Origin of the sequence: Celeribacter halophilus (assembly GCF_900114135.1) — a bacterium.
GTDB lineage: Bacteria > Pseudomonadota > Alphaproteobacteria > Rhodobacterales > Rhodobacteraceae > Celeribacter > Celeribacter halophilus.
Map to the genome: position 1 here is coordinate 1 of NZ_FORY01000013.1, position 52112 is coordinate 52112.

Here is a 52112-nt window from a genome sequence, read left to right on the forward strand (position 1 = left end):
GGCGTGGAGTTCCTTCACCTGCTCCTCATTGAACTCGGGATTCTTTCTGCCACCGCGGTCAAACACGCCGGAGGCGCCCTCAAGGAGCGCACGTTTCCATTGATGGATCATCGTCGGATGCACCCCGAACCGGCTTGCCAGCTCGGCGGCGGTCTCCTCACCCTTCAAGGCTTCCAGCGCGACCTTCGCCTTAAATTCAGGCGCATGTTGTTTGCGTTTCGACATCTCTGATCTCCTTTTCGTCGAAGATCAGCAGACTGCAAATCGTAGCTTACGTCACTGTCCGAATTTCGAGGGGTAGCTCAGAGGATCCACTGTTGGCCATGCTTTGGATTTTTCCAAGTCGGAAGCCGTTCGACATGAACCGTTCTCGCAACTTCTTCGAAACAGGGGACAGCCAAGTCTTGATTGAATTTAGGGTTCACGCCTTGAATGGCGAGACGCCTATACTCAAGCGCACGATCTCGTGCCAGTGTCAGAGTGATGACATCGGCCCCGCCAAGACCGAAGTCAGTGCGCAAGGGTTTCCCCATGCGGTTGCGTTGCCCTTTAATGGTAACACGGACGATCCATCGCCGTGCCCCAGAAGGGTCAACAACTAAATAGAGCCCATTGCCGTCACCATGACGTCCAGGGCCCAGCGTGCGGACGAGATTCCTCGTCAGCCGACCGCTATTATAAGCCATGCTAGATACCTCATTTCATACCACGTAATGAAGAGCACCGAGCAAAACCGAAATTAGACGGTTGCAAACGATATTAGACGAAACGGTGCGTCCGTTCAGTACCTTAAAGGGTAGAACAGCACCTAACGCGAATCAATGATAATGGTGGGTGGCGGAGACGAAGGGATTCGAACCCTCGAGACCCTTCCGAGCCTACTCCCTTAGCAGGGGAGCGCCTTCGACCACTCGGCCACGTCTCCACCGACGCGTATAGCCAAGCAAACGTAGGGGATACAAGACAAAAGTCCCTGTTTTTTAAAATTTCTCATTTCGGGCGAAAAACGCTCGAAATGGCACAGAGAGGCACAGAATGGCACCCGATTTGGGAAAGTTTTGGTCAACTTCCCTTACAGCAAAAGCGTCTTGGGTGCCGTTTTGCGACACAATCTCACGCTATGGAGGACTGTAGCCCCGGCAATCGCTCAGCCAAGCTGATCAACCGATCCAGTCCAAATGGCACAGGGATTCACTATGTTTATTCTAGGAATGTTTTCCGGTGTGCCGATTGCGCACCCAGGTTCTCGTTATGATGAGATCCTCGATAAAGAAACCTGATCCAGGCATTGCAACGACCCAGGAAATTGAAGTGTACTTGGGGGTCAAGGGCGATAAGCGAAGAGAATTGTTTTTGATCTGGGGAGTTCTGAACCATCGGAAAGTCCTATGGTCTGAAATTTGGTCTTCAATTGGTTTGGATGCAATACAATACGAAGATCTGTGGCAGGATCTGAAAATGCCTCTTTGGAATAGCAAAGAGGTTACCGAGCTTACTGGTATTAGTGTCAGAACCATTAATCTTTGGTATAAGAAAGAAAAGTACCCTGAGCATTTTCCACATTCTATACGGCTCGGAGTAAGGAAAAAAGCATGGATACCACTTGAGGTGCTCACCTATAAGCAACCAACTGTCTATTCTAAAAAGGCCCAGAGAATTCGTAGACCTGTTGGTGTAGCTTGCCAGACTAAATCTCTGGCGCCAATCTTGCGGATTGATCTCTCTCCACTCGGGGGTGAACAGAAAATCAAGAAAAATGTTTCTTCATCTGGACGCTCGGCCAATCTTCCTATTGCCGCAAAAATAGAGAGGGCCGCCATGATTGCAACAATAGAAAAATTGGTCTCTGAAATCTACAGCAAAGAGGAAGCATTGACCTCACTAAACATGGATGCGGTAATTGATATGCTGCAGGTGGTGAATTGCCCCGAGTTTGTCGGAGACCATCAACTTAAGTAAGGATGATGGTTATGACAAAAAGTAAAATGGCAAATCGCTACTCGCCTGAGGTCCGCGCACGTGCGGTCCGAATGGTGTTTGAGCATCAAGGCTCCTACGAAACGCAGGCGGGCGCGATTGCGGCCATTGCACCCAAGATCGGCTGTATACCCCAGACCTTGAACGGATGGGTCAAGCAGGCCGAGAAGGATAGTGGTATGCGCGACGGCGTGACTACTGAAGAACGTGATCGGATTAAAACCCTCGAAAGGGAAAACCGGGAGCTACGCCAAGCCAATGAGATACTACGCAAGGCGTCAGCATATTTTGCACAGGCGGAACTCGACCGCCCACTGAAGCGATGATTGCCTTTATTGAAGATCAGCGTAGCGTTTACGGTGTCGAGTCGATCTGCAGGGTGTTGCCGATCGCGCCGTCAACATTTTATCACCGCCTCGCGTGTCGCGCGGATCCTTCCAAGGCATCAGCGCGACACCAACGGGATGCAGAGCTGCGGCCAGAGATTAAAAGGATCTGGGATGAAAATTATCAGGTCTATGGCATCCGAAAAACATGGCACCAATCGAAACGCGAGGGCTTTGAGGTTGCAAGATGCACGGTGCAACGGTTGATGAAACAGATTGGCATCCGTGGAGCTGTGCGGGGCAAGGTAGTTAAAACAACCGTTCCTAATTCATAAGCACCCAGTCCGCGCGACAAAGTGAACCGTGCATTCCGGGCCTCGGCGCCCAATCTGCTCTGGGTCAGCGACTTCACCTACGTGTCGACATGGCAAGGCTTCGTGTATGTGGGCGCTCGACCATTGTTCTCGAACCAATGGCGAACAAGGTCTCGCTCATTGATACATTCGCCGATCGCATCGTGGGCTGGCGGGTCTCACGTTCAGCCAAAACTGACTTTGTTCTCGATGCGTTGGAGCAAGCCTTGCATGATCGACGACCTGTTCATGAAAGCGGGTTGATCCATCATTCCGACCACGGCGGGCAATATTTGTCCATTCGCTATACTGAACGTTTAGCCGAAGCTGGTATTGAACCATCGGTCGGCAGCGTCGGGGATTCATACGACAACGCCCTCGCCGAGACGATTAACGGTCTCTATAAAACCGAACTCGTTCATCGCCAAGGGCCTTGGCGCAACATGCAAGATCTGGAAATGGCCACCCTCGGATGGGTCGACTGGTTCAATAATCGCCGCCTGCCCGCCCCAGAGGGCTGGCGCTTTGGCCATCTTAGTGCAATGCTCATATTGTGGAGTAACTTGGTTGGCATAAAGGGCGTCGGTCAGAACACGTTGCGCCCCCCCGCCGCTCGCGCTCATCGTTCACTCATAGTGGATTATTTCCTCTCTGCTATAGACTCCACACCCAACTCCCCCTATACACCGCCCATCTCACGGCCCCGGATTCGTTCTTGGGGCCCGTGATTTGTGTGGGACGAGGGTCACCAAGCCCTCGGCCTTAGACGAAAACGGGTCGTAGCGAACCGCTACATCACATGACCCAAAGCAAACGGAAGACAGAAACTATGGCACTTAAGTCGTACAAACCGACGACGCCTGGCCAACGTGGGTTGGTTCTGATCGACCGTTCGGAGCTTTGGAAAGGGCGTCCGGTCAAATCTCTCACCGAGGGTTTGACCAAGAATGGCGGCCGGAACAACACCGGACGGATCACGATGCGTCGCAAAGGCGGCGGGGCAAAACGTCTCTATCGTGTTGTCGATTTCAAACGGAACAAGTTTGACGTCGCAGCGACCGTGGAACGGATCGAATATGACCCGAACCGCACCGCGTTTATCGCGCTTATCAAATATGAAGACGGCGAACAGGCTTACATCCTGGCTCCGCAGCGTCTGGCAGTTGGCGACAAGGTTGTTGCTTCTTCCAAGGCTGACGTGAAGCCCGGCAACGCCATGCCGTTCTCCGGACTGCCGATTGGTACCATCGTGCACAACGTCGAGCTCAAGCCCGGCAAAGGCGGCCAGATCGCCCGTGCAGCAGGGACCTACGCCCAATTCGTTGGTCGTGACGGTGGCTACGCCCAGATCCGCCTTTCTTCTGGCGAACTGCGCCTCGTGCGTCAGGAATGCATGTGCACCGTCGGTGCCGTGTCCAACCCTGACAACTCCAACCAGAACTTCGGTAAAGCTGGTCGTAACCGCCACAAGGGCATTCGTCCCTCCGTGCGTGGTGTTGTTATGAACCCGATCGATCACCCCCACGGTGGTGGTGAAGGCCGGACCTCTGGTGGTCGTCACCCGGTTACGCCCTGGGGCAAGCCGACCAAAGGCGCAAAAACGCGCAACAAGAACAAGGCGTCCAGCAAGCTTATTATCCGCTCGCGTCACGCCAAGAAGAAGGGTCGCTAAGATATGGCACGTTCTGTCTGGAAAGGCCCGTTTGTGGACGCTTACGTCCTCAAGAAGGCCGAAAAAGCTCGCGAGAGCGGTCGCAACGAGGTCATCAAGATCTGGTCCCGCCGCTCCACCATCCTGCCGCAGTTCGTTGGTCTCACCTTTGGTGTGTACAACGGTCACAAGCATATCCCCGTCAACGTCTCGGAAGACATGATCGGTCAGAAGTTCGGTGAATATGCACCGACTCGGACCTACTACGGTCACGCCGCAGACAAGAAAGCGAAACGGAAGTAAGTCATGGGTAAGGTAGCAAATCCCCGTCGCGTGGCTGACAACGAAGCAATGGCGAAAACCAAAATGCTTCGCGTTTCGCCGCAGAAACTGAACCTCGTGGCTCAGATGATCCGTGGTAAGAAAGTGGACAAGGCCCTTACGGACCTCACTTTCTCCAACAAGCGTATTGCTGCAGACGTCAAGAAATGTCTGCAAAGTGCGATTGCCAATGCCGAGAACAACCACGGTCTCGACGTCGATGAACTCATCGTCGCCGAAGCTTGGGTCGGCAAAAACCTCACCATGAAGCGCGGTCGCCCGCGTGCCCGTGGTCGTTTTGGCAAGATCATGAAGCCGTTCGCGGAAATCACCATCAAGGTGCGTCAAGTTGAGGAGCAAAACTAATGGGTCATAAGGTTAACCCGATTGGCATGCGTCTCCAGGTCAACCGCACCTGGGATAGCCGCTGGTACGCCGACAGCAAGGATTACGGTGATCTTCTTCTCGAAGACATCAAGATCCGTGATTTCATCAAAGAAGAATGCAAGCAAGCCGGCATCAGCCGTGTGATCATCGAGCGTCCGCACAAGAAGTGCCGCGTCACGATCCACACTGCACGTCCGGGTGTCATCATCGGCAAGAAAGGCGCAGACATCGAAACCCTGCGCAAGAAAATCGCCACGATGACCGACTCCGAGCTGCACCTCAACATCGTTGAAGTGCGCAAGCCGGAGCTTGACGCCCAACTCGTTGCCGAGTCCATCGCGCAGCAACTTGAGCGCCGTGTGTCCTTCCGTCGCGCCATGAAACGCTCCGTGCAAAACGCCATGCGTATGGGTGCCCTCGGCATCCGCGTGAACGTTGCCGGTCGTCTCGGTGGTGCCGAAATCGCGCGTACCGAATGGTATCGCGAAGGTCGTGTGCCGCTTCACACCCTGCGGGCTGATATCGATTACGCCCACTCGGAAGCGACAACCGCCTACGGCATCATTGGCATCAAATGCTGGATCTTCAAAGGCGAGATTATGGAACACGATCCGCAGGCTCGTGACCGTCGCGCCGAAGAAGCTCAAGCTGGTCCGGCGCCTCGCGGCGACCGCGGCCGTCGCTAAGGAGATCTGAGACATGCTTCAGCCAAAGCGTACAAAATTCCGCAAAATGCACAAAGGCCGTATTCACGGTCAGGCAAAAGGCGGTTCCGAGCTGACCTTCGGCACATTCGGCCTCAAAGCTGTTGAGCCCGAGCGTATCACTGCGCGTCAGATCGAAGCTGCACGTCGTGCCATGACGCGTCACATGAAGCGTCAGGGCCGTGTCTGGATCCGTATCTTCCCCGACACCCCTGTGACCGCGAAACCGGTCGAGGTGCGTATGGGTAAAGGTAAAGGCTCTGTTGACCGTTGGGTCTGCAAAGTCAAACCGGGCCGCGTGATGTTCGAACTCGACGGTGTTTCGGAAGATGTTGCTCGTGAGGCTCTGCGCCTTGCTGCAATGAAACTTCCGATCAAAACCCGCACAGTGGTTCGCGAAGACTGGTAAGACGTGCCTTCCGCGAGAGCGGAGTGTCACAGGTGTGCCTTTGCTTTTCTTTGAAAGGCGATGAAAAAACCACCAGAGCAAAGATAGAAACCCCCGCCAAAGCAGTTGGCGGGGGTTTTTCTTTCTGCATATGCAAAGAGAGCCGGTTCAGGGCTTTAAGCTGCCCGCCCGCTCCACTATCTCTACGGCGAACTGACCCACAGAGGCCAAGATGCGCACACAGATTTCCGATTTCCTTGACCGTCCCATGACGCGTCACTTCATTATGGGAGTGATCCTGTTCAACGCCGTGATCCTCGGCCTTGAAACCTCCGGCAAGGTCATGGCGCGAGCAGGGTGGTTGATCGAGACGCTCGACATGATTTGCCTGAGCATCTTTGTTCTGGAACTGCTCGCCAAAATCTATGCGCAGGGGCCACGGTTTTTCCGCGACGGCTGGAACCTCTTTGACTTCGCCATTGTGGGGATTTCGCTCTCGCCGGTGGGGGAGGGGCTCTCCGTGCTCCGTGCCCTGCGTATCTTGCGGCTTTTGCGTGTGGTCTCGGTTCTGCCGAGCCTGCGTCGGGTGGTCGAAGCCTTCATCCTCGCGCTGCCGGGCATGGCCTCGGTCTTTCTGTTGACGGGGATCATCTTTTACATCGGCTCGGTGATCGCGACGAAGCTCTACGGCCCGACCTTCCCCGAATGGTTCGGCACGCTGGGCGCTTCTCTCTATACGCTCTTTCAGGTCATGACGCTGGAAAGCTGGTCGATGGGGATCGTGCGTCCGGTGATGGAGGTCCATCCGCAATCATGGCTGTTCTTTGTGCCCTTCATCCTGATCACGGCCTTCGCAGTGATGAACCTCGTTGTCGGTCTCATCGTCTCGACCATGCAGGACGCCCATGCCGAAGAAGAAAACGCCGCCACAGGGGATTACCGTGACGATGTGTTGGCGCGTTTGGAACGGATCGAGCGGGCTTTGGAACGGCGTTGAGGCCCTAGCGGCCCGCAATTGTGGGCGTTACTCGCCCCACTTGTAGTTAAAGCTCACCGAGACCCGATCGAATTCGGATTGGTTCATCATAACCTCGTGGCGCAGCCAGCTTTCCCATAGCAGGATGTCCCCCGCTTCCGGTGCCACATAGATGAAGTTCTGCATTTCGCGGCGCGCGTCTTTGATGCGGGCAGGCGCGGCCATCATCATGGCGTGGCGCGGATCTTCGAGACGCAGGCTGGAGGCCCCGTCCGGCATGGCCACATAGGTTGTGCCGGAGATCACGGAATGGGGGTGGATATGGGCGGAGTGATAGCCGCCTTCGGGCAGGATGTTGATCCAGAGGTCTTCGAGCACAAGCTTGCGGTCGCCCAGATCGAACTGCAAATCCTCGGCGAATTTTGCGACGTGCTGGTCGAGGCTTTCAACGATGTCCTTAAAGATCGGAAAGCGCCACGGCAGGTCGGTGAGCGAGGCGTAAGAGGTGTAACCCGGATAGCCTTTGTCCTCGCACCATCTCTGGCCGGCCTCGTCATCTTCGGCAATGGCGTAGCAGCTGTCGAACAACTCGTCCTGATCGACCTCGGGGGAGAATTCACCGAGTTTGGCTTTGTAAAGACGGGTGACGAAAAGGGATTCAATATCGGCCATGTTGCTCTCCGCTGAATGAGGGGGAGGCACTGGAGTGCCCTTTTGCCACATCGCATGTGCGCAGAAAAAGCGCAATCTCGGGATGAAATTTTCACTCGCAGCCCCATGTATAAAGCAAATAAACAGGAGGCCACACCATGACCAATGAAACCACGCTGAAGAACCTCAACACAGCACTCCAGATGGAGCTGAGCGCGGCGCACCAGTATCAGTTGCATGCCCATGTGCTTGACGACTGGGGGCTGGACAAGCTGGCCGATCAGATGCGCGAGGAATTTGAGGAAGAGACGGAGCATTCGAACCTTTTCCTTGAGCGGATGTTCGAATTGGGCGGCGAGCCGGAAATGGCATTTGCCACCACGCCGAAAGTTGCCAAGTCGCTGCAAGACATGTTCAACATGGACCTTGCCGACGAGAAAGAAGCCACCGAATTCTACACCAAGGCGGCGAAAGCGGCCTATGAGGCAGGCGATCTCAAGACCAAGAAACTGTTCGAGACCATCGCGATTGACGAGGTGGGGCATCAGAACTGGCTGGAGCTGCAGCTGAGCCTGATCGAGCGGATCGGGGAACAGAACTACGCCTCGAAATATGTCTCTGCTGGTGAGGCGGAAGAGGAATAAGGGTAAGCCTTCGGATTTGACCGTCCTTTGATAGTTTGTGAGACCCCGTGCCTTGGCGCGGGGTTTTGCTGATAAAGATGTGATGCGGCATAGGGTGCCGGAATGTTAAGGTGAGGTCATGAAATATATTGCCGCTTTTCTCCTCGCCGCGACACCGCTTGCCGCCGACCCTCCCGTGATCGAAGAAGTCAACGTCACCCGTTCGGGAGAGACGTGGCGCTTTGATGTCACGCTCTCGCATCCCGATACGGGGTGGGACCACTATGCCGACGGATGGCGGGTGCTGGATATGGACGGGGCTGAATTGGGCCACCGTGTCCTCACCCATCCGCATGTCCATGAGCAGCCCTTCACACGTTCCTTGTCTGGTGTGGACATTCCCGATGGCGTGAGTGAAGTGCAGATTGAGGCCCGCGACACGCTTGAGGGCTGGATGGGGACATATTATCCGGTGCAATTGCCGAATTAACCGGAGTTTGCAAGGGCGCGGGCATTCTGGCCCTTGCCAGCAAGGCAATACCCCCTTATAGGAACGCATCTCACAGATTCCCCGTCAGGGGATTCGTGTGCTTTGACATAACCCACCGGACTGAATGTCACCCCTAAAAAGGGCGCATTCCGGTGCTAACAGGAACCAAGGAGAGGCGAATTATGAACGCCCAAGAACTGCGTGCCAAAACGCCGGACGAGCTCAAGACCGAGCTTGCCAACCTGAAGAAAGAATCCTTCAACCTGCGCTTTCAGCAGGCCACGGGTCAGCTCGAAAATACCGCTCAGATCCGCAAAGCGCGCCGTGCGGCCGCTCGTGTGAAAACCATTCTGAACGAAAAAGCTGCATCTGCAGCCGAATAAGGAGCGACACCTATGCCGAAGCGTATTCTTTCCGGGGTCGTAACCTCGAACCAAAACGAACAAACTGTTACCGTGTCTGTTGAACGTCGTTTCAAACACCCGGTTCTGAAAAAGACCATCCGTAAGTCCAAGAAATACCGGGCTCACGATGAGAACAACCAATTCAACGTCGGTGACACCGTCCGCATCGTGGAATGTGCTCCGAAGTCGAAAACCAAGCGTTGGGAAGTGCTCGTTTAATCTGTGATTGAACAAGCCTCCTCCCAGCTTAATCGAAACCCTGGGGATCACGATCGCTGCAGGTCGCCCCAAAGGTCGGGAGAAACCGAATGATCCAGATGCAGACCAATCTGGATGTAGCTGACAACAGCGGCGCTCGCCGTGTTCAGTGCATCAAGGTCCTCGGCGGTTCACACCGTCGTTATGCCTCCGTGGGTGACATCATTGTGGTGTCGGTCAAGGAAGCAATTCCGCGTGGCCGTGTGAAAAAAGGGGACGTCCGCAAGGCCGTCGTCGTTCGCACCGCCAAAGAAGTCCGTCGTGAAGACGGGACAGCGATCCGTTTTGATCGCAACGCGGCCGTTATCCTCAACAACAACAACGAGCCGGTCGGCACCCGTATCTTCGGGCCGGTGGTTCGTGAGCTTCGCGCGAAGAACTTCATGAAGATCATCTCGCTCGCTCCGGAGGTGCTCTAATGGCTGCTAAGTTGAAAAAAGGCGACAAGGTCGTCGTGCTTGCCGGCAAAGACAAAGGCAAACAGGGTGAAATCACCACTGTGCTGCCCGCCAAAGGCAAAGCCATTGTGGAAGGCGTGAACATCGCCATCCGTCACGTGCGTGCTACGCAGGGCGATCAGGGCGGCCGCAAGCCGGTAGCTCTTCCGATCGATCTGTCGAACCTCGCGCTTCTCGACGCCAACGGCAAAGCCACCCGCGTCGGCTTCAAATTCGAAGGCGACAAAAAGGTGCGTTACGCCAAAACTACGGGAGACGTGATCTGATGCTCGATACCACCGATTACACCCCGCGTCTGAAGGCCGCATACAAGGACAGCATTCGTGCCGCTCTCAAAGAAGAGTTCGGTTACAAAAACGACATGCAGATCCCGCGTCTGGACAAAATCGTTCTCAACATCGGTTGCGGTGCTGAAGCTGTGCGTGATTCCAAAAAAGCGAAATCCGCTCAGGAAGATCTCTCGGCCATCGCCGGTCAAAAGGCACTCACCACGAAAGCCAAGAAATCCATCGCTGGTTTCCGCGTTCGTGAAGACATGCCGCTTGGCGCGAAAGTCACTCTTCGTGGCGACCGTATGTATGAATTCCTCGACCGTCTGATCACGATCGCTATGCCCCGCATCCGCGACTTCCGCGGTGTTTCCGGCAAATCTTTCGACGGCCGTGGCAACTACGCCATGGGCATCAAAGAGCATATCGTGTTCCCCGAGATCAACTTCGACAAAGTCGACGAAGTCTGGGGTATGGACATTGTCATCGCCACAACGGCGAAAACCGATGCTGAAGCAAAGAGCCTGTTGAAAGCTTTCAACATGCCTTTCAACAGCTGATCGCGCGAGGAGTTTAGAGAACATGGCTAAGAAATCCATGATCGCCCGTGAGCGCAAGCGCGAGAAGCTGGTGGCCAAATACGCCGCCAAGCGCGCTGCTCTCAAAGAGATCATCTATGATCAAGAGAAGCCGATGGAAGAGCGTTTCCGCGCTTCCCTGAAGCTTGCTGAACTGCCGCGCAACAGCTCGGCTACACGTCTTCACAACCGTTGTCAGCTGACCGGTCGTCCTCACGCTTACTACCGTAAGCTGAAGGTCTCCCGGATCATGCTGCGGGAACTTGGCTCCTTCGGCCAGATCCCCGGTTTGGTGAAATCGAGCTGGTAAGGGAGCACAGATAATGAACGATCCTATCGGCGATATGCTCACCCGTATCCGCAACGCTCAAATGCGTGGCAAATCCACCGTCTCCACCCCGGCTTCCAAGCTGCGGGCATGGGTTCTGGATGTGCTGCTCGATGAGGGTTACATCCGCGGTTACGAAAAAGGCACCGATTCCAAAGGTCATCCGAGCCTTGAAATCAGCCTCAAATACTTCGAAGGCACTCCGGTCATTCGCGAATTGCAACGGGTCTCCAAACCCGGCCGTCGCGTATACCTCGGTGTCAAGGACATCCCGTCGGTCCGTCAGGGCCTCGGTGTGTCGATTGTCTCCACCCCGAAAGGTGTGATGTCGGACGCAAACGCTCGTGCCAACAATGTTGGTGGCGAAGTGCTTTGCACCGTCTTCTAAGGAGGTCTTTCGATGTCTCGTATTGGTAAGAAACCGGTCGACCTGCCCAGCGGCGTAACTGCTTCTGTGTCCGGCCAGACCATTGAAGTGAAGGGCCCGAAAGGCTCTCACTCCTTCACCGCCTCGGACGATGTGACCCTCGCTGTCGAAGACAACGTGATCACCGTCACTCCGCGTGGCAAATCCAAGCGTGCCCGCCAGCAATGGGGCATGTCCCGCACTATGATCGGTAACATGGTTACCGGCGTGACCGACGGCTTCAAGAAAGAGCTGGAGATCAACGGTGTTGGTTATCGTGCCCAGATGCAGGGCAACACGCTTAAACTCAACCTGGGTTACTCCCACGAAGTGAACTTCGAGGTTCCCGCAGGCGTCACTGTGACTGCTGCGAAACCGACCGAAATCACTGTCGAGGGCACCGACCCGCAACTCGTCGGCCAAGTCGCGGCAAACATCCGTGAATGGCGCAAGCCCGAGCCCTACAAAGGCAAAGGTATCAAATATAAAGACGAGTATATCTTCCGCAAGGAAGGCAAGAAGAAGTAAGGACGCTCATCATGGCAAACAGCAAACGTACCCTGTTTCTGAAACGCCGCTTGCGCGTTCGGAACAAGCTTCGCAAGAACAATGTCGGCAAGCTTCGCCTGTCGATCCATCGTTCGAACAAGAACATCAGCGCTCAGCTGATCGACGACGTTCAAGGCAAAACCCTCGCCGCCGCCTCCACTATGGAGAAGGATCTCGGCATGGTTGGCAAGAACAACGTCGAAGCCGCGTCCAAAGTGGGAGCAGCGATTGCAGAGCGCGCGAAGAAAGCCGGTGTCGAAGAATGTTACTTCGACCGTGGTGGCTTCCTCTTCCACGGCAAGGTGAAGGCTCTCGCCGACGCTGCCCGTGAAGGTGGTCTGAAGTTCTAAGACTTGAGGAAGGGGGCCGGAAGGTCCCCTTCCCGATGATCCGGGGTTGTCCTTTCGGACGGCCACTTGGATCGAGTTAAACGGCGCCCCCACATGGGCCATGCGCCACCTGTTCAAAGGAAAGTTCTATGGCAGAACGTGATAACCGTCGGGGTCGCGATCGCGACGAAAACCCGGAATTCTCTGATCGTCTGGTCGCGATCAACCGTGTGTCCAAAACCGTAAAAGGTGGTAAGCGCTTCGGCTTTGCTGCTCTCGTGGTTGTGGGCGACCAAAAAGGCCGCGTCGGCTTCGGCAAAGGTAAAGCGAAAGAGGTCCCTGAGGCCATTCGTAAAGCCACCGAACAAGCAAAGCGCCAGATGATCCGCGTTGCTCTCAAAGAGGGCCGCACCCTGCACCACGACGTCGAAGGTCGTCACGGTGCCGGTAAAGTCGTCATGCGCACCGCACCGCAAGGTACTGGTATCATCGCCGGTGGTCCTATGCGTGCTGTGTTCGAAATGCTTGGTGTTCAGGACGTGGTTGCCAAATCTATTGGCTCGCAAAACCCGTATAACATGATCCGCGCCACGCTGGATGGTCTCAAGAAAGAGGCTTCCCCGCGTACCGTGGCTCAGCGCCGTGGCAAAAAAGTCGCCGAAATCCTCAAAAAGGATGAACCGGCCACTGAAACCGCTGACGCGTAAGGAGACTGAGACATGGCTAAAACCATCGTTGTGAAACAGATCGGCTCCCCGATCCGTCGCCCGGCCAAACAGCGCCAGACCCTTATCGGTCTCGGCCTGAACAAGATGCACAAAACCCGTGAGCTGGAAGATACGCCTTCCATCCGCGGCATGGTTGCATCCATCCCGCACCTCGTCGAAATCGTCGAGGAACGCGGCTGAGCGCAGCCCACGTTTATCGTGAGTTTATAATTTGAAACGCCCCTCTGGAGACAGCGGGGCGTTTTCTTTTGTCGTTTGGTTTCTGTGTGTTGACGCGCTCTGTGGCGGGGCGAAATGCCCGTCTGAAAAGCGGAAAAGTTAAAAAAAGGTGCAGTTTTAAAACTGCATGCATTTTGTGCATACCGGAGTCTCGCAAACTTGGGGATGTCATAGGGGCTGGTCACCTCTACATGAGCCTCACTCCTAAAGAGAACCCAGAAACACAGATTCGCGGGGCATGGGGCCCCGAGACAAAGGAACATAAAATGGCACATTACACCGATATCTCCCGCACCGCTGGCACCGGCCTCATTTCTGTTGTGCGCAACATGGTTGAAGGCATCCGTCTGAGCTTTGCCCGTCAACGTGCGTTCACGACCACCTACAACCAGCTTGATGCGCTTTCGGATCACGAACTGGCAGACATCGGTCTTTCCCGCGGTGACATTCTCGACATCGCACGCGAAACCGCAGCGCGCATCTGAGCCTGCAACCAGACACGTTCAAGTGACAGAGGACCTGACCATGCCACGCGCCGCCGCCTTCCCGTTCTTTCCGCGCCCTATCGCAGCACTCTCCCGCGCACTGAAAGCTCTGAGTGCCCATGAGCCGGTGCCTTGCTGGACCGAGTATCTGCGCAACACGCGCAACTGAAGCGGACCGCGAGCCGAGCGCTCGGACCCTCTGGACATGACATACACCCCGCAGGAAGCTGCGGGGTGTTTTGTTTTTGGGGAATAGGGGAGGGCTTCGGCTTTGATCTCTGTAGAGGTGCAGGTTCAGGTTAAAGGGATACCTTCGCCCAGACGCAATCATGATCGGCCAAGGGGCGGCCGTTCTTGTCGATGGAGGAGAGAATGCCTTTGTCGAGACACTGCACGTCACGCGCGGCGATCCAGTCGAGTTTCATCACGCGATCAGGATGCGGGGTGATGAGAGAGGGGCGTGTGGTCATGCCCTCCGCGGTGAAGCTCCAGTCATATCCGCGGCTCTCACCCAGTGCGAACAGCGTTTCATCACGGTGGTCGAAATTCGGCGGGATATGGTTTCCGGTGTTGAGATCCCCGCCGATCAACACAGGCATATCGGGCGCGAAGTCGTCCAGCGCGTCGAGAAGAATCTCGAACTGCCTGTGACGATGGGCCGGATTGGCGTTGCTTTCCAGATGGGTCGAGACCACGCAGATGTCCCCCTGCGCCGAGGGCAGGACAGCGGCAATCGCCATCCGTCCCCCAAGGCGGGGCTGGTCGGGGTCGGCGGCACCGTTGTCAGAGGCGAACCAATGACCGTGATCGTCGAGCCGGATCAGCGTCACCTTGTCGAGCGGCACGTTCGAGAGCACCGCATTGCCGTGCCATCCCAGCGCGTTGAAATCATCCGTGCAATAGGCGCGTTCAGTCGGGCCGCCCAGATCCATCTCGAAAAACTCGACACCGTAGGCGTAACGCATCCCGAGCGCTTCGGCGACCTCTTCGGTGGTGTGGCGCTGGCCGGTGCGGGCCATGCCGTGATCGACCTCGGAGAGCAGCACCACATCAGGAGTAAGTTGCGCGAGGTGCTCTGCGCTGTCTTGCGGGAACAGGCAGCGTTCGACATTCCATGCGGCGACGGTGAACTCGGTTGGAAGGCTGTCCTGTGGGGCCGCACCGCCAAGCTGCACCGCGTTCATCGCGAGAACATCGGCCATCATGGCGCGATGGGCCTCTGCCGTGCGAGGAGCGGACAGGAGGGCCTTTCGTTGGGAGGCGGTGACCTTGGGCAACGTGTCGAGAAGCGAGATCATGAGGCGACACTTTCGGTCTGTGTGCGCGGCTGTGTGGCCATCTGCGCGTCCATGCGTTTGCCGGTCTCGGGATGGAACAGGCGCAGGCGGTCGGGATGACAGGACAGGCGCAGTGGGCCTGTGTGTGCTTTGATCTCTTTGGTCAGGTGCACCGTCAGGCGCTGACCGTCGACCATGCCATGCAACAGGCGATGCGCACCCAGTTCTTCGACCAGTTCGACCTCCATATGCAGCTGGCCGTCGGGGTCGATGACGAGGTCTTCCGGTCGCACGCCCATCGTGACCGGCCCGCGATGATCCGCGTGCACGGGGAGGGAGAGACCCGCGAAGCTCAAATGCCCGCTGTCCAGTTCGCCTGCCACAAGGTTCATCGGCGGCGCGCCCATGAAAGAGGCCACAAAGGTCGAGGCGGGATTGTGGTAGATTTCCGCAGGCGTGCCGATCTGTTCGATCTTGCCGCTGTTAAGCACGATGATCCGGTCTGCCATGGTCATGGCTTCGACCTGATCGTGGGTGACGTAGACCGAGGTCACACCCAGACGCCGTTGCAACGCCTTGATCTCGATCCTCATCTGGTTGCGGAGCTTGGCATCAAGGTTCGACAGCGGCTCGTCGAAGAGAAACAGCGCCGGATCGCGCACAATGGCGCGGCCCATTGCGACACGCTGGCGCTGGCCACCGGACAGTTGCGCGGGTTTGCGGTCGAGATAGTCGGTGAGGTTGAGCATCTTTGCCGCCTCATCGACCTTTTGCGCAATGATGTCTTTGGGTGTTTTGCGGTTCTTGAGGCCATAGGCGATGTTCTTGCGCACGGTCATATGCGGGTAGAGCGCGTAGTTCTGGAACACCATTGCAATGTCCCGATCCGCCGGATCAAGCGTATTGACCACACGATCCCCGATCGAGAGCGCCCCGTCGGTGATGTCTTCCAACCCTGCGATCATGCGCAAGAGCGTGGACTTGCCACAACCGGAGGGGCCGACAAGCACCACGAATTCGCCATCGGGAATGTTGAAAGAGGCAGGAGAGACGGCCTCGACGCCATTGGGGTAGATTTTGCGGACAGAGTCCAACGTAACCTGAGCCATTGATTTAGTCCTTATTTGTCGGATTCCGTGAGGCCCTTGACGAACCAGCTCTGGAAAAAGATGACGACGGCCACGGGCGGGATCACGGAGATGATCGCCAGAACGTTCGCGCGTCCGTATTGCGGGATTTCATTGCCTTCGAGCACCTGAACGATCTGCTTGATGCCGCGCACCAGCGTGTACATGTCCTCTTCGGTGGTGATCATCGTGGGCCAGAGATACTGGTTCCAGCCATAGACAAACATGATGATGAACATCGCCGCGATCATGGTTTGCGAGAGCGGCACGAGAATATCGATGAAGAATTTCACCGGTCCGGCACCGTCGATGCGGGCGGCTTCCACAAGCTCTTCGGGCACAGAGCGGAAGAATTGGCGGAAAAAGAAGGTTGCGGTGGCCGATGCGATCAGCGGCACGATCAACCCTGTGTAGGTGTTGAGCAGGCCGAGTTTCTGGGTAATCTCGTAAGACGGCAGAATGCGGACCTCAAGCGGCAGCAAAAGCGTGGTGAAGATCAGCCAGAAGGCCAGTGTCGCAAAGCGCAGACGGAAATAGACAATCGCATAGGCGGCCATCATGCCAATGACGATCTTGCCAAAGGCAAAGCCGAGCCCGAGGATCAGAGAGTTCTTGAGCATCGACAGGCCGGTGTTGGCCCCTGAAAAGCCTGATGCTTCGAACATCGCCTTGCGGAAATTGTCATCAAGCTGGTCGCCGAAATAGAGCCCCGGCCCGTTCTTCATGGTTTCGAGGTCCGGGGTAGAGGCGGTTTGCAGCAACACCAGAAGCGGCAGGAGCATAAAGAGTGAGCCGGCAATCAGGATGGCATGGTCGCCTATGAGCGACCAGCGGATGCGGCGGCGGGTTGGGGCCGGAACGGCCACGGAAGAGGTGATATCAGCCATTGTCCTGCCTTATGTATAATGGATGCGTCGTTCGACCATGCGGAACTGGAACACGGTCAGAGCCAGAACCAGCACCATCAGGATCACGGATTGCGCCGAAGAGCCGCCGAGGTCATTACCACGGAACCCGTCGACATAGACCTTGTAGACAAGGGTCATCGGATTGTTGCTCGGTTCACCGCGCACGACCGTGTCGATCACGCCGAAAGTGTCAAAGAGCGCATAGGTGATGTTGATGATCAGAAGGAAAAATCCGGTCGGCGCGAGCAGCGGAAAGGTCACGTCCCAGAACCGACCGGAGGCGGAGCGGTTGTCGATCAACGCGGCCTCGCGCACGGCTTTCGGGATGGCCTGAAGCCCCGAGAGGAAAAAGATGAAATTCACGGGCACCTGTTTCCAGATCGAGATCATGATCATGGCAAAGGCGGTGTCGGAGTAATCCGCACCCATCTCGAACTCCCATCCGAAATGGCCGAACAGCTCCATAAGCGGGCCCCAGCGCTGGTTGAACAGGAGAAGCCCCATGAACCCCGCCACGGGAGGCGCCACCGCGTAGACCCACATCAGAAGTGTGCGATAGGTCTTGGCCCCGCGCAGCACGTTGTCGGCCTTGACCGCTAGCAAAAGCGCCAGCGCCAGAGAGAAGAACGTGACCAGAACGGTGAACAGCACGGTGAAATTGGCAACCTTCAGGTATTCGGAGGAATCGAACAGCGAGGTGTAATTCTCCAGCCCCACAAAGGTCTGGCCGAACCCGAACGGGTCTTGCAGGAAAAAGGAGGATTTCAGTGCATAGACAGCGGGCCAATAGAAGAAAACGGCGATGATCGTCAGCTGGGGCACCAGCAGCAGGATCGGCAGCCAGCGCGAGTCGAAACCGGCACGTTTCATGGGGGAACCTTTCTGGAAAGCCGACGGCCGCAAAAACTGCGGCCGCCGGACGTGTTGTTGAAAAGGGGGTTAGCCTTGTGTTTTGGCGAAGCGGGCGAGAAGGGCGTTGCCTTCTTTCTCGATGGTCGCCAGAGCATCTAAAAAAAAAGTTTCACCGGACAGGACACGGGACAATTCGCGGTTTTCCACGTCACGGATCTGAACGTAGAAGCCCATGCGATAGCCTTTGGTGTTGTCACCGGCTTGCAGCATCAACTGTTTCGGGCCGGTTTCGGCAGCGGGGAAACGGTCGTAGTGGCCATCGGCTTTGGCCAGCTCATAGGCGGCGGTCGTCACCGGAACGTAACCGGTTTCCTTGTGCCACATATATTGGACTTCTGCCGAGGTCAGGTAGCGGAAGAATTCGGCCGTGGCCTTGTTCTCTTCTGCGGATTTACCGGCCATAGCGAAGAGCGATGCGCCACCGATGAAGGTCTGGTAGCCCTCCGGCGTGATGCTTTCCCAATAGGGCAGATAGGTGGAGGCCCATTCGAACGGCAGGTCTTTGGCGGTCAGGCCACCGAAGTCACCCGAAGAACCGATATACATGGCGGCATTGCCGGCCTCGAACTGCGCCTGGTTGTCGGACCAGCCGGTGCCGAAGAAGCCGAAATAGCCTTCGTCAAGCCATTCCTTGACCTTGGTGAAGTGCATTTTCATCTCATCGGAGTTGATGAGAATTTCAGTGCCTTCTGCGCCGTCATAACCGTTGTTATTGGTCGCGAAGGGCAGGTTGTGACGGGAGTGGAAGTTCTCCACCATTTCCCAAGGCAGGTGCGTTTGCACGAGCGGGATGTAACCGGCGTCTTTGAGTTTCGGCGCAATGGCTTCGAACTCTTCATAGGTGCGCGGCGCTTCGACGCCGGCTTTTTCCAGAGCGTCGGCGTTGTAATACATCACCGGCGAGGAGGAGTTGAACGGCATGCCGATCATCTTGCCATCGGAGTCCGCGTAGAAATAGCGCACGCCCGCAATGTAGTCTTCGATGTCGAAATCGACGCCATTTTCGGAGAGCAGATCCTGCACCGGAACAGTGGCGCCCTTGGCCCCGATCACAGTGGCAGAGCCCGCATCGAACACTTGCATGATGTTCGGCTGTTCACCGGCACGGAAGGCGGCGATGCCGGAGGTCAGGGTTTCTTCGTAGGAGCCTTTGAACACAGGCGTGATTTTGTATTCGGCTTGGGACGCGTTGAAACCTTCGGCGATCTGGTTGACGGTTTCGCCGAGGTTGCCGCCCATAGCGTGCCACCATGTGATTTCGGTTTCCGCAAAAGCGGCGCCGCCCAAAAGGGCGAAAGCCGTTGCGGCGGCTGTGAATTTGGTCGTGTTCATCACACTGTCTCCGGTTTGAGCCCGCGTCGGGGCTTATTCATCCGTTTCGCGCCACACCCGTTGGGCGGCGCTCCGATCCTTCCCCCCTTGAGGAGAGACACAGAGCCAACAGCCCGAAAAATCTCCGGCCTGCATGGCTTTGCACAGGTGTTCGCCTACGCGCGTTTTGTGATGGTTCTGTGAAGCTTTTTTATCGGTATTGAAAAAATTACACACAACAGAGCTGATGCGGGCAAGCGACCGGGCGCGGTTGTGAAAGCGCTTTGGGGCAAAATGCTTCCGCATCGAAACTGATCATACGGCTCTGAAACTGCACGGGGTTTCAGCACGGCCCCGATTTCCGGCGGCTCACCTATAGGTTGTGGGGTGGTGGAAATGGCTGGAGTGTATCGTGGTGGGACCGGCTGATTGGTCTGCGGATCAGCGGACAGGAGGAGGGCGCAGACACTGCATTTGAAAGACCACATATGATACAGATATTGAATTACAGAGACCATATATCCGGTAAGAACCCCGACGGATTTGCCGCAGAACTCGGGTCGGCTTTTCGTCAGGAAGGTGTCTGCCTTTTGTCGGACCATGGCATTCCTCGCGGGCTGCTTCGGGATGTGCTGGGTGAGGCCAATGCCTTTTTCGCGTTGCCCGAGGCGGAGAAGGCTCCGCTGGACATTCGCCATTCGAATTGCAATCGCGGCTGGGCCGGGCCGGGTGTCGAGCGCGCAGGCGGTCAGGGTGGTGTTCCCCTGCGCAAAGAGAGCTTCAGCATTGGCCTTGATCTGCGCCCCGACGATCCGCGTGTTCTGGCCGGAGAGCCTTTCCGTGCGCCGAACCTCTGGCCTGAAGACGAGTTGTTCCGCGATGTGATGCGAGATTACTATAAGGAAATGCTGGGCCTCGGGCGCGGTCTCATGCGGGCGGTGGAGCGTGACCTCGACATGCCGCAAGGGTTCTTCCAGCCACATTTCTCCGAGCCGATGGCAACTCTACGCCTGTCACATACACCGAGTGACCCCGCCGCGCCCGATCAGCCCCTGTCGGAAGTGCCGCAATTCGACTACGGCGCTTTGACCATCGTGCTGACCGATGGCGTGGGCGGGATACAGTTTCGCACCCGTTCGGGGGAGTGGCAGGATATTCTGGAGGAGCCAGACACAGTGATGGTGATGGTCGGGGAGGTGCTCATGCGCTGGACCAACGGTCTCTACCGCGCTGCGCCGCACCGGCTCTTGCCGCCCGCCGAACCGCGCACATTGGCGGCATTCTACCTCGACCCTAACCCCGACAGCGTGATCGCGCCTCTGCCGAGCATGGTGGGCCAGCAATACCCGCCGGTGCGGGCGGCGGACTACCTGCGGGCGCGGCTTGATGACACATATGCCTGAAACACTGCAGGAAAGGCCCGCGCGGAAAACCTTGCCTCTGGACAGGGGACGCGGGCCTGCCTTAAGCCTCATCATATGAGCGCAACGACAGAACATTCTGACACGACCCACTGGGATGACGAGCTGGACGCCGTGGGGCTGATCTGTCCCCTGCCGGTGCTCAAGGCGCGCAAACGCCTTTTGGCGATGGAGACAGGACAGGTTTTGCGTCTTCTGGCGTCAGACCCCGCCGCTGTGATCGACGTGCCGCATTTCTGTCAGGAGGCGGGGCATCACTACCTGTCGATGCAAGACGATGGCGAAACACAAGCCTATCTGATCAAACGCGGCTGAGCAGGGACTCGGCTTGAGTTAGTTCTTCGGGCGTGTTGATGTTGAAGAACGGATCATTGGCCCCATCTGCCGCAAAGACCACAGGGACCACGCCCTTGCCCTCGGCAAATTGCCGCATACGGCGCTGGTGCCGTTGAAGCGCGATCCGCAAATCATCACGCAAAGACACAGGCCAAAGCCCGAAGGTCGGGTGCCAATGGGTTTCTTTGGCCTCTTCTGTGACGGCCATGCCAAAGCCTTCGGGCTGGGAAACGGCGTGTAGTCGCGTGACCAGATCGGCGGGGAAAAACGGCGTGTCGGTCGCCACGGTCACAATGGCGCTGAAGCCCTTCATCGCGGCCCAGTCGAGCCCCGCCAGCACTCCGGCCAGCGGCCCTTGAGCCTCGGCGCGGCCATCGGGCAGGATCGGGTAGCCGAATTCGGAGTAGCGTTTCGGGTCGCCATTGGCGCTGATGGCCAGTGTGGCGCATTGCGGGGCGAGCCGGTGGATGATCCGCTCGATCAGGCGCGTGCCGCCCAATTCCATGAGACCTTTGTCGATCCCGCCGAGGCGCTCCGCCTGACCGCCGGCGAGAATGACGCCGGGTATTGCTCCGGGAACCTGTGCCATATTGTCTGCTCCCTCTATGAGCTTTCCCTTGGTGGTTCCATTTTGTATGGCTGGACGCAGCCAAATCAAGGGGCAATGCGATGCTTGCATATGTTATGACAGAGGGGCGGGGCGAAACGGACACCTTGCTCACGGCGTTTTCCGAGCGGTTGCTGGCCCAAGGATACCGTGTGACCGGTGCGGTCCAGATCAACACCGACCAGCCCGATCTTCCCAAATGTCGCATGGATCTGAAGCTTTTGCCGACGGGACAACTGGTGCCGATTTCGCAAAGCCTCGGGGCCTTGTCGAAAGGCTGTCGCCTTGATCCGGCAGGGCTGGAGCAAGCGGTGCTTCATACAGAACAGGGGCTGGAGGCGGGAGCCGATCTGGTCGTCATCAACAAATTCGGCAAGCAGGAGGTCGAAGGCCGCGGGTTTCGCAGTCTGATCGGAGAGGCCCTGTCGCAGGGTGTTCCGGTCATCGTGGGCGTCAATGCCAAGAATATCGCGGGTTTCGAGGCTTTCGCAGGAGAGTTTGCACAGGCGCTGGCACCGGAGGTTGACGCGCTGATCCGATGGTTTGACAGTAATCTGTGATCTGCCTGCAAGTTGGGCGGTGAGGCTCAAAAACAGGCGCAGTTGAAGCGGTCTTTCAAGCAGTCTCGGGGAATCGTTTTCTTCTCCGACGGCATTGCGCGTGCTGCGGGAGATGCCGATATTTTGTCATTTCCAAAGCGACGGGGCGCGCGCGATTGAGTTTGCAGCGCAGCCGGTTTTTCGACGGGCGCGTTTTTGACCTTTTTGCGATGTTGTGCATAAGTTTTAAGCTACTGCGTGTATATTCAGCATATTTTCTTGAGTGAACACGGGGAACACCTTTCCCAGCGCAGCAATTCACGCGACATATAGGTTATCGCAAGGCAGTGATGCCGCGATACGGAACACATTCCCGAAGTTCGGGAGTTCTGAATATGTCCCGCTGGTCGGGGCACAGAGCAAAGCCGCTCGATACACCGCTCTTCTCCTCCCAGGCGGTCTATCGGCGGCTTTTTTCGTATTTGTTTCCCTTCGACATGGCTCCGGTGCTCGTGACCTTGCAGGCGGGGAGGAATTATGGCTCTTGTTGTTCGGAAACCGCGGCGCTGATCTCGCATGTTGACGCAAAACAGGCCGCAGAGTGAGGGGCGTGACACCCGATGAGCATTGCAGAATTTGTCCGTATCCTTGGCCGCGGGCCGGGGCGCTCGCGGTCTTTGACACAAGACGAGGCCCATGAGGCTATGGCGCGTGTGCTGCGCGGGGAAGCGGCCCCTGAGAGCATTGGTGCGATGCTCATGCTTATGCGGATGAAGGGCGAAGTGCCTGAGGAACTGGCGGGGTTCACCGCCGCGTTTCGCGATGTGCTGACCGCTGTGCCGACCCCTGATCTTGATTGGCCGTCCTACGCCGCCGGTCGGACCCGTGGCCTACCGTGGTTTTTGTTGTCCGCGCGTCTGGTGGCGCGAGGGGGGCACAAGGTCTTGCTGCATGGCTGGAACGGTTTGGGGCAGAGCGGGCATCTGGTGCGCGAGGGCCTGTCGGATGCCGGTATCACCCGTTGCGCGGGGCCGGATGAGGCGGCGGAGGTTCTGGCGCGGGACAATATTGCCTACCTGCCTCTGGAAGGGTTCTCGCCCGCTCTTTTGCGCCTGTTGCAACTGCGCGCGGATTTCGGACTGCGGTCCTGTCTCAACACCGTGGCGCGGATGCTCAACCCCGGTGGGGCGGGGGCTTCGGTCCAAGGTGTGTTCCATCCGCCCTATCGCGAGTTGCAGGCCGATGCTTCGCATCTTCTGGGGCTGAAAGCCATGTCTGTCATCAAGGGCGGTGGCGGCGAGTTCGAGCGCAATCCCACGAAAGACATACAGGTGTTCGGCCTGAGAGACGGAAAGCCGTGGGAGAGGCTTTTACCGCCGAGCCTTGAGGACACGCGCAAGCTCAGTGATGGCGAAACCGATGTGACGCGGCTTTCCGCGCTTTGGCGGGGTGATCTGGATGATCCCTTTGCCGAGGCCATTGTGCGGGCGACGGCAGCGTTGGCATTGGACACCTTGGGCGTTGAAAACGCCGAAGCGCGTGCGGCGGAGCTTTGGCAGACACGCCATATCTTGTGAACGATCTCCATTTTACCACGAAATCCGACCTGCTTTGTCATGACTTGGCCCGATTCTCGCCACTTTGCGGTAGGAGACTGATCCCAGATCCCGCAAGAAGAAGGAGGCCGGAGATTGGATATCTTGGCAAAAGGACAAGCGCTCTATCAGGACTGGACGACCGGCCTGACTGCGGCGGATAATGTGACGCTTCTGGCCATTGGTTTCGGCCTCATGATCTTCGCCGTGGCCGCCTTGTTGTGGCAGCGCAGCCGTGAGAAGGGCGATGCAAATAATGTGCGGGTCTCGGAATATGCCGAGACGGTGAGGGCCGTTCCGGGCGAACGTCATGTCGTGGCGCGGCAAAAAGGCGATGCCTTCCTGCGCCGCATTGACCAGTTGGCCTGATTGACGGAGGTGAGCCGGCAAGTCTTTTTTAAGATTTTTGTGCGAGAGTCACTTTATGTTCAAAATGGTTTTCAGCGCAGTTCTATGTGCCGGTCTCACTCTAGGCTTTATTCTGGCGAAACCGGAGAGGTTTCGCCGTAGCTCTCAAAGTGAACTGGCGGCACAGCGTTTAACCGCAGAGGCGATCACGGTGGTTCGGATCGACTAGGGCGCCGGATCGATTAGGGCAGGCGATGCTTCAAGGCGTCCCGTGACGCCTTAAAGTCTATTGTGACAGGCTTTGAAGTTCGGCATCCTTTAGATGTCGACCTCGACACCCGGCAAATTCAATTCTTTCAGCAATTCGCGTACTTCCTGACGTGCGGCCACGTTGGAAATATTCAACGCGGATTTGACGCCGACATCTTTCAGATCAAGAAGCGTCAGCCCGCGCGGGAAAAGTTCGCGGAAGATCACGCGCTCGGAAAAGCCCGGAGCCACGCGAAAGCCGATGCGCTTGGACAGCTCTTGCAAAGCGGCCCCGATTTTTTTCTTGTTGTGCATCGCCTGTGCGCCAAGACGGTTGCGCAGCACAACCCAGTCAATCGGCTTCAATCCGGCCTGCGCCCGCAGCTGCCGTGCGTTCCAGACCATTTCGGAATAGACCGACGGGCCGAGAATTTTATTCGTATCCGGATCAACGCGGGCCAGAAGGTCGAAGTCGATGAAACTGTCGTTCATCGGTGTGATCAGCGTGTCCGCAAGCGTGTGGGCTACCTGCGACAGGCGGGTGTGCGAACCGGGGCAGTCGATCAGGATGAAGTCACAGCTGTCTTCCAGACCGGCCACAGCCATCGACAGGCGGCGGTCATAGATATTCTCGCCCTCGGACAGATCGGAGGCTTCGACCTGCGGCAGGTCACGATATTCCGGCGTGGCCAGCTCGATCCCTTCGCGCAGGCAATAGCTCAGGCGGTTTTCCAGATAGCGCGCAAAGGTCTTTTGGCGCAGGTCCAGATCCAGCGCACCAACCCGATGCCCGAGGCGCGACAGCGCCGTTGCCACATGCATGGAGACGGTGGATTTCCCCGCTCCGCCTTTTTCGTTCCCGACAATGATAATATGCGCCACGTCCCGACTTCCCGTTTCTTGCCGCGCTTATCTGCGCGTTTGTAAACCGTTTGTTTCTGTATGCCGTTGATCGCAGTCCCTGTGCAAGAGGGTTCGCGCCATGAAAGTGTTTCACGAAATGCCCGAGGGGGAAATTTTCGGGAAATCCCGTATAACCTCTTGATGAAGCGCGGGTTTCGCAATCGTCCTGTGTGGCAGACCTGCCGCGAATGGCGCGTAGGGACGGAGGCTTTCGGGGCGGAATGTTCGGCGGCAGGCAAAGAAAAAGGCCCGCATTGCTACGGGCCTTTTCAAACATGCACTGTAAGCCGGGCTTAGAAGCCGAGGCCAGCGTATTTGTTTTTGAACTTGGACACACGACCGCCAGCATCCATGAGGCGGGAGTTGCCACCGGTCCATGCCGGGTGAGCGGACGGATCGATGTCGAGCGCCAGCGTGTCGCCTTCTGCACCCCAAGTGGAGCGCATTTTGACGATCGTGCCATCGGTCATTTTGACGTCGATGAAGTGGTAATCGGGATGGATATCGTTTTTCATCGGTGCGATCCTCAGGCTTCGAGCGGCTTGTAGTTGGTGACTTCCGCGATACGTGCGGATTTTCCGCGACGCGAACGCAGGTAATAGAGCTTGGAACGACGGACTTTACCGCGACGCACAACCTCAATCGAGTCAATGTTGGTGGAGTAGAGCGGGAACACACGTTCCACACCTTCACCAAAAGAAATCTTGCGAACCGTGAAGGAACCGGCAATGCCTTTGCCGTTCTTACGGGAGATGCAGACACCTTCGTAATTCTGCACACGGGTGCGCGTGCCTTCGGTCACTTTGTAACCGACGCGAATGGTGTCACCGGCTTTGAAATCCGGGATAGTCTTGCCGAGAGCTTCGATTTGCTCGGCTTCAAGCTGGGCGATAAGATCCATCGCTTAAACTCCAATTTGCTCGTGGTTTTGTCCACGAAGGTTTCAACTGCCCCAGAGCTCCGCGTCTTCGATCGGGTCCGCATTGATCCCGTTTGGGTGCGCCCGCCGGAGGGTTCAGGTCGTCTTTGCTTTGAACATTCTGCCTTGGCCCTGTTGGACGGAGAAGAAGCCGTCCGGCGAATAGCAAAAAGGTCTGTGCGTCGAATCCCGATGCCAGACGCGCGGTGTATAAGCTGCGCGCCGGTTTCAATCAAGAGGGATCGGCCTTTACTTCTTGGCTTTCTGCGTCTTTTGGGCGGCCTGATAGGCGTCCCACATGTCCGGTCTGCGCTCTTGGGTGATCTTCTCCGCCATTTTTTGACGCCATTCGGCAATCTTGCCATGATGGCCGGACATCAGAACCTCCGGAATCGGCAGGCCGCGCCATTCGGCGGGGCGGGTGAATTGCGGATGTTCCAGCAGGCCGTTGGCGTGGCTTTCTTCTTCGATGCTTTCGGCATTTCCCAAGACACCGGGCAGGAGGCGCACGGTGGCGTCGATCATGGCTTGCGCGGCAATCTCGCCACCTGTGAGGACGAAATCGCCCAGAGAGACCTCTTCGATCCCGTAGTGAAAGAGAACGCGGTCATCCACGCCCTCAAACCGGCCACAGATCATCGTGATTCCGCGGGCCTTGGACCAGCGTTTCGCGGTCGCCTGATCAAAGCGTTTGCCGCGCGGGCTGAGGTAGACCAGAGGCCATTGGGCGCGGTCTTGCGGAGCGCCGTTCATGGCAAAGTCGATGGCATTGCCCATCACATCGGGGCGGATCACCATGCCTGCGCCGCCGCCGGCGGGCGTGTCGTCGACATTGCGGTGCTTGCCTTCGCCAAATTCGCGCAGCCGGATTTTCTCCAACTGCCATTTGCCGTCCTGAAGCGCCTTGCCCGTCAGGCTTTCGCCCAGAACGCCGGGGAAGGCTTCGGGAAAGAGGGTGATAACCTTGGCTTTCCAGACCCCCGCGAGATCGGGGGTGTTGGTCATCAACTCGCTGGGCTTGAGCGTCGGACGCACGGCGAGACGGCCATGGGATTTCGGGGCGCTGTCCGTCATGTCACTCACTCGAACAGCCCTTCGGGCGGGTCCGCGATGATGCGGCCCGAAGCGAGATCAACGGTGGGCACATTGGCCATTGTGAAGGGCAGAAGGACAGAGGCCTTGAGGTTCGGCCCATGCACCTCCAGCAAATCGCCTGCGCCGTGATTGAGGACGTTGCGCACCTGTCCCAGTTCCGTGCCGCCCGTGTCGAGCACGGTCAGCCCGATCAGGTCGGCGTGGTAATACTCGTCGTCGGGCAGGGAGGGCAGGGTGTCACGTTCGGCGAAAAGCGTCACGCCTTTGAGCGCGTCGGCCTCCTCCTTGTTCTCGATTCCCTTGATCTGTCCGGCGAACCCGTTCTTGATCGCGCGGGTGAGGGTCAGGTCGAAGGTTCTCGTCCCGTCTTCGGAGGTCAGGGGCGCATAGTCGGCAATGGCCTCCGGCTCGGCGCAAAAGCTTTTGATCCGCACTTCGCCATGGACGCCATAAGCCCCCGCGATGGCACCGACGATGATCCGCGTGTCAGTCATGCTTTGCTCTCTGTTTGTTGCCGAAAAATCTTAGATCGTTTCGGAGGAAGTTTGAAGCTCTGGCGTGTTTGCCGGTGTTTAGCGGTCCAGAATATCGAGGGTCGCGTCGCGTGTCTCATAGCCTTGGGTTTGCAACTCCGGCTCGCTCGCGTCATGGTCGGGATAGCCGACGCACAGATAGCCGACCAACGCCCAAGAGGAGGGCAGGTCGAGATCGGCCTTCAACTGCGCCTGATCGAGACGCGAGACCCAACCCATGCCGATTCCTTCGGCGCGCAGGGCGAGCCAGAATTGCATGATTGCGGTGGCCACCGAGTATTCGAGCACTTGCGGTATGGACGAGAGGTCCAAAGGATGGTCCTGCGAGGCGGCAGGGTCGCTCAGGACGGCATATTGCACCGGCGCGTCCTCAAGTCCTTTGAGCTTTTGCGCGGCGAAGCTCTGGGCCGCTTCACCGTCCTGACCGGACAGGGCGGAGATGTTGAATGTCTTGAAATTCCCGACCACAGCGGCGCGGGCCGCCTCGCTTTTGACCGCGACGAGACGCCAGGGCTGGGTCAGGCTCACGGAGGGCGCGAGGGTGAAGGCCTTGAGGCAGCGCTCCAGCGCCAGCGGGTTCACGGCGATAGGCTGGAACTTCCGCACATCACGACGCCAGCGCATAAGTTCGGTAAAATCATTACGAAAAGCGGTCGAAAACTGCCCGAATGCAGCGAGTTTTGTCATGTCTGTTTTCCAGTGTTGGCTCAGAGATGAAGCGCCATAATGGCTCTGTCGGGATCAAGTCTGATTATGTGCAATCGCGCTGTCCAGCGGAAAGCCCTGTTTTTGCCCATATTTGTAGAGCAAAGGGAAAAGGCGCAGGTGTTGGACACCTGCGCCTGAAAAAGCACGAAGCTCGCAAGGGATTTCCCTTTGAAGACTTACTCTTCTGCGGCTTCTTCAGCCGGTGCAGCAGCAGCTTCAGCGGCGGCAGCGGCTTTTGCAGCTTTCTCTTCAGCGCGGTCCTGAGCTTTTTTGCCCGGGACGGCTTTTTTCGGGTTGTTGCGTTCTTTTTTCTCAAGAACACCAGCAGCTTCGAGCATACGGGACACGCGGTCGGTCGGCTGTGCGCCTTGGCCGAGCCAGTATTGCACGCGCTCCAGATCCATTTTCACGCGATCTTCGCTGTCTTTCGGCAGAAGCGGGTTGTAGGTGCCCAGCTTCTCGATGAAGCGACCGTCACGCGGCATGCGCGAATCGGAAGCCACGATGCTGTAGAACGGGCGCTTTTTGGAACCGCCGCGGGCGAGACGAATTTTCATAGCCATGATGTGTTTCTCCTAAGTCTGACTATTGAGCCAAGGTCTTGTAAGTCCTTAGCAATCTTGGTGTTTTTCGTGATGGTGGATGACTTCCTGAATGATGAATTTCAGGAACTCTTTTGCGAATTCCGGATCGAGGTCCGCGCGTTTTGCGAGGTCTTCGAGACGGGCAATCTGTTTTGCCTCACGCGCCGGATCGGACGGCGGAAGGTTGTGTTCGGCCTTGAGTTTCCCCACGGCCTGCGTGTGTTTGAACCGCTCGCCAAGCGTATAGACGAGGATCGCGTCGAGCCGGTCGATGCTCTCGCGATGCTCTTTGAGCACTTCTGCGGCGCGTTTCTGGGTCTCGTTCATTGCAGCGTTCTCCCTGCAAAACATCCTGTCGGCATCGCGTCGGACAAGCGTCGGACTTCTGTCGGGCATGTGGGGCGGAACATACGGGTCATGCGTAGGCCTCCATACCACCGTCTTGCAGGACGTCGATGGTGGGGTGACGGTAGACAACGGTTTGCGCAAGGCTCTCGCCATCAGGGCGCGCGGCGGTGTCGTCGCGCACGGCGCCGAGCCGTTCGGCCAGAGCGATGGAGCGCGTGTTCTTCGGATCGATATAGGACACAAGCGTGTCGCGCCCCATCTCGACATAGGCATAATCACGGGCGGCCATCGCGGCCTCTGCGGCAAAGCCGTGCCCTTCGGCCTCGGAGGTGAGCATCCAGCCCAGTTCCAACTCGGGGAAATGGTCAGGCTTCAACAGAGCGACCTGCCCGATGAACTTTCCGTCCTCAAGCCGTTCCACCGCCCAAGCGCCATGACCGAACAGCTGCCATTGCGCCACATCGGAGCAAAAGCTGAACCACGCCTGACGACGCTGCAACTGTCCCATGTAGCTGGCGCGATCCGAGGAGAAGACATCGGCGTAGGCATCGAAATCGTCGATCCTGTGCGCGCGCAATCTCAGGCGCTGGGTTTCTATGGTGGGGGCGAGGGTCATGTTTATTTCTTTTTCCCGAAGCCCGAGAGGCCCGGCGGCAAAGCGCCACCCAGACCCGGCAGGCCACCCATGCCCTTGGGCATCGCGCCGCCCAGAGCTTTGGTCGCTTCGGCCATCTTGGACGGGTCCATGTCCTCAAGCCCTTGCGGGCCGCCTTTGCCCATCATGCCTTTGAGCGCCTGTTTGAACATGCCGCCCTTCATCTTGCTCATCTTCTTCATGGCATCCGACATCTGGCGGTGCATTTTGATGAGCTGGTTCAATTCGGAAACCTCAAGGCCAGCACCTTTGGCGATCCGCTTCTTGCGCGAGGCTTGCAGAATCTGCGGATTGGCACGCTCTTTCTTGGTCATCGAGTTGATGAGCGCGATCTGGCGTTTGAACACGCTGTCGTCGAATCCGCTTTGCTTGATCTGGGCGGCGGCTTTTTTCATGCCCGGCATCATGCCCATGATGCTTTCCATGCCGCCCATCTTCTGCATCTGCTCAAGCTGCATCTTCATGTCGTTCATGTTGAAGCGACCTTTGGCAAAGCGCCGCGCCATCTTTTCGGCCTGTTCAGCCTCGATGGTGTCCTGCGCTTTTTCCACGAGCGCGACAATGTCGCCCATGCCAAGGATGCGGCCCGCAACGCGGTCGGGATGGAACTCTTCGAGCGCGTCCATCTTTTCGCCCAGACCGACGAATTTGATCGGCTTGCCGGTGACCGCACGCATGGAGAGCGCCGCACCGCCGCGACCGTCCCCGTCCATACGGGTCAGCACAACGCCGGAAATGCCGATGCGCCCGTCGAAATTCTCTGCCGTATGCACAGCATCCTGACCGGTCAGGCCATCGACCACCAGCAGCGTCTCACGCGGGGAGGTGATCGCTTTGACTTCCTCGACCTCGGCCATAAGCGTGTCGTCGATGGACAGGCGGCCCGCCGTGTCGAGCATATAGACATCATAGCCCGCCATAGAGGCCTGTTGCTTGGCGCGTTTGGCGATATCTGCGGGGCTTTGACCCGGCACGATGGGCAGGGTGTCGACGCCGATCTGTTCGCCCAGCACCTTGAGCTGGTCCATAGCCGCCGGACGGTAAACGTCGAGCGAGGCCATGAGCACACGCTTGCCGTGCTTTTCTTTTAGGCGCTTGGCGAGTTTCGCCGTGGTGGTGGTTTTACCGCCACCTTGCAGACCGACCATGAGAATCGGTGCGGGCGGGTTATCCACCTTGAGCGTGCCGATGTCGGTTTCGTCACCTTGCAGCACATGCACCAACTCGTCATGCACGATCTTGACGACCTGCTGACCCGGTGTGACGGATTTGGTGACGGCCTGTCCGGTGGCTTTTTCTGTGACGGCTTTGACGAAGTCGCGCGCGACGGGCAGCGACACGTCCGCTTCCAGCAGGGCGACGCGGACTTCGCGCAGCGCGGTTTTCACATCGTCTTCAGACAGGGCACCTTGTTTGGTGAGCTTGTCGAAGACGCCGGAAAGGCGATCAGACAGATTTTCAAACATGGGCCGTTCTCCTGTTTGCGCCCTGTGGAATGACCCGTTCAAAGGGTGTCCGGCGGGCAGGGGCCGTTGACGATATGCTCCATCTGGGGACGAAGCGGCGAATGTGAACCCCGTTCAATGCACCTTGGCCCCCGTGGGCGTATAACGCTGACGGGGGGCGATCCTGGCATTTAGCCTGAGGACCGGAAGATGCACACTTCCGGGAAATTTGATCCGCTCTCTACGCGCGTGACTGCGGTGAGTCAAGTCAAAGCGCACGGGCAGCGCATGGGTGGGGCCGCAGCAATCGCTCTGGAATGTCCGGTCCCGCGCGCTAGACTTGTGGCAAGGCCCGCTCGGGAGGATATACGATAGATGCAAGACTTACAGAACACCGCGTCGGAGCAGGGCCATGTGACCTGTGGCGTGCTTTGTGTTGCGAGTGGGGCGGACTATGTCGATCTGGCGATCCAGTCGGCGCGGTCCTTGCGCGAACACGAGCCGGAGATCGCGATTGATCTGGTGACAGACCTGCCGGAGAACCTGCCGGCCGGTCTCTTTGATCGGGTCACGGCGCGATACGACATGCACGAGCGCGAAAAGCTGCGCGCCATGCCGCAGTCGCGTTTCGAGCGCACGTTATATGTCGACAGCGATACGATCTTTGTGGCGCCTCTGGGGGATCTCTTTGGCATTCTCGACCGGTTCGACTGTGCGCTCTGTCATGATGTGCGCCGTGACTGGTCGCTGATCCGGCAGGGGCGGGACCATGTGACGCCCTATGCCTTTCCGCAGCACAACTCCGGCGTCTTTCTCTACCGGCGCAGCCCTGTGATGCTGGCGTTTCTCAGGGAGTGGGCCGAGAGGTTTTTTGCCGATGACACTGTGTTGCGCGATCAGATCATCCTCAAAGACATGCTCTGGGAGAGTGATCTGCGTTATTATGTATTGCCGCCGGAGTTCAACCTGCGCCGTGTGACGGTGCTTGATGCGTGGGAGCCTCTGGATGCGGTGCCGACCATTGTGCATTCGCACCGGTTTCAGGACCACATGCGCGGGCGCGGGGCGCGGATTGCGACACTTGAGGCTTTGCTGGAGGTGGAACGTGCGGCGTTGAAAGCGGAGTGGCGCGGCGATTTGCCGGAGGCGGCGGAGCAGTGGGCGGAATTAAGAAACCCGCAACGCGCAAAATAGCTTGCAATTTCCAACAGACAGCAGGATGATCCGCGCAAATTGTTCTTTTGCGCACATGAGGTCGCCAATGTCCGTCGAAAACTGGGATGAGTTCCGCACTGCCTTTCAGGTTGCCAAAATGGGCACCGTGTCCGGCGCGGCTCAGGCGCTGGGCGTCCACCACGCTACGGTGATCCGTCATATTGATGCGCTGGAATCCCGTTTGGGGGTCAAGCTCTTCCAACGCCACGCGCGCGGCTACACGCCGACCGAGGCGGGGCTGGACGTGTTGAAAGTCGCGCAAACCACCGATGACCAACTGTCGCAGCTTGTCTCGCGCATCAAGGGACGCGGAGAAGAGGTTGCGGGCGAACTGGTTGTCACCTCGCTGCCGGGGATGGGGCCGCTTCTGGCGCCGGTTCTGGCCGAGTTCCAGCGCGAGCATCCGGCGCTGTCCGTGCGCTATCTCACCGGCGAGCGGGTGTTCCGGCTGGAATATGGCGAGGCCCATGTTGCCATTCGTGCAGGTCGCCCGCCGCAAGAGCCGGACAATGTGGTGCAGCCCTTCTACAGTCAGGACATCGGGCTCTATGCCCACAAGCGCTATTTCGACACCTATGGCGAGCCGCAGGGCGAAGGGGACGCGCTGACGCAGGAATTGCGCTTTATCTCGCTGGACGACAGCCACTCGCGTGCGCCTTTCGTGATCTGGATCAACGAGAATGTCCCTGCGAGCAACGTGGTCTTCCGCACCTCCGACATGGGCGCGATGAATGACGCCATCAACGCGGGCGCAGGCGTCGGGTTCATGCCGACATGGATGGCGCATGGCCGCGAGAACATCAGGGAAATCCTGCCGGCCAGACCTGAATGGGGCAGCCAGAACTGGATTGTCACCCATGTCGACCTGCACCGGACGCCGAAGGTGCAGGCATTTCTCACCTTCCTCAAGGCGCGGGCCAAGGAATGGCCCGGCGCGAAGTAACCACCTCACGCACCGCTTGAATGTTGCTTGACGGAATTTGCGCCCGACATGTGCGCAAGCGGGCAGTGGACCTGTGCCCGCTCTGCCGTTAAAGCCTCTTTCAGCTGTCCCGCGCCACAAGGTTTCGGGGCCTGTGCCATACACTTATTCACGCAACATATTGATGTCGCGGCCTTTCACGTCCGGCAGGGCTTCCGGTCCGGTGTGAAAACCTTTAGATGGCGCAAGATTTTAGAAAATGTCCTGAGAGGGAGCTTTTGCCCGTGCCCCATATTGCCGCAGCCAAAGATCGCCGGAACGGCCATCTGGCGATGTTGACCTTTTCCTGTCTTGTTGCCGGGTCTTTTTCCCTCGGCGCGATGGCGGCCAATGAAATCACGCCTCTGGCGCTCAACGGCGTGCGCTTTGTCGCAGCGGCGATTTTTGTGGGCATCATGGCGATGGCCACGGGCGGCATCCCGCGTGCTTCGCTGCGCCAGCCGTGGCGCTACGCCATTCTGGGCGGCATCTTCGCGCTCTACTTCGTGATGATGTTTGTTGGCCTGAAAACCGCCGAACCGGTCTCTGCCTCTGCCGTTTTCACCCTGACACCGCTTCTTGCGGCTGGGTTCGGCTATCTGATCATGCGCCAGATCACCACGCGCCGCATCGCCCTTGCGCTGGCCACAGGTGCGGTGGGCGCGCTCTGGGTGATCTTTCGCGGCGATATTCATGCCTTTCTGGCCTTTCACATCGGACGCGGGGAGGCGCTCTATTTCATCGGCGTCGTGGCCCATGCGCTCTACACGCCGCTGGTGCCGCGACTGCATCGGGGCGAACGCACGCTGGTGTTCACCTTCTTCATCCTGTCCGCCGCCTCGCTTGCGATCCTGTTGCTGGGCTGGCGGGATGTGGTCGAGACCGACTGGGCCCATCTTCCGGCCATCGTCTGGATCGCGCTGGGCTATATCACCGTCTTTGCCACCACCACCTCGGCAACGCTTCTGGCCTATGCCTCTGTGCGACTGGCGGCGGCCAAGGTCATGGCCTACACCTATCTCGTGCCCTCATGGGTGATCATCTGGGAAATCCTTCTGGGCCACGGCACGCCGCCTGCGCTGGTCTTCGGCGGGATCGGCCTGACGGTTCTGGCGCTCTATCTTCTGTTGAAGCACGAAGCCTGACGCTAAGCCTGATACAGGGTCAGGCGCGGCGGCCAAAGGTTACGCCCCGTCTGACAGTTCGCGCTCCAGAAACCGTTCCAGCCCGTCGAGATCAATCTCCTCGAACTGGCCAAACCCCTGCATCCAGACCGACGCGGCGCGCATGGCGTCCGGCTCCAGCTTGCACCATTTCACCCGCCCACGCTTTTCCTGCGCGATCAGTCCGGCGCGGGTCAGAATGGAAAGGTGTTTGGAAACTGCGGCCAGAGACATCTCGAAAGGCTCGGCCACATCCGTGACCGCCATGTCATCTTCCAGAAGCATCATCAGGATCGCCCGACGGGTCGGGTCGCCGAGGGCTGCGAAGATGAGGTCGAGATCATGTGCCATGTGTTTGCGATAGGAGGAAGCGCGGCTTTGGTCAACCATCTGGTTGAATAACGAAAACGAGAGCGTTTTGCGCTAACGGCGATGCCTTGCGGGGCAGGGCGGTTTTCTGATGGTGAAAATACTCAATGAAAACAACGCCATATGTCACGCGCCAAGGCTTCAATTCCACATTGACTCTAAACGCCCTCCCGCATAGCTTGCCCGCAAATGACCGCAGGGGGCTTTTCATATGTCCGAACCGCATGATCCCAAGCGTTTGCACGCTTTGGAAGAGCGGCTCGCGAAGATGAAAGAGGCGCAGAAGCCGAAAACCTCCCGCGGGGAAGAGCACTTTTCCCAAGCCAATATGGCATGGCGGATGGTGACGGAACTAGTGGCCGGTCTGTTGATCGGTTTTGGCATGGGGTTCGGCTTGGACAAGCTGTTGGGGACTTCCCCGCTTTTCCTCGTGCTGTTTATCGGATTTGGTCTCGCGGCCGGCGTCAAAACCATGATGCGCACGGCGAAAGAGATCGAGAGGGGCCAGATCGCCGAACAGGCGGCGGCCAATGAGACGAACGCGGGGACACCCGCACCTGATGAGAGGGATTGAACGTGGCGACTGAAGCACATGGTTCCGAGAGCAGCCTTGTTTTCCACCCGATGGACCAGTTCAAGGTCACGCCGCTCTTTGGCGACGGTCCGGTGCACTGGTACACGATCACCAATGTGACGCTCTGGATGGCGCTCGCCGTTGTCGGTGTGATCCTGCTTCTGGTTGTCGGTTCGCGCAGCCGTTCCATCGTGCCGACCAAGGGCCAGTCTGTTGCAGAGCTGACCTACGGTTTCGTTTACAAGATGATCGAGGATGTGACCGGCAAGGATGCCGTGAAATACTTCCCCTATGTGATGACGTTGTTCATCTTCATCGTGTTCTCGAACATGCTGGGCCTTCTGCCGCTGTCCTTTACCACCACATCGCACATCGCGGTGACCGGTGTGCTGGCGCTTCTGGTGTTTGTCTTCGTGACGGTTCTGGGCTTTGTCAAAAACGGCTCGAAATTCCTCGCCCTGTTCTGGGTCAGCTCCGCACCGATGGCCGTGCGTCCGCTTCTTGCCGTGATCGAGCTGATTTCCTACTTCGTGCGTCCGGTCAGCCACTCCATTCGTCTGGCGGGCAACATGATGGCCGGTCACGCCGTGATCAAGGTTTTCGCAGGGTTTGCTGCCATCGCGGCGATCTCTCCGGTGTCCATTCTGGCGATCACCGCCATGTATGGTCTCGAAATTCTCGTGGCCTTCATTCAGGCCTACGTCTTCACCATTCTGACCTGTGTCTATCTGAAAGACGCGCTGCATCCGGTCCACTAAGGCCCGCAGTAAACAGGTTCGAAATCCTATCCAGCCAATTCCAACGTAAGGAGATACCACAATGGAAGGCAATATCGCAGAACTCGGCAAATACATCGGTGTTGGTCTGACCGCTATCGGCATGGGCGGCGCAGCAATGGGTGTGGGCAACGTAGCAGGTAACTACCTCTCCGGCGCTCTTCGCAACCCGTCCGCCGCAGCTTCGCAAACCGCGACGCTCTTCATCGGCATGGCCTTCGCAGAAGCTCTGGGGATCTTCTCGTTCCTCGTCGCTCTGCTTCTGATGTTCGCCGTCTGATCCGACGCTCCATCCTTACGGCAGGGTGGGACTTCCATAGTCCCACCCTCGCGTAACATCAGGAGTCTTGTTCTCCCGTCATTTCGGGGGATTTCGGTCAGAACCAGGAGGTTAAGATGGCAACAGATACGCATGGGGCCGAAACCCACGCTGCAGATGCCGCACATGCTGCCGCTGAGGCAGGGATGCCGCAGCTGGACTTTGCGACATTCCCCAACCAGATTTTCTGGCTTCTCGTCACGCTTGTCGTGATCTATTTCGTGCTGTCCAAGATCGCACTGCCGCGCATCTCTTCGGTGCTCGCCGAGCGTTCCGGCACGATCATGAATGATATTTCCGCCGCCGAAGAGCTCAAGCTCAAGGCAAAAGAAGCGGAAGAGGCATATAACGCTGCTCTGGCAGAGGCGAAAGCCAAGGCCCAGCAGATCGCGGGCGAAGCCCGTGCGGCCATTCAGGCCGATCTTGACGCAGCGACCGCCAAGGCCGATGCCCAGATCGCCGCGAAAGCCGCTGAATCTGAAAAAGCGATTGCCGCAATCCGCGACGGTGCTATGGACAGCGTGAAAGACGTTGCCAAGGAAACCGCCAAGGAACTCGTCGCCGCCATGGGCAGCACTGCCGACGGTCGCACGATCAACGCGGCAGTCACCGCACGGTTGAAAGGTTAAGGACATGAAAAAACTTTCCCTCCTTCTCGCTCTCACCGTCGCAAGCCCGGCCTTTGCCGCGTCCGGCCCGTTCTTTTCGCTCAAGAACACCAACTTCGTTGTGCTTCTGGGCTTTCTGGTCTTCGTCGGTATCCTGATCTGGAAAAAAGTTCCGGCGATGATCGGCGGTATGCTGGACCAGCGTGCCGAAGGCATCAAAGCCGAACTGGACGAAGCCCGCACCCTGCGTGAAGAGGCCCAGTCGATCCTCGCATCCTACGAGCGCAAACAGCGCGAAGTGCAGGAACAGGCTGACGCGATCGTGGCTCAGGCGAAGAAAGATTCCGAAGCCGCCGCTGCGAAAGCGAAAGAGGATCTGAAATCCTCCATCGCCCGTCGCCTTGCTGCCGCCGAAGAGCAAATCGAGGCTGCTGAAGCTGCCGCCATCCGCGAAGTGCGTGACACGGCTGTGAACGTGGCCATCGCGGCGGCATCCGACGTGATCGCGAAGAAAATGTCTGCGGCGGAAGCCAACGACCTGATCGACAACGCGATTGCCGATGTGAGCGCCAAGCTGCACTAACACGTTCTGATCTTCTGACCGGATCGGATCGCCCCTGAACAAGACAAGCCCCGCCCTTTCCGGCGGGGCTTTTTTATAGCCAATTATCAGGGGTAAGTGACTAGCCGCGTGCCTGTTCGTGTTTGAACCTGAGTTTGGCGACTTCTTCGTTGTGCTCGAATTTCTGCTGGTCCAGCAAAGCCTCCTCGACATAATCGAGATGCCGCGTGACAGCGGCGCGGGCGGCCTCCGGATCACGGGTCTGGAGGGCATCGTTGATCGCCCTGTGCTGGTCCAGAAGCTGCGCGCGGTTGGTGCGCTGTTTGAACATCACGGAGCGGTTGTAGAACACCCCTTCACGCAAGAGATCGAACATCGAACGCATCATGTGCAGCATGATCACATTATGCGAGGCCTCGATGATCGAGAGGTGGAATTCCGCGTCAAGTCGGGCCTCCTCCGTGGGATTGCGCTTGGGGTGGGCGGCTTCCATCTTTTCGAAAATCGTCTGGATGACCTTCAGATCGGTATCCGAGGCCATCCGCGCCGCACGCTCTGCTGCCAGCCCCTCCATATCACGGCGAAAGGCGATATAGTCGAACACCGCCTCGTTATGCGCCCCGAAGAGCCGAACAAGCGCCGGAGAGAAGGCGGACCCCAGAACATCGGCTACGAAGATGCCAGCGCTCGCACGGGTCTCCAGAAGTCCCTTTTCCGTCAGATCTGCCACGGCCTCGCGCACAGAGGGGCGCGACACACCCAGCCGTTCGGAGAGGTCGCGCTCGGAGGGGAGCCGCTCTCCTGGCCGTAAAATTCCGCGCAGAATAAGAAGCTCGATCTGTTTTGCGACAGAGGAACTGAGTTTTTCGGCGTTGATTTTCTGAAATGGCATAGCAACCCCTGAATTTGATTGGTCAAGTTATATGACCATCATCGCGGTGGAGCTATGAAAAAAGGCCGGAACATTGTCCGGCCTTTTGAATGGTCTGAAACGCGGATCAGGCCGAAGTCGGCGTGATGATGATTTCGACGCGACGGTTCTGGGCGCGGCCCTCTGCGGTCAGGTTGGTGGCGACCGGTTGATCCTCGCCACGGCCAAAGGCGTGAACGCGACCTGTGGAGACGCCATTGGCGGTCAGGATGGTCGCAACAGCCGAGGCGCGGCGGGTGGAGAGCTCCTGGTTATAAGAGGCGCTGCCGGTGTTGTCGGTGTGGCCGATGACTTGCACGGTGGTGTTCGGATAGTCCTGCAAGTTGTAGGCCAGCGTGCGCAGATCGGATTGCAGCGAAGGCACGACCACGGCGCTGTCCGTGGCGAACAGGATGTCTTGCGGCATGGTCACGATCAGTTGCGAACCGGTGTTGACGATTTGCACGTCGTCATTGCCGAGGTCCTGACGCAGATCGGCGGCCTGTTTGTCAAGCTGCTGGCCGATTGCGCCGCCCACAGCCCCGCCAATCATCGCGCCCACGGCGACTTTGGCGAGTTTGTCATTGCTGCCGGATGTGGCCGCGGCAGTGATCCCGCCCAGAGCGGCACCGAGTGCGACGCCTTGAGTGGTTTTGGAATTGGTGTCGTAAGTGTCCATACAGGCGCTCAGTCCGAAAGATGCGACCAGCGGGATGGCGATATATAGCGGGGATTTCATTTGGATCCTCCTTGAAAAACTGCTCTTGACGCCGGTTTTACCGTTCTCTGACGCCACTCGCACGATGGATTTGCGGTGTTCACGAAAATGTGGCGGGTTTTCGCTCAGTTGTGTTGTTCTTCTGCCTGTGCGGTTTCATAGGCCAGCAGGGCGCGTTTGACGGGTAGGCCCCAATGGTAGCCGCCCAAGGCCCCCGTTTTGCGCAGCACACGGTGGCAGGGGATCAGCCAACTAACCGGATTGCGCCCGACCGCAGTGCCCACGGCGCGCACAGCTTTGGGGCTGCCGATGCGGCGGGCGATGTCGGAATAGGTGGTGACCTGCCCTGACGGAATGGCGAGAAGCGCCTCCCAGACCTTGATCTGGAACGGGGCACCCAAGAGGTGCAGCTTCATCTCGCCGCCGCCAATCGCGGCCTCGACATAGGGGCGGACCTGTTCGGGCGCGTGGACAAATTCGGCTTTGGGCCAGCGGCTTGCGAGATCGTCATAGGCGGCCTGTGTGCTACATTCGGAGGCAAAGGCCATTGCGCAAAGCCCGCGTGGTGTGGCCATAGCGAGGCTCGGGCCGAAGGGCGTGTCGAACCAGCCGTAGGAGATCGACAGCCCGTCGCCTTTGCGGGCGTATTCGCCGGGGGTCATGGCCTCCCAGCGCACAAAGAGATCATGCAGCCGCCCCGTGCCGGACAGGCCCGTGGCTTCGGTCGTGTCGAGCAGCGTGTGGTTCTCGGCAATCAGCGCCTTGGCATGGCCGAGGGTCAGATATTGCTGGAAACGTTTCGGGGAGACACCGGCCCATTGGCTGAAGGTCTTTTGCAAATGGAAGGGCGACATGCCCAGTTCTTCGGCCAGCGCATCCAGAGGCAGGGGCAGGGCAGCCTTGTCGAGAATCTCGATGGCGCGGCGGATCACCTGATAATGGTAGCGGTCTTCGCACAGTTCCGGAGACGCGGCAGGAAGCGTGTCTTGGGATTGCGCAGAGGATGGCACGGGGTTTGGCACAGGCTTGCTCCGGTGAAACGAGGGTGGTCGGGAAAAGCCTAGCCGTTGCGGCGGGGTTTGCCGACCCGAAACTTGCGCCAAATCCCCATGCCCGCGCTCCTTGCGGGTTTTGATCCGGTTCCGTGGCGGCCATTGCCATCAAACGGCTTGCCCAGACCGTTCTGACAAGGCATTAGACGCCCCATGGTCCAGCAACTCGATTACCAAACGATCCGCGAGATATTCACCCGTTTTCAGGCGGCAGAGCCCGAGCCCAAAGGGGAGCTCGAGCATACGAACGCCTATACCCTGCTCGTGGCGGTGGCTCTGTCCGCGCAAGCGACGGATAAAGGGGTGAACAAAGCCACCAAAGAGCTGTTCAAAATCGCCGACACGCCGCAGAAGATGCTTGATCTGGGCGAAGAGGGTTTGATCGAACATATCAAAACCATCGGGCTGTATCGCAACAAGGCGAAAAACGTCATCAAGATGAGCCGGATCCTCGTTGAGGACTACGGCGGCGAAGTGCCCTCGTCGCGCGCCGCTCTGGAAAGCCTTCCGGGCGTTGGCCGCAAAACCGCCAATGTGGTGCTCAATATGTGGTGGCATGTGCCGACACAGGCCGTAGACACCCATATCTTCCGCTTCGGCAACCGTTCCGGCGTAGCCGTGGGCAAGGATGTCGTCGCGGTTGAACGCGCCATCGAAGACAATATCCCCGCCGAATTCCAACAACACGCGCATCACTGGATGATCCTGCACGGACGTTATGTCTGTAAGGCGCGTAAACCTTTGTGCAGCACGTGTCTGATCCGCGACCTCTGCATGTATGAGGAGAAAAATCTTGACTAAAACCTATCAGGTTGTCGGCATCGGCAACGCAATCGTCGATGTGATTACGCAGGCGGATGACAGTTTCCTCGAACTCATGGGGATCGAGAAAGGCATCATGCAACTGGTGGAGCGCGAGCGCGGCGAATTGCTCTACAGTTCCATGACCAACCGCGTGCAGACGCCGGGCGGCTCTGTGGCCAATACGCTGGCAGGGCTTGGCGGGCTGGGGCTGAAAACCGGCTTTATCGGGCGCGTCCACGACGATGCGCTGGGGCGGTTCTACGCCGCCGAGATGGAATCCGACGGCACCGCCTTCGTCAACAGCCCCGTGCCGGGCGGAGAGCTACCCACCTCGCGCTCGATGATCTTCGTCTCGCCGGACGGGGAGCGCTCGATGAACACCTATCTGGGCATCTCCTCCGAGATCTCCGCCGATGATGTCGCTCAATCTGTGGCCGCCGATACGGAAATCATGTTCCTCGAAGGCTACCTCTACGACAAACCCCAAGGCAAACATGCGTTCAATCAGGCCGCGAAACTGACCAAAGCCGCAGGCGGCAAGGTCGGTATCTCGCTCTCCGATCCGTTCTGTGTGGATCGCCACCGCGACGACTTCCGCAAATTCGTCAAAGAGCTGGATTTCGTGATCGGCAACGAACACGAATGGGAAAGCCTCTACCAGAGCGACCTGTCTACCGCTCTGGAAACCGCTGCCTCCGAATCCGGCCTTGTGGTCTGCACGCGCTCGGGCTCGGATGTGGTGCTGGTGCAGGGTGAGGAAGAAGCGGTGGTGCCGGTCAAACGGGTGCAGCCTGTGGACACCACCGGCGCAGGCGACCAGTTCGCGGCAGGCTTTCTTTACGGCTACGCGACGGGGCAGAGTCTCGCGGCCTGTGGCCGGATGGGCTGTATCGCTGCAGGTGAGGTGATCTCCCACATCGGGCCACGGCCCGAAACGGATATGAAACAGCTTTTCCGCAAAGAAGGGCTGATCTGATTTCGGCTTTCTGATGGTTTTAAATACTCGGACGGCGCGGGAATTTCCCGCGCCGTTTTCTTTTGAGTATTTCCGGCAGCAAAGGAGACGCCACGCAAGGCGCTAGTGCGCTTCGGCCCAGTTGTCGCCAATGCCCGCGTCCACTTCGATGGGGACATCGAGCTTCACTGCCGGATCGGAGGCGGTTTCCATCACGTCCTTGACCACTTCGATCACCTGATCGCAGGCATCCTCATCTACCTCGAAGATCAATTCGTCATGCACCTGCAACAGCATGGTGGCGGGGAGGTCTTTGATCGCTTCGGGCATACGGATCATGGCGCGGCGGATGATGTCGGCGGCGGAGCCCTGAATCGGGGCGTTGATCGCTTGACGCTTGGCAAAGCCCGCCTGCGGCCCTTTGGCGCCGATTTCCGGTGTGTGGATTTTGCGCCCGAACAGGGTCTCGACATATTTATGCTCTTTGGCGAAGGCGACCGTGTCATCCATATAGGTGCGGATGCCGGGGAAGCGTTCGAAATAGCGGTCGATAAAGCCCTGTGCCTCCTTGCGCGGGATGCGCAGGTTGCGGGCGAGGCCGAAGCCGGAGATGCCGTAGATCACGCCGAAGTTGATGGCCTTGGCCTGACGGCGCACCATCGGGTCCATGCCTTCGATCGGGACATTGAACATCTCGGAAGCGGTCATGGCGTGAATGTCCAGCCCGTCGCGGAAGGCCTGTTTGAGGCTTTCGATATTTGCGACATGGGCGAGGATGCGCAGCTCGATCTGGGAATAGTCGAGCGAGATCAGCTTTTTGCCTTTTGGCGCGATAAAGGCCTCGCGAATGCGGCGGCCCTCTTCCGAACGCACGGGGATGTTTTGTAGGTTCGGATCGGACGAGGCCAGACGCCCAGTCACGGCACCGGTTTGCACATAGGATGTATGCACGCGGCCTGTTTCGGGGTGGATGAAGGTCTGAAGCGCGTCCGTATAGGTCGATTTGAGTTTCGACAGTTGCCGCCAGTCCAGAACGCGTGCGGGCAGGTCGTGTTCGGTGGCGAGGTCTTCAAGCACATCGGCAGGGGTGGAATATTTGCCGGTCTTGCCCTTCTTGCCGCCCTCAAGCCCCATTTTCTCGAACAGGATTTCGCCAAGCTGCGCGGGGCTGCCGACGTTGAAACTTTCGCCGGCCAGCTCGTGAATCTCGGCTTCCAGTCCTGCCATTTTCTGGGCAAAGGCATTGGACATGCGCGAGAGCACATCGCGGTCCACGAGGATGCCGGCCATTTCCATCTGTGCCAGCACGGGTGAGAGCGGGCGCTCCAGCGTTTCATAGACCGTGGTGACTTTCTCCGCGTGAAGTCGCGGTTTGAGCACTTGCCACAGCCGCAGGGTGATGTCGGCGTCTTCGGCGGCATATTCGACGGCTTTTCCGATCTCGACCTTGTCAAAGGTGATCGCGGATTTGCCGCTGCCCAGAAGCTCTTTGGTCGGGATCGGTGTGTGGTTCAGGTAGCGTTCCGAAAGCGCATCCATGCCGTGATTGTGGATACCTGCGTTGAGCGCATAGGACAGCAGCATCGTGTCGTCATAGGGCGCGACGCGGACGCCGTGGCGGGCAAAAATCTTGGCGTCATATTTCATGTTCTGGCCGATCTTGAGAATGCTCTCATCCTCAAGCATCGGTTTGAGCGCATCGAGCACCATGTTCTTTGACAGTTGCCCGTCCACAAGGTTCGAGCCGCCAAAGAGATCGTCCTCGCCCAGCGTGTGACCGACGGGGATATAGCATGCCTCGCCCGGCTCGACGCAAAGCGACACGCCGACCAGATCGGCCTGCATCTCGTCAAGGCCCGTGGTCTCTGTGTCCACGGCGACATAGCCACGCGCATAGATGGCGTCGATCCACCGCTCCAGCGCGCCCATCGTGGTGACTTTTTCGTAAGACGCGGTGTCAAAGGGCTTGGTCTCGGGCGCGGCGGGCGCATCCGGTGAGGATGCGGCAGAAGGAGCAGGGGCGTCGGGAATGGCCGGTGCCTCGACGTTGAACTTTTCGGCGACACGTTTGACAATGGTGCGGAATTCCATCTCGGAGAGGAAGGCCAGCAGTTTCTCTGTGTCCGGTTCCTTGACCTCAAGGCTGTCGAGGGTGAAATCCAGTTCCATGTCGCAGTCCAGCTTGACCAGATCGCGGGAGATGCGGATCAGCTCGGCATTCTCGATCAGGGTCTGGCGGCGTTTGGGTTGTTTGATCTCTTCGGCCCGCGCCAGAAGCGTTTCGAGATCGCCGTATTCGTTGATCAGAAGGGCGGCGGTCTTGATCCCGATGCCGGGTGCGCCGGGGACGTTATCGACCGAGTCGCCCGCAAGCGCCTGCACATCGACGACGCGCTCCGGTCCGACGCCGAATTTCTCCTCGACCCCTTCGCGGTCGATGCGTTTGTTCTTCATTGGATCGAGCATCTCGACCCCGCCACCGACAAGCTGCATCAGATCCTTGTCCGAGGAAATGATCGTCACGCGCCCGCCTGCATCACGCGCCTGATGGGACAAGGTGCCGATGATGTCGTCGGCCTCGAACCCTTCGATCTCGATACAGGCGACGTTGAAGGCGCGGGTGGCCGCGCGCGTCAGCGGGAACTGCGGCACGAGGTCTTCGGGCGCGGGCGGGCGGTTGGCCTTGTAGGCGGAATAGAGATTGTTGCGGAAGGTCTTGCCGGAATAGTCGAAAATCACCGCGGCGTGAGTCGGAGCATCGGCGCCGGTGTTGGCCTCGATATAGCGGTAGAGCATGTTGCAAAACCCGCTGACCGCCCCGATCGGCAGCCCGTCCGATTTGCGGGTGAGCGGCGGAAGCGCGTGGTAGGCGCGGAAAATAAAGGCCGATCCGTCGATGAGGTGAAGGTGGCTGCCTTTTCCGAATGTCATGCGCGTCTTTCCCTGTGCTCAAAAGTTGCGCCTTGATAACACGGAATGACGCGACACCTGCAAGCCGGTATTGCGCAAGACCCGCATGGCAGATCGGGTCAGGCCATAAAACGTGTCACAAAGGTCGGTGTGCCGTGCGGATCCTCCCTGTGCAGGAAGCCCGCGCGGCAGGCCCATGCGCCTCAGGCGTCCTGAAGCTTGCTGCTTTCGTGGACGAATTTCTTGTCGCAATAGGGACATTCCACATAGCCGGTGTCATGCGGGATCACGAGCCAGACACGCGGGTGGCCAAGCGCACCCTCGCCGCCATCGCAAGCCACTTTCCATTTGGAGACCACTTCCGTTTCCGGCGCTTCAATCGTCATGTCCTGTCCTTTTCGCTGTCTGGCGTCAGCCGCATGAGGGGGCTGTGCGGGTCTGTGCAAAGGGCTTGGCGGTTGGTGCGGTTGCCGCAGCCATACAGACCGCCTAAGTCAGGGGCATATGATAGCGATCCGTGCGGCACGGACAAGAGGCAACCGCCCGTAGAACAGGCGTGCGGACAGAAGGAGCGAGACCGATGAGCAACGCACTTGAGATCGAAGCCCTGCGCAAGACCTATGCAGGCGGGGCCGGACAGCCTCCGAAAGAGGCGCTCAAAGGTGTCGATCTGGCGATTCCGCAGGGGTCGATCTTTGGTCTTCTGGGGCCGAATGGCGCGGGCAAATCCACCTTGATCAACATTCTTGCGGGGCTGGTCATCAAGACCTCCGGCAAGGTGCGGATCTGGGGATTCGATCAGGACGTGAATCCGCGCCAGTCCCGCGCCGCCATCGGGGTTATGCCGCAGGAGCTGAACCTCGATCCCTTCTTTACCCCGCGCGGGGCGCTTGAAGTGCAAGCGGGCCTCTACGGCGTGCCGAAACGCGATCGGCGCACCGATGAAATCCTCGAGCTTATCGGGTTGTCCGACAAGGCTGACGCCTATGCGCGCACGCTGTCGGGCGGGATGCGGCGGCGGCTTTTGCTGGGCAAGGCGCTGGTGCATGACCCGCAAATTCTCGTGCTGGACGAACCGACCGCAGGGGTCGATATCGAGCTGCGCCAGATGCTCTGGACCAATGTGCGCAAACTCAACGAGGAGCGGGGCATGACCATCATTCTCACCACGCATTACCTCGAAGAGGCGCAGGAAATGTGCGACGAGATCGCCATCATCAATCACGGCGAATTGATCAAACAGGACACGACCAAGAACCTCTTGGGGCTGATGGATGCCAAGACGCTGGTGATCGAACCCGAAGGCGGCGCGCCGGAGAGTTTTGCTTTGCCCGAAGGTGTCAAAATGGGACGCCGCCGCGACGGGGCTCTGGTCTTCGATTTCTCGCGCGGGCAAGCCTCGGTCGGAGCCATCCTGGATGCGGTCAAGGCCGCTGGCATCACCATCGGAGACGTGCGCACGATGGAGCCGGATCTGGAAGATGTCTTTGTCGAACTGACTTCGGGAAAATAACCCACGCGCGGGTGCGGGCTTTCTGATGGTCTAAATACTCAATAAAAACCCTGCCTCACAGCGGGGTTTTGTCAATTTTGGATATGTTTTCTCACTTGCAGGTCAGTGGCCCGCAGGGCTCTCCGCCCAGAAGATGCACATGGAAATGCGGCACTTCCTGATGGGAATCTGCGCCGGAATTGGTGATCAGGCGAAAGCCTTGTCCCCCCGCAGATTCCGCCACGCCCAGCTGTTCCGCGACCTTGGTGACAGAGCGGAAAAAGTCGAGTTGCTCGGCGTCGGAGGCAGCTTGCACGAAATGGTCGTAACAGCGGTAAGGCCCTTTCGGGATCACCAGAATATGTACCTTTTTCTGCGGCGTGATGTCGGGGAAGGCCAGCGTGTGCGCGCTCTCGAACACCGGCGTCGAGGGGATCTCGCCGCGCAGGATTTTGGCAAAGACGTTCTGGTCATCATAGGCGTAGGGCATGGGGGCCTCCCTCAGTCGGAAAACAGGTAATGCATCGAGACAATCTCGCGCGCTTTATCTTCGGGGATGCCGAGGAAACGTGCAAGGGGCCGCGCATTTTCCTCCGGCGTGTTGCTTTGTGAAATCCGGTTGTAATTGTCGAACTCGGCGTCACGGATACGGTCGCTTTCGTCGGTCATATCCGAGCGGATGGTCGGCAAAAGCCGTTCGATCGCCTCCTCCGGAGTCTGGTCTCCGGCCAGTCCCGTGCGTTTGGCATGTCCGGCGAGATAGTCGTCAGTGAATTCGCACTCGATCTCCAGCAGCCGCGAACTGGAGCGATCGGCGTAGAAGTCCTGAATCAGGTCGATGCCTGTCGGGTCGAGACAGATGACCATGCGATTCGTGTCAAAATAGTCGAACAGCATCCGCACCCATGCGCGTCTGTGCCGCGTCCGTTTCTCAAGGCTTTTCTCGATCCCGCCGAGGTCGGGCAGGGCGCTGCCTTCCTCGTTGAACAGGTATTCGAGACAGGGAATGTCGGTCTTGGTCTTAATTTCCGCCACAAGCCGTTTGGCGACGTGCCATTTCTTGCACACGATGATCAGAAGCTCGCGGTTGCGACCAAGGGAGCTTTCGGTCTCCCAGAACCGCTGCGCAAACCGCCGCCCGTTCCGGCCCCGATTGGTGAGGAACTGGAACAGCGAGCGCCCCTCGTTCGAGATCTGGAACTTCACGCCGGTGGCGGCATAGAGATCGCCGAGGCGTTTTTTCAGTTCCTTGGCCTCGGGGGAGATTTTGCGGGCAAAGAGATAGTCTTGTGACAGGAGCAGGTCGTAGTGGTCATTATAGAACACCACGGGCATACCGTAATCGGTGAACATCAGGAAGGTCTGGGTGCGGGTGCGGATTTCCTTTTCGGGCACCACATGGCGCACGACGGTCTGGAAAAACGTCTCGTCGGGAATCCATGTGGTGCGGAAGAATCGCATCACATCCTTGCGCTGGCGGGTGAAGTCGAGAATCCATTCGACGGTCCGCCGGCGCAGGCACCACCATTGCGACCCGATCATGATTTGCAGGTCGTCAGGGATGTCGCGGCGCAGCCCGAGGCGTTGTTGCAGCTTCAGGCTTTCATAGAACAGCCACTTGTTGTTGCGTTCGTTGAAACAGTGTCGGTAGATCAGCCGCTCTTCCTTGATGCCGGTCTTGATCCAGTCGCTCTCGAAAAAGTCGAAGCTTTCGATAAAGTCCACATCCTCGCGGTCGAGGTAATCATGCATATATTCGGCGGTCTTGATCGACATGCAGTCGCCGGAGAGCATGTAAAAATGGGTTGCGCGCGGAAAATCCCGCTCGGCCGCCTCAAGGGCGTAAAGCGTGGCCTGCACAAGGCTCCACTCGCCCCAGCCGCATTTGATGCGTTTGGTGGCAAAGGTGACATTGGGGTTGTTTGCGAGCCCCTTCTGGATCGCCTCGAAGGTCTCCTTGCCGCCGCTGGCATCGAAGTGGATCGAGATATAATCCCCCGCACGGGTGAGGCGACGGGCCTGATCAATGATCGCCTCGGGGTCTTTATGGCACAACAAGATAAAGGCAATTCGCGCCATATTGGAAACCGTAACCTGTTTTTTGCTTCATTGTCCGCTTACAAGCGTAACCAATCATTGAATAATCAAGGGGAATTTGCTTTTAAAGCAAAAAGGGTCACATTGCGTGTGACAAAGAGGAGTAGTGGTAATTATGGGCTTTCCCGGAACCTGGATGACTGAAAGCGAGAGTGTTGTTTATCGCGTCGTCCCCAAATGTGCCTGTTCGACGATCGGGCAGATCATGTTCTATTCGGATCACGGCGAGTTTTTCGACGGTGACATTCATGACAGCAAGGATCGCATGCACAAATGGGCGCAGGAGGAAAGCCAACCTCTGATCGAAGCCAATGTGCAGGCGCATAAAAGCTATGCTTTCACCTGTGTGCGCAATCCCTACACCCGTGTTTTGTCGAGCTTTTTTGACAAGATCTGCGGCATTCAGCGCAATGGTCGCCGCTATCGTGGCAACCTTGTTCCGCAGCTGATCCAGAAATATGGGATCGAAGTGGGCGGGCCTGATGGCAAGCAGGAGTTCGACCAGATCGCGAGCTTCCGCCGCTTCCTTTTGTTTGTGCGTGATACCATCCGCTGGCGCCGCCCGATGGACCCTGACATCCACTGGTCAGCCATGTCCGGTCATGTCTCCACCTTCATTGTAAATGGCGGGACATATGACAAGATTTTCTTTACGGAGAAATTCAACGAGGGGATGCAGGACGTGCTCGACCATATCGACGCGCCGCACAAGGTCGATCTGAGCGCGATTCCGCGGTTCAACGAATCCGAGGGGCACGGGCCGAAGCGGCTGCATCCGGTCGAGGACTATTTCGACGACCTGTCGATGCATTTGATGTGGGAAATCTACAAGCGCGATTTCCAGCTCTTCAAATACGACTTTGAAAATCCGGGCAACAAGATGCCTTTGGGCGAGGTTGATCTCGACGAGGTTCATGCCAAACTGGGCGACTGACCTTTTTCACTTGCCAGAAAACACAAAAATGCCGCCGGGAGGGGACTCCGGCGGCATTTCTGATTTCCATCCGCCCTGAGCACTCAGGCTCAGAGCGAACGGGACCACCTCTTATTGGTAGTTGTTGATGCTTTTGTCGGCGAGGGCTGCGCCGTTGGAGCCAACGAGGACGAACTCAAGGTTCGAATTCGCAGCACCAGCGTCGAGGCTGACTTTCACATCGGTGTTCGCGCCGGCGTTCACGTCGGTCGAGCCGAGCAGAGCCACACGTTCGCCGCCGTGGACGGAGTAAACCTCCAGAGTTGCCGGAGCTTCGGCACGCACGAGTTCAACATTCGCAACGGTTTTGGTGGAGGACTGGTTGCCCGGGATGATGTAGTTGGGGCCTGCAACAGCGGCAGTGCCAGCAACAGCAACGATGGCGGCGGCGGTCAGTGTTTTGAGGGAGAATGTCATGGTTGTGGTCCTTTTCATTTCATTTCTAGTTGTGGGTGACGCTGTCTGTTCGTTTTTGCGTCTCTCGATGGAATAATATTTAGGCTTGTGTCATGCCTGTGTAAAGTCGAACAAATTTACCATTTTTATCCAGATAAATGTGCATATATGCAGATCACATTTCGGCGATTGTCGCGGGATTTTTTGTGATTCCGTGAAACATTGTGCGAATTCACCTTATTTGGAGCAAATAACTGTGCTTTTTCTAATTGTGTGCATATGCGCACCAAATATTGCGGATTTTTGGGATATTTTAACACTTCGATTTATTTCTGTGCGCCTGCGCTCGAAACGCGCTTAAAAACCATACAGAACATAGGCGGGTTCGCCCGCAACAGGGCGCAGGGGCGCATCAACGCCATCCGAACGCAGGCCCGCCAGACAGAGTTTCAGGCCGAGCCGCCCATTATACGCAGCTGCGTCAATTTTCCGCTGGAGTTTGGATATGTGAGGCGCATGATGGAACTATGGCTCATGATCAACATCCCCACCATCACCACCATATTGACCCCGAAGCCGGAGATGCCCGCGTCGCCGGTGCCATTGCGGTCAACCTGTTTCTGACACTCGCGCAGATTGTCGGTGGCGTGATCTCCGGCTCTATGGCGCTGATCGCCGATGCGATTCACAACCTGTCGGATGCGCTCTCTCTGGTCATTGCCTTCGGGGCGCGCAAAATTGCCCGCAAGCCGCGTGACGGGGGGATGACCTTTGGCTATGGCCGCGCCGAAGTGGTGGCGGCGATGGTCAACTACACCACCTTGATCGTGATCTCTGTCTATCTCTTTGCCGAAGGCGTGTCCCGCCTGTTCAATCCGCCCGAAATCGCGGGCTGGACCGTGGTGATTATCGCAGTCATTGCCCTGAGCGTTGATCTGGTGACGGCGCTTCTGACCTACACCCTGTCAAAAGACAGCCTGAACATCCGCGCGGCATTTCTGCATAATCTTGCGGATGCGGGAACGTCGGTGGCGGTGATCTTTGGCGGGGTGGTCATTCTCTTGTGGGACTGGCGTCTGATCGACCCGCTGCTGACCATTGCGATCTCGCTCTATATCCTCTGGCAGGCGTTGCGCGAGTTGCGCCCTGTGATCCGCATCCTGATGCTGGGCGCACCGGAAGGGACCAAGGCCGGTGATATTGCCGCAGCCCTTGAAGGGATCGAGGGGGTCGAAAATGTGCATCACATCCACCTGTGGCAAATCGATGAGCATCGCAATTCGGTCGAGGCCCATGTGGTGATTTCCGGCGAGGCCGCGCCTGTGCTGGTGGAGGTGAAAGCCCTGCTGCGTGACCGTTTCGCCATCGCCCATTCCACCCTTGAGGTCGAAGCGCCGGGGGCCGGATGTGCGGGCGATGCTGATCCGGCGGTGCCCGCGGGTTGATCGCGGCTGGACGGTTGCCTGACGTTGGCCTTAACGGGCGCGAAAATCGTTGAACCAGTCCAGCCCGTCTTTCGTGCGTGCCTTCGGCATGTATTCCGCCGAGATCCAGCCTGTATAGCCGCTCTCGTCCACGCG

Annotated in this window: 72 protein-coding genes, 1 tRNA gene, 1 pseudogene and 1 other annotated feature (1 of these 75 running past the window's edge); of the genes and pseudogenes, 43 read left to right on the forward strand and 31 right to left on the reverse strand. The window is 58.1% G+C overall.

All coding sequences use genetic code 11. The features are described from left to right. The 3 genes from BM152_RS19550 to BM152_RS13230 form a co-directional block, all read right to left on the reverse strand. Positions 1-225: IS3 family transposase (locus tag BM152_RS19550; RefSeq protein ID WP_066608544.1), on the reverse strand; the 225-nt coding region annotated here is incomplete at its 3' end. Positions 226-302: 77 nt separating this feature from the next. Beyond that, positions 303-686, reverse strand: a complete 384-nt coding sequence (locus tag BM152_RS13225; RefSeq protein ID WP_082715463.1) for an Arm DNA-binding domain-containing protein — start codon at positions 684-686, stop codon at positions 303-305. Between the two features lie 149 nt (positions 687-835). Beyond that, positions 836-925 (reverse strand) — tRNA-Ser (locus BM152_RS13230). A 326-nt stretch (positions 926-1251) separates the two neighbouring features. Here BM152_RS13230 and BM152_RS13235 point away from each other — a divergent pair. From BM152_RS13235 to BM152_RS13275, 8 genes and pseudogenes are all read left to right on the forward strand, one after another. Continuing rightward, positions 1252-1959, forward strand: a complete 708-nt coding sequence (locus BM152_RS13235; RefSeq protein ID WP_066608553.1) for a helix-turn-helix transcriptional regulator — start codon at positions 1252-1254, stop codon at positions 1957-1959. 11 nt (positions 1960-1970) lie between these two features. After that, positions 1971-3384, forward strand: a pseudogene (locus tag BM152_RS13245) (IS3 family transposase). Beyond that, positions 2258-2374, forward strand: a sequence feature (AL1L pseudoknot). (Overlaps the previous pseudogene by 117 nt.) Positions 3385-3485: 101 nt before the next feature. Then, a complete protein-coding gene (gene rplB, locus BM152_RS13250) occupies positions 3486-4328 on the forward strand; it encodes a 50S ribosomal protein L2 (protein WP_066608561.1) in 843 nt (280 codons plus the stop codon). Positions 4329-4331: 3 nt separating this feature from the next. After that, positions 4332-4610 (forward strand): 30S ribosomal protein S19, encoded by a 279-nt coding sequence (rpsS, locus tag BM152_RS13255; RefSeq protein ID WP_066608563.1) that lies wholly within the window; start codon positions 4332-4334, stop codon positions 4608-4610. Positions 4611-4613: 3 nt separating this feature from the next. Continuing rightward, entirely contained in the window at positions 4614-4994 is a 381-nt protein-coding gene (rplV, locus tag BM152_RS13260; protein ID WP_066608564.1) for a 50S ribosomal protein L22, read from the forward strand. Then, the gene (gene rpsC / locus BM152_RS13265; protein WP_066608566.1) at positions 4994-5701 is read left to right on the forward strand and encodes a 30S ribosomal protein S3; all 708 of its coding nucleotides are present in this window, start codon (positions 4994-4996) and stop codon (positions 5699-5701) included. The genes rplV and rpsC overlap by 1 nt, the downstream gene beginning before the upstream one ends. Positions 5702-5714: 13 nt before the next feature. Continuing rightward, positions 5715-6128, forward strand: coding sequence for a 50S ribosomal protein L16 (gene rplP / locus BM152_RS13270; RefSeq protein WP_066608572.1), 414 nt, complete (start codon positions 5715-5717; stop codon positions 6126-6128). 211 nt (positions 6129-6339) lie between these two features. Continuing rightward, positions 6340-7104 carry an ion transporter gene (locus BM152_RS13275; protein ID WP_066608574.1) on the forward strand — a complete coding sequence of 255 codons (765 nt, stop codon included), beginning with the start codon at positions 6340-6342 and terminating at the stop codon, positions 7102-7104. A gap of 27 nt (positions 7105-7131) precedes the next feature. Here BM152_RS13275 and BM152_RS13280 read toward each other — a convergent pair whose 3' ends face one another. Further along, a complete protein-coding gene (locus BM152_RS13280) occupies positions 7132-7755 on the reverse strand; it encodes a TIGR02466 family protein (protein WP_066608581.1) in 624 nt (207 codons plus the stop codon). 137 nt (positions 7756-7892) lie between these two features. On the opposite strand from BM152_RS13280, the gene BM152_RS13285 reads away from it, so the two are divergent. From BM152_RS13285 to BM152_RS19645, 15 genes are all read left to right on the forward strand, one after another. After that, a complete protein-coding gene (locus BM152_RS13285; protein ID WP_066608585.1) occupies positions 7893-8378 on the forward strand; it encodes a bacterioferritin in 486 nt (161 codons plus the stop codon). Positions 8379-8496: 118 nt separating this feature from the next. Further along, entirely contained in the window at positions 8497-8847 is a 351-nt protein-coding gene (locus tag BM152_RS13290) for a hypothetical protein (RefSeq protein ID WP_066608591.1), read from the forward strand. A 182-nt stretch (positions 8848-9029) separates the two neighbouring features. Beyond that, on the forward strand, positions 9030-9230 hold the full coding sequence (gene rpmC, locus BM152_RS13295; protein WP_066608599.1) for a 50S ribosomal protein L29: 201 nt from the start codon (positions 9030-9032) through the stop codon (positions 9228-9230). Between the two features lie 12 nt (positions 9231-9242). Beyond that, positions 9243-9470, forward strand: a complete 228-nt coding sequence (rpsQ, locus tag BM152_RS13300) for a 30S ribosomal protein S17 (RefSeq protein WP_066608601.1) — start codon at positions 9243-9245, stop codon at positions 9468-9470. A gap of 89 nt (positions 9471-9559) precedes the next feature. Continuing rightward, positions 9560-9928, forward strand: coding sequence for a 50S ribosomal protein L14 (rplN, locus tag BM152_RS13305; protein WP_009574016.1), 369 nt, complete (start codon positions 9560-9562; stop codon positions 9926-9928). Further along, positions 9928-10233: a 50S ribosomal protein L24 gene (gene rplX, locus BM152_RS13310; protein WP_066608603.1), complete on the forward strand. Its 306-nt coding sequence runs from the start codon at positions 9928-9930 to the stop codon at positions 10231-10233. Before rplN ends, rplX begins: the two co-directional genes overlap by 1 nt. Beyond that, positions 10233-10796: a 50S ribosomal protein L5 gene (rplE, locus tag BM152_RS13315; RefSeq protein ID WP_066608609.1), complete on the forward strand. Its 564-nt coding sequence runs from the start codon at positions 10233-10235 to the stop codon at positions 10794-10796. The genes rplX and rplE overlap by 1 nt, the downstream gene beginning before the upstream one ends. A gap of 22 nt (positions 10797-10818) precedes the next feature. Beyond that, on the forward strand, positions 10819-11124 hold the full coding sequence (gene rpsN / locus BM152_RS13320) for a 30S ribosomal protein S14 (RefSeq protein WP_066608612.1): 306 nt from the start codon (positions 10819-10821) through the stop codon (positions 11122-11124). Between the two features lie 13 nt (positions 11125-11137). Continuing rightward, positions 11138-11530 carry a 30S ribosomal protein S8 gene (rpsH, locus tag BM152_RS13325; protein ID WP_066608614.1) on the forward strand — a complete coding sequence of 131 codons (393 nt, stop codon included), beginning with the start codon at positions 11138-11140 and terminating at the stop codon, positions 11528-11530. A 12-nt stretch (positions 11531-11542) separates the two neighbouring features. Next, positions 11543-12076: a 50S ribosomal protein L6 gene (rplF, locus tag BM152_RS13330; protein ID WP_066608617.1), complete on the forward strand. Its 534-nt coding sequence runs from the start codon at positions 11543-11545 to the stop codon at positions 12074-12076. Positions 12077-12087: 11 nt separating this feature from the next. Continuing rightward, positions 12088-12447: a 50S ribosomal protein L18 gene (gene rplR / locus BM152_RS13335; protein WP_066608620.1), complete on the forward strand. Its 360-nt coding sequence runs from the start codon at positions 12088-12090 to the stop codon at positions 12445-12447. A 128-nt stretch (positions 12448-12575) separates the two neighbouring features. Beyond that, a complete protein-coding gene (rpsE, locus tag BM152_RS13340; RefSeq protein WP_066608623.1) occupies positions 12576-13133 on the forward strand; it encodes a 30S ribosomal protein S5 in 558 nt (185 codons plus the stop codon). A 12-nt stretch (positions 13134-13145) separates the two neighbouring features. Next, positions 13146-13334, forward strand: coding sequence for a 50S ribosomal protein L30 (gene rpmD / locus BM152_RS13345; protein WP_066608627.1), 189 nt, complete (start codon positions 13146-13148; stop codon positions 13332-13334). A gap of 305 nt (positions 13335-13639) precedes the next feature. After that, positions 13640-13858, forward strand: coding sequence for a DUF1127 domain-containing protein (locus tag BM152_RS13350; protein ID WP_066608629.1), 219 nt, complete (start codon positions 13640-13642; stop codon positions 13856-13858). 40 nt (positions 13859-13898) lie between these two features. Beyond that, a complete protein-coding gene (locus BM152_RS19645) occupies positions 13899-14027 on the forward strand; it encodes a hypothetical protein (RefSeq protein WP_269446564.1) in 129 nt (42 codons plus the stop codon). A gap of 130 nt (positions 14028-14157) precedes the next feature. On the opposite strand, the gene BM152_RS13355 is transcribed toward BM152_RS19645, so the two are convergent. The 5 genes from BM152_RS13355 to BM152_RS13375 all read right to left on the reverse strand — a co-directional run bounded on the left by BM152_RS13355 (position 14158) and on the right by BM152_RS13375 (position 19414). Beyond that, positions 14158-15156 carry an endonuclease/exonuclease/phosphatase family protein gene (locus tag BM152_RS13355; RefSeq protein ID WP_066608630.1) on the reverse strand — a complete coding sequence of 333 codons (999 nt, stop codon included), beginning with the start codon at positions 15154-15156 and terminating at the stop codon, positions 14158-14160. Next, complete coding sequence (locus BM152_RS13360) at positions 15153-16244, reverse strand: ABC transporter ATP-binding protein (RefSeq protein WP_066608633.1); 1092 nt, start codon at positions 16242-16244, stop codon at positions 15153-15155. The genes BM152_RS13355 and BM152_RS13360 overlap by 4 nt, the downstream gene beginning before the upstream one ends. A gap of 11 nt (positions 16245-16255) precedes the next feature. Continuing rightward, positions 16256-17149: an ABC transporter permease subunit gene (locus BM152_RS13365; protein ID WP_066608635.1), complete on the reverse strand. Its 894-nt coding sequence runs from the start codon at positions 17147-17149 to the stop codon at positions 16256-16258. 9 nt (positions 17150-17158) lie between these two features. Next, complete coding sequence (locus BM152_RS13370) at positions 17159-18040, reverse strand: ABC transporter permease subunit (protein ID WP_066608636.1); 882 nt, start codon at positions 18038-18040, stop codon at positions 17159-17161. Between the two features lie 69 nt (positions 18041-18109). Continuing rightward, positions 18110-19414, reverse strand: a complete 1305-nt coding sequence (locus tag BM152_RS13375) for an extracellular solute-binding protein (RefSeq protein WP_074914326.1) — start codon at positions 19412-19414, stop codon at positions 18110-18112. A 467-nt stretch (positions 19415-19881) separates the two neighbouring features. Here BM152_RS13375 and BM152_RS13380 point away from each other — a divergent pair, with 467 nt between their 5' ends. Both BM152_RS13380 and BM152_RS13385 read left to right on the forward strand, forming a co-directional pair. Beyond that, a complete protein-coding gene (locus BM152_RS13380; RefSeq protein ID WP_066608640.1) occupies positions 19882-20796 on the forward strand; it encodes an isopenicillin N synthase family dioxygenase in 915 nt (304 codons plus the stop codon). Positions 20797-20871: 75 nt separating this feature from the next. Continuing rightward, complete coding sequence (locus BM152_RS13385) at positions 20872-21129, forward strand: sulfurtransferase TusA family protein (protein WP_066608643.1); 258 nt, start codon at positions 20872-20874, stop codon at positions 21127-21129. On the opposite strand, the gene mobA is transcribed toward BM152_RS13385, so the two are convergent. Then, the gene (mobA, locus tag BM152_RS13390) at positions 21116-21739 is read right to left on the reverse strand and encodes a molybdenum cofactor guanylyltransferase MobA (protein WP_066608645.1); all 624 of its coding nucleotides are present in this window, start codon (positions 21737-21739) and stop codon (positions 21116-21118) included. The genes BM152_RS13385 and mobA overlap by 14 nt on opposite strands. 80 nt (positions 21740-21819) lie before the next feature. Here mobA and BM152_RS13395 point away from each other — a divergent pair, with 80 nt between their 5' ends. The 5 genes from BM152_RS13395 to BM152_RS19295 all read left to right on the forward strand — a co-directional run bounded on the left by BM152_RS13395 (position 21820) and on the right by BM152_RS19295 (position 24468). Then, positions 21820-22317: a DUF2478 domain-containing protein gene (locus tag BM152_RS13395; protein WP_066608647.1), complete on the forward strand. Its 498-nt coding sequence runs from the start codon at positions 21820-21822 to the stop codon at positions 22315-22317. A 374-nt stretch (positions 22318-22691) separates the two neighbouring features. Next, positions 22692-22901, forward strand: coding sequence for a hypothetical protein (locus tag BM152_RS13400; protein ID WP_066608650.1), 210 nt, complete (start codon positions 22692-22694; stop codon positions 22899-22901). A 15-nt stretch (positions 22902-22916) separates the two neighbouring features. Further along, complete coding sequence (locus tag BM152_RS13405) at positions 22917-23873, forward strand: glycosyl transferase family protein (RefSeq protein ID WP_066608653.1); 957 nt, start codon at positions 22917-22919, stop codon at positions 23871-23873. 114 nt (positions 23874-23987) lie between these two features. Then, positions 23988-24260, forward strand: a complete 273-nt coding sequence (locus BM152_RS13410) for a hypothetical protein (protein WP_066608657.1) — start codon at positions 23988-23990, stop codon at positions 24258-24260. A gap of 55 nt (positions 24261-24315) precedes the next feature. Continuing rightward, positions 24316-24468, forward strand: coding sequence for a hypothetical protein (locus tag BM152_RS19295; protein WP_156444385.1), 153 nt, complete (start codon positions 24316-24318; stop codon positions 24466-24468). 89 nt (positions 24469-24557) lie between these two features. Here the strand turns inward: BM152_RS19295 and BM152_RS13415 are convergent, their stop codons facing one another. The 10 genes from BM152_RS13415 to ffh form a co-directional block, all read right to left on the reverse strand. Then, entirely contained in the window at positions 24558-25370 is an 813-nt protein-coding gene (locus tag BM152_RS13415) for a division plane positioning ATPase MipZ (protein WP_066608659.1), read from the reverse strand. 314 nt (positions 25371-25684) lie between these two features. Then, positions 25685-25906 carry a 50S ribosomal protein L31 gene (gene rpmE / locus BM152_RS13420; RefSeq protein WP_066608661.1) on the reverse strand — a complete coding sequence of 74 codons (222 nt, stop codon included), beginning with the start codon at positions 25904-25906 and terminating at the stop codon, positions 25685-25687. An 11-nt stretch (positions 25907-25917) separates the two neighbouring features. Continuing rightward, positions 25918-26292, reverse strand: coding sequence for a 50S ribosomal protein L19 (rplS, locus tag BM152_RS13425; protein ID WP_066608665.1), 375 nt, complete (start codon positions 26290-26292; stop codon positions 25918-25920). Positions 26293-26559: 267 nt separating this feature from the next. Next, the gene (gene trmD / locus BM152_RS13430; protein WP_066608668.1) at positions 26560-27384 is read right to left on the reverse strand and encodes a tRNA (guanosine(37)-N1)-methyltransferase TrmD; all 825 of its coding nucleotides are present in this window, start codon (positions 27382-27384) and stop codon (positions 26560-26562) included. 5 nt (positions 27385-27389) lie between these two features. Continuing rightward, entirely contained in the window at positions 27390-27899 is a 510-nt protein-coding gene (rimM, locus tag BM152_RS13435; RefSeq protein ID WP_066608670.1) for a ribosome maturation factor RimM, read from the reverse strand. Positions 27900-27977: 78 nt separating this feature from the next. Continuing rightward, entirely contained in the window at positions 27978-28625 is a 648-nt protein-coding gene (gene bluB, locus BM152_RS13440) for a 5,6-dimethylbenzimidazole synthase (protein WP_066608673.1), read from the reverse strand. Positions 28626-28822: 197 nt separating this feature from the next. Further along, the gene (gene rpsP, locus BM152_RS13445; protein ID WP_066608676.1) at positions 28823-29209 is read right to left on the reverse strand and encodes a 30S ribosomal protein S16; all 387 of its coding nucleotides are present in this window, start codon (positions 29207-29209) and stop codon (positions 28823-28825) included. 48 nt (positions 29210-29257) lie between these two features. After that, positions 29258-29557 carry a chorismate mutase gene (locus BM152_RS13450; RefSeq protein ID WP_066608679.1) on the reverse strand — a complete coding sequence of 100 codons (300 nt, stop codon included), beginning with the start codon at positions 29555-29557 and terminating at the stop codon, positions 29258-29260. A gap of 88 nt (positions 29558-29645) precedes the next feature. After that, on the reverse strand, positions 29646-30194 hold the full coding sequence (locus BM152_RS13455) for a GNAT family N-acetyltransferase (RefSeq protein WP_066608682.1): 549 nt from the start codon (positions 30192-30194) through the stop codon (positions 29646-29648). Positions 30195-30196: 2 nt separating this feature from the next. Then, complete coding sequence (gene ffh / locus BM152_RS13460; RefSeq protein ID WP_066608687.1) at positions 30197-31699, reverse strand: signal recognition particle protein; 1503 nt, start codon at positions 31697-31699, stop codon at positions 30197-30199. 354 nt (positions 31700-32053) lie between these two features. Between ffh and BM152_RS13465 the strand changes: the two genes are divergently transcribed. From BM152_RS13465 to BM152_RS13475, 3 genes are all read left to right on the forward strand, one after another. After that, positions 32054-32872: a glycosyltransferase family protein gene (locus BM152_RS13465; RefSeq protein ID WP_066608689.1), complete on the forward strand. Its 819-nt coding sequence runs from the start codon at positions 32054-32056 to the stop codon at positions 32870-32872. Positions 32873-32939: 67 nt separating this feature from the next. Further along, positions 32940-33836 (forward strand): LysR family transcriptional regulator, encoded by an 897-nt coding sequence (locus tag BM152_RS13470; protein WP_066608691.1) that lies wholly within the window; start codon positions 32940-32942, stop codon positions 33834-33836. A 263-nt stretch (positions 33837-34099) separates the two neighbouring features. Then, positions 34100-34999 carry a DMT family transporter gene (locus tag BM152_RS13475; protein WP_231730594.1) on the forward strand — a complete coding sequence of 300 codons (900 nt, stop codon included), beginning with the start codon at positions 34100-34102 and terminating at the stop codon, positions 34997-34999. A 39-nt stretch (positions 35000-35038) separates the two neighbouring features. Here BM152_RS13475 and BM152_RS13480 read toward each other — a convergent pair whose 3' ends face one another. Continuing rightward, a complete protein-coding gene (locus BM152_RS13480; RefSeq protein WP_066608864.1) occupies positions 35039-35368 on the reverse strand; it encodes an ArsR/SmtB family transcription factor in 330 nt (109 codons plus the stop codon). Between the two features lie 229 nt (positions 35369-35597). Between BM152_RS13480 and BM152_RS13485 the strand changes: the two genes are divergently transcribed. From BM152_RS13485 to BM152_RS13505, 5 genes are all read left to right on the forward strand, one after another. After that, positions 35598-35960 (forward strand): AtpZ/AtpI family protein, encoded by a 363-nt coding sequence (locus BM152_RS13485; RefSeq protein WP_066608693.1) that lies wholly within the window; start codon positions 35598-35600, stop codon positions 35958-35960. 2 nt (positions 35961-35962) lie between these two features. Then, positions 35963-36718, forward strand: coding sequence for a F0F1 ATP synthase subunit A (locus BM152_RS13490; RefSeq protein ID WP_066608695.1), 756 nt, complete (start codon positions 35963-35965; stop codon positions 36716-36718). Positions 36719-36779: 61 nt separating this feature from the next. Beyond that, positions 36780-37016 (forward strand): F0F1 ATP synthase subunit C, encoded by a 237-nt coding sequence (locus BM152_RS13495; protein WP_066608699.1) that lies wholly within the window; start codon positions 36780-36782, stop codon positions 37014-37016. A gap of 116 nt (positions 37017-37132) precedes the next feature. Continuing rightward, the gene (locus tag BM152_RS13500) at positions 37133-37684 is read left to right on the forward strand and encodes a F0F1 ATP synthase subunit B' (protein WP_066608701.1); all 552 of its coding nucleotides are present in this window, start codon (positions 37133-37135) and stop codon (positions 37682-37684) included. A 4-nt stretch (positions 37685-37688) separates the two neighbouring features. Beyond that, positions 37689-38246: a F0F1 ATP synthase subunit B gene (locus BM152_RS13505; protein WP_066608704.1), complete on the forward strand. Its 558-nt coding sequence runs from the start codon at positions 37689-37691 to the stop codon at positions 38244-38246. Between the two features lie 100 nt (positions 38247-38346). Here the strand turns inward: BM152_RS13505 and BM152_RS13510 are convergent, their stop codons facing one another. The 4 genes from BM152_RS13510 to BM152_RS19650 all read right to left on the reverse strand — a co-directional run bounded on the left by BM152_RS13510 (position 38347) and on the right by BM152_RS19650 (position 41048). Continuing rightward, positions 38347-39117, reverse strand: a complete 771-nt coding sequence (locus BM152_RS13510; protein ID WP_066608706.1) for a FadR/GntR family transcriptional regulator — start codon at positions 39115-39117, stop codon at positions 38347-38349. Positions 39118-39223: 106 nt separating this feature from the next. After that, positions 39224-39874, reverse strand: a complete 651-nt coding sequence (locus tag BM152_RS13515; RefSeq protein WP_066608708.1) for a YiaD family glycine zipper/OmpA-like lipoprotein — start codon at positions 39872-39874, stop codon at positions 39224-39226. A gap of 104 nt (positions 39875-39978) precedes the next feature. Continuing rightward, a complete protein-coding gene (locus tag BM152_RS13520) occupies positions 39979-40812 on the reverse strand; it encodes a methylated-DNA--[protein]-cysteine S-methyltransferase (RefSeq protein WP_066608867.1) in 834 nt (277 codons plus the stop codon). A gap of 101 nt (positions 40813-40913) precedes the next feature. Next, positions 40914-41048, reverse strand: a complete 135-nt coding sequence (locus BM152_RS19650; RefSeq protein ID WP_269446565.1) for a hypothetical protein — start codon at positions 41046-41048, stop codon at positions 40914-40916. A 10-nt stretch (positions 41049-41058) separates the two neighbouring features. Between BM152_RS19650 and nth the strand changes: the two genes are divergently transcribed. After that, positions 41059-41706, forward strand: coding sequence for an endonuclease III (gene nth / locus BM152_RS13525; RefSeq protein WP_066608710.1), 648 nt, complete (start codon positions 41059-41061; stop codon positions 41704-41706). After that, complete coding sequence (locus BM152_RS13530; protein ID WP_066608712.1) at positions 41699-42685, forward strand: adenosine kinase; 987 nt, start codon at positions 41699-41701, stop codon at positions 42683-42685. The genes nth and BM152_RS13530 overlap by 8 nt, the downstream gene beginning before the upstream one ends. 102 nt (positions 42686-42787) lie before the next feature. Here BM152_RS13530 and polA read toward each other — a convergent pair whose 3' ends face one another. Beyond that, positions 42788-45595 (reverse strand): DNA polymerase I, encoded by a 2808-nt coding sequence (gene polA / locus BM152_RS13535; RefSeq protein ID WP_066608715.1) that lies wholly within the window; start codon positions 45593-45595, stop codon positions 42788-42790. Between the two features lie 182 nt (positions 45596-45777). Next, positions 45778-45960, reverse strand: coding sequence for a zinc-finger domain-containing protein (locus BM152_RS13540; protein WP_066608716.1), 183 nt, complete (start codon positions 45958-45960; stop codon positions 45778-45780). 194 nt (positions 45961-46154) lie between these two features. Between BM152_RS13540 and BM152_RS13545 the strand changes: the two genes are divergently transcribed. Continuing rightward, positions 46155-47087, forward strand: coding sequence for an ABC transporter ATP-binding protein (locus BM152_RS13545; RefSeq protein ID WP_066608718.1), 933 nt, complete (start codon positions 46155-46157; stop codon positions 47085-47087). A gap of 91 nt (positions 47088-47178) precedes the next feature. Here the strand turns inward: BM152_RS13545 and BM152_RS13550 are convergent, their stop codons facing one another. Continuing rightward, complete coding sequence (locus BM152_RS13550; protein WP_066608720.1) at positions 47179-47556, reverse strand: HIT domain-containing protein; 378 nt, start codon at positions 47554-47556, stop codon at positions 47179-47181. 11 nt (positions 47557-47567) lie between these two features. Then, a complete protein-coding gene (locus tag BM152_RS13555; RefSeq protein ID WP_066608730.1) occupies positions 47568-49145 on the reverse strand; it encodes a DUF5928 domain-containing protein in 1578 nt (525 codons plus the stop codon). A gap of 133 nt (positions 49146-49278) precedes the next feature. Between BM152_RS13555 and BM152_RS13560 the strand changes: the two genes are divergently transcribed. After that, positions 49279-50097: a sulfotransferase family protein gene (locus BM152_RS13560; RefSeq protein WP_066608733.1), complete on the forward strand. Its 819-nt coding sequence runs from the start codon at positions 49279-49281 to the stop codon at positions 50095-50097. A 111-nt stretch (positions 50098-50208) separates the two neighbouring features. On the opposite strand, the gene BM152_RS13565 is transcribed toward BM152_RS13560, so the two are convergent. Further along, positions 50209-50553 carry a hypothetical protein gene (locus tag BM152_RS13565; RefSeq protein WP_066608735.1) on the reverse strand — a complete coding sequence of 115 codons (345 nt, stop codon included), beginning with the start codon at positions 50551-50553 and terminating at the stop codon, positions 50209-50211. Between the two features lie 506 nt (positions 50554-51059). On the opposite strand from BM152_RS13565, the gene BM152_RS13570 reads away from it, so the two are divergent. Continuing rightward, entirely contained in the window at positions 51060-51977 is a 918-nt protein-coding gene (locus BM152_RS13570) for a cation diffusion facilitator family transporter (protein ID WP_066608738.1), read from the forward strand. 30 nt (positions 51978-52007) lie between these two features. On the opposite strand, the gene BM152_RS13575 is transcribed toward BM152_RS13570, so the two are convergent. Then, a protein-coding gene (locus BM152_RS13575) for a hydroxypyruvate isomerase family protein (protein ID WP_066608740.1) crosses the window boundary here: on the reverse strand, positions 52008-52112 show its 3' portion. 660 nt of this gene lie beyond the right edge of the window; 105 of the gene's 765 nt are visible here — the last part of the coding sequence; its start codon lies off the right edge, out of view; it ends in the stop codon at positions 52008-52010.

What these genes read in the sequence shown, in the direction of transcription:
- BM152_RS13225 (WP_082715463.1), bottom strand. Translation starts at nt 686, where the DNA reads ATGGCTTATAATAGCGGTCGGCTGACGAGGAATCTCGTCCGCACGCTG.
- BM152_RS13235 (WP_066608553.1), top strand. Translation starts at nt 1,252, where the DNA reads ATGATGAGATCCTCGATAAAGAAACCTGATCCAGGCATTGCAACGACC.
- rplB (WP_066608561.1), top strand. Translation starts at nt 3,486, where the DNA reads ATGGCACTTAAGTCGTACAAACCGACGACGCCTGGCCAACGTGGGTTG.
- rpsS (WP_066608563.1), top strand. Translation starts at nt 4,332, where the DNA reads ATGGCACGTTCTGTCTGGAAAGGCCCGTTTGTGGACGCTTACGTCCTC.
- rplV (WP_066608564.1), top strand. Translation starts at nt 4,614, where the DNA reads ATGGGTAAGGTAGCAAATCCCCGTCGCGTGGCTGACAACGAAGCAATG.
- rpsC (WP_066608566.1), top strand. Translation starts at nt 4,994, where the DNA reads ATGGGTCATAAGGTTAACCCGATTGGCATGCGTCTCCAGGTCAACCGC.
- rplP (WP_066608572.1), top strand. Translation starts at nt 5,715, where the DNA reads ATGCTTCAGCCAAAGCGTACAAAATTCCGCAAAATGCACAAAGGCCGT.
- BM152_RS13275 (WP_066608574.1), top strand. Translation starts at nt 6,340, where the DNA reads ATGCGCACACAGATTTCCGATTTCCTTGACCGTCCCATGACGCGTCAC.
- BM152_RS13280 (WP_066608581.1), bottom strand. Translation starts at nt 7,755, where the DNA reads ATGGCCGATATTGAATCCCTTTTCGTCACCCGTCTTTACAAAGCCAAA.
- BM152_RS13285 (WP_066608585.1), top strand. Translation starts at nt 7,893, where the DNA reads ATGACCAATGAAACCACGCTGAAGAACCTCAACACAGCACTCCAGATG.
- BM152_RS13290 (WP_066608591.1), top strand. Translation starts at nt 8,497, where the DNA reads ATGAAATATATTGCCGCTTTTCTCCTCGCCGCGACACCGCTTGCCGCC.
- rpmC (WP_066608599.1), top strand. Translation starts at nt 9,030, where the DNA reads ATGAACGCCCAAGAACTGCGTGCCAAAACGCCGGACGAGCTCAAGACC.
- rpsQ (WP_066608601.1), top strand. Translation starts at nt 9,243, where the DNA reads ATGCCGAAGCGTATTCTTTCCGGGGTCGTAACCTCGAACCAAAACGAA.
- rplN (WP_009574016.1), top strand. Translation starts at nt 9,560, where the DNA reads ATGATCCAGATGCAGACCAATCTGGATGTAGCTGACAACAGCGGCGCT.
- rplX (WP_066608603.1), top strand. Translation starts at nt 9,928, where the DNA reads ATGGCTGCTAAGTTGAAAAAAGGCGACAAGGTCGTCGTGCTTGCCGGC.
- rplE (WP_066608609.1), top strand. Translation starts at nt 10,233, where the DNA reads ATGCTCGATACCACCGATTACACCCCGCGTCTGAAGGCCGCATACAAG.
- rpsN (WP_066608612.1), top strand. Translation starts at nt 10,819, where the DNA reads ATGGCTAAGAAATCCATGATCGCCCGTGAGCGCAAGCGCGAGAAGCTG.
- rpsH (WP_066608614.1), top strand. Translation starts at nt 11,138, where the DNA reads ATGAACGATCCTATCGGCGATATGCTCACCCGTATCCGCAACGCTCAA.
- rplF (WP_066608617.1), top strand. Translation starts at nt 11,543, where the DNA reads ATGTCTCGTATTGGTAAGAAACCGGTCGACCTGCCCAGCGGCGTAACT.
- rplR (WP_066608620.1), top strand. Translation starts at nt 12,088, where the DNA reads ATGGCAAACAGCAAACGTACCCTGTTTCTGAAACGCCGCTTGCGCGTT.
- rpsE (WP_066608623.1), top strand. Translation starts at nt 12,576, where the DNA reads ATGGCAGAACGTGATAACCGTCGGGGTCGCGATCGCGACGAAAACCCG.
- rpmD (WP_066608627.1), top strand. Translation starts at nt 13,146, where the DNA reads ATGGCTAAAACCATCGTTGTGAAACAGATCGGCTCCCCGATCCGTCGC.
- BM152_RS13350 (WP_066608629.1), top strand. Translation starts at nt 13,640, where the DNA reads ATGGCACATTACACCGATATCTCCCGCACCGCTGGCACCGGCCTCATT.
- BM152_RS19645 (WP_269446564.1), top strand. Translation starts at nt 13,899, where the DNA reads ATGCCACGCGCCGCCGCCTTCCCGTTCTTTCCGCGCCCTATCGCAGCA.
- BM152_RS13355 (WP_066608630.1), bottom strand. Translation starts at nt 15,156, where the DNA reads ATGATCTCGCTTCTCGACACGTTGCCCAAGGTCACCGCCTCCCAACGA.
- BM152_RS13360 (WP_066608633.1), bottom strand. Translation starts at nt 16,244, where the DNA reads ATGGCTCAGGTTACGTTGGACTCTGTCCGCAAAATCTACCCCAATGGC.
- BM152_RS13365 (WP_066608635.1), bottom strand. Translation starts at nt 17,149, where the DNA reads ATGGCTGATATCACCTCTTCCGTGGCCGTTCCGGCCCCAACCCGCCGC.
- BM152_RS13370 (WP_066608636.1), bottom strand. Translation starts at nt 18,040, where the DNA reads ATGAAACGTGCCGGTTTCGACTCGCGCTGGCTGCCGATCCTGCTGCTG.
- BM152_RS13375 (WP_074914326.1), bottom strand. Translation starts at nt 19,414, where the DNA reads ATGAACACGACCAAATTCACAGCCGCCGCAACGGCTTTCGCCCTTTTG.
- BM152_RS13380 (WP_066608640.1), top strand. Translation starts at nt 19,882, where the DNA reads ATGATACAGATATTGAATTACAGAGACCATATATCCGGTAAGAACCCC.
- BM152_RS13385 (WP_066608643.1), top strand. Translation starts at nt 20,872, where the DNA reads ATGAGCGCAACGACAGAACATTCTGACACGACCCACTGGGATGACGAG.
- mobA (WP_066608645.1), bottom strand. Translation starts at nt 21,739, where the DNA reads ATGGCACAGGTTCCCGGAGCAATACCCGGCGTCATTCTCGCCGGCGGT.
- BM152_RS13395 (WP_066608647.1), top strand. Translation starts at nt 21,820, where the DNA reads ATGCTTGCATATGTTATGACAGAGGGGCGGGGCGAAACGGACACCTTG.
- BM152_RS13400 (WP_066608650.1), top strand. Translation starts at nt 22,692, where the DNA reads ATGTCCCGCTGGTCGGGGCACAGAGCAAAGCCGCTCGATACACCGCTC.
- BM152_RS13405 (WP_066608653.1), top strand. Translation starts at nt 22,917, where the DNA reads ATGAGCATTGCAGAATTTGTCCGTATCCTTGGCCGCGGGCCGGGGCGC.
- BM152_RS19295 (WP_156444385.1), top strand. Translation starts at nt 24,316, where the DNA reads ATGTTCAAAATGGTTTTCAGCGCAGTTCTATGTGCCGGTCTCACTCTA.
- rpmE (WP_066608661.1), bottom strand. Translation starts at nt 25,906, where the DNA reads ATGAAAAACGATATCCATCCCGATTACCACTTCATCGACGTCAAAATG.
- rplS (WP_066608665.1), bottom strand. Translation starts at nt 26,292, where the DNA reads ATGGATCTTATCGCCCAGCTTGAAGCCGAGCAAATCGAAGCTCTCGGC.
- trmD (WP_066608668.1), bottom strand. Translation starts at nt 27,384, where the DNA reads ATGACGGACAGCGCCCCGAAATCCCATGGCCGTCTCGCCGTGCGTCCG.
- rimM (WP_066608670.1), bottom strand. Translation starts at nt 27,899, where the DNA reads ATGACTGACACGCGGATCATCGTCGGTGCCATCGCGGGGGCTTATGGC.
- bluB (WP_066608673.1), bottom strand. Translation starts at nt 28,625, where the DNA reads ATGACAAAACTCGCTGCATTCGGGCAGTTTTCGACCGCTTTTCGTAAT.
- rpsP (WP_066608676.1), bottom strand. Translation starts at nt 29,209, where the DNA reads ATGGCTATGAAAATTCGTCTCGCCCGCGGCGGTTCCAAAAAGCGCCCG.
- BM152_RS13450 (WP_066608679.1), bottom strand. Translation starts at nt 29,557, where the DNA reads ATGAACGAGACCCAGAAACGCGCCGCAGAAGTGCTCAAAGAGCATCGC.
- BM152_RS13455 (WP_066608682.1), bottom strand. Translation starts at nt 30,194, where the DNA reads ATGACCCTCGCCCCCACCATAGAAACCCAGCGCCTGAGATTGCGCGCG.
- ffh (WP_066608687.1), bottom strand. Translation starts at nt 31,699, where the DNA reads ATGTTTGAAAATCTGTCTGATCGCCTTTCCGGCGTCTTCGACAAGCTC.
- BM152_RS13465 (WP_066608689.1), top strand. Translation starts at nt 32,054, where the DNA reads ATGCAAGACTTACAGAACACCGCGTCGGAGCAGGGCCATGTGACCTGT.
- BM152_RS13470 (WP_066608691.1), top strand. Translation starts at nt 32,940, where the DNA reads ATGTCCGTCGAAAACTGGGATGAGTTCCGCACTGCCTTTCAGGTTGCC.
- BM152_RS13480 (WP_066608864.1), bottom strand. Translation starts at nt 35,368, where the DNA reads ATGGCACATGATCTCGACCTCATCTTCGCAGCCCTCGGCGACCCGACC.
- BM152_RS13485 (WP_066608693.1), top strand. Translation starts at nt 35,598, where the DNA reads ATGTCCGAACCGCATGATCCCAAGCGTTTGCACGCTTTGGAAGAGCGG.
- BM152_RS13495 (WP_066608699.1), top strand. Translation starts at nt 36,780, where the DNA reads ATGGAAGGCAATATCGCAGAACTCGGCAAATACATCGGTGTTGGTCTG.
- BM152_RS13500 (WP_066608701.1), top strand. Translation starts at nt 37,133, where the DNA reads ATGGCAACAGATACGCATGGGGCCGAAACCCACGCTGCAGATGCCGCA.
- BM152_RS13505 (WP_066608704.1), top strand. Translation starts at nt 37,689, where the DNA reads ATGAAAAAACTTTCCCTCCTTCTCGCTCTCACCGTCGCAAGCCCGGCC.
- BM152_RS13510 (WP_066608706.1), bottom strand. Translation starts at nt 39,117, where the DNA reads ATGCCATTTCAGAAAATCAACGCCGAAAAACTCAGTTCCTCTGTCGCA.
- BM152_RS13515 (WP_066608708.1), bottom strand. Translation starts at nt 39,874, where the DNA reads ATGAAATCCCCGCTATATATCGCCATCCCGCTGGTCGCATCTTTCGGA.
- BM152_RS19650 (WP_269446565.1), bottom strand. Translation starts at nt 41,048, where the DNA reads ATGCCTTGTCAGAACGGTCTGGGCAAGCCGTTTGATGGCAATGGCCGC.
- nth (WP_066608710.1), top strand. Translation starts at nt 41,059, where the DNA reads ATGGTCCAGCAACTCGATTACCAAACGATCCGCGAGATATTCACCCGT.
- polA (WP_066608715.1), bottom strand. Translation starts at nt 45,595, where the DNA reads ATGACATTCGGAAAAGGCAGCCACCTTCACCTCATCGACGGATCGGCC.
- BM152_RS13540 (WP_066608716.1), bottom strand. Translation starts at nt 45,960, where the DNA reads ATGACGATTGAAGCGCCGGAAACGGAAGTGGTCTCCAAATGGAAAGTG.
- BM152_RS13545 (WP_066608718.1), top strand. Translation starts at nt 46,155, where the DNA reads ATGAGCAACGCACTTGAGATCGAAGCCCTGCGCAAGACCTATGCAGGC.
- BM152_RS13550 (WP_066608720.1), bottom strand. Translation starts at nt 47,556, where the DNA reads ATGCCCTACGCCTATGATGACCAGAACGTCTTTGCCAAAATCCTGCGC.
- BM152_RS13555 (WP_066608730.1), bottom strand. Translation starts at nt 49,145, where the DNA reads ATGGCGCGAATTGCCTTTATCTTGTTGTGCCATAAAGACCCCGAGGCG.
- BM152_RS13560 (WP_066608733.1), top strand. Translation starts at nt 49,279, where the DNA reads ATGGGCTTTCCCGGAACCTGGATGACTGAAAGCGAGAGTGTTGTTTAT.
- BM152_RS13565 (WP_066608735.1), bottom strand. Translation starts at nt 50,553, where the DNA reads ATGACATTCTCCCTCAAAACACTGACCGCCGCCGCCATCGTTGCTGTT.
- BM152_RS13570 (WP_066608738.1), top strand. Translation starts at nt 51,060, where the DNA reads ATGGCTCATGATCAACATCCCCACCATCACCACCATATTGACCCCGAA.